Genomic DNA, 57671 nt, shown 5'->3' with positions numbered 1-57671 from the left:
TGGCGGCATTCACCCGGCAGATATGGGAGCGGCTCGGGCACGCCTCCGCTAGCATCGGAACCATCGGCCTGGTCTCGCCCAAGCGCACCGTCTACGGCTCCCTGACGACGCCCGATCCGATCGCACTGCATCGGCAGCTCGACGAGATCGCGCGCGAGGGCGTCACGCATCTCGCCTTCGAGGCTTCCTCGCACGGGCTCGATCAGCATCGCCTCGACGGCGTGCGCGTGTCCGCCGGCGGCTTCACCAATCTCTCGCGCGACCACATGGATTACCATCCGTCCGTCGCGCATTACCTCGGGGCCAAGCTCAGGCTGTTCCGCGAACTTGTCCCGCCGGGAGGCGCTGCCGTGATCTCCGCCGATCATGATTGCTCGGCGGAGGCAATCGACGCGGCAAAGTCGCGCAGCTTGCGCGTGATGGCGGTCGGTCGCAACGGCGACGGGGCCGGCGAGGGCATTCGTCTCGCCGGTGCGGAGGTCGAAGGATTTTCGCAAGTGCTCGCGCTCGAGCATCGCGGCAAGCGGCATACGATCCGGCTGCCGCTGGTCGGCGAATTCCAGATCGAGAATGCGCTGGTGTCGGCCGGCCTCGCCATCGGCACCGGCAGCGACGCCGCAAACGTATTCGCGAGCCTCGAAGGTCTCGAAGGCGCCAAGGGCCGGTTGGAGCGCGTTGGCGAACGCAACGGTGCGCCGATCTTCGTCGATTACGCGCACAAGCCCGATGCGCTGGCGAAGGCGCTGCAGGCGCTGCGTCCCTACGCCAGGCGCAGGCTGGTCGTGGTGTTCGGCGCCGGCGGCGACCGCGATGCCGGCAAGCGTCCGATCATGGGCGAGATCGCGGCCGAAAACGCCGACGGCATCATCATCACCGACGACAATCCACGCAGTGAGAAGCCGGAATCGATCCGCGCCGAAATCCTCGCCGCCGCCAAGGGCGCCCGCGAAATCGGCGACCGGGCCGCGGCGATCCGCACCGCGATCGCGGAATTGGAAGATGGCGATGCGCTGCTCATCGCGGGCAAGGGCCACGAGACCGGGCAGATCGTCGGCGGAGAGGTGTTGCCCTTCAGTGATCACGAGGCGGTCGCCGCCGCATTAGCGTCGAGGATTGTATGAGCGCGCCCATATGGACAGTGGCCGAAGTGGCGCGCGCGCTGGGCGCCGCCGGATCGTTCCCGGACACGCCGATCGATCTCGTCACCCAGGACAGCCGGCTGGTGAAGCCGGGCAGCCTGTTCGTCGCGCTGAGCGGCACGCCGAGCGGCGGCTTCATCTCGGCCTTCGCCAGCGCGCGCGACGGCTGGGAGTTCGCGGACAAGGCGGAAGCCTCAGGCGCGGTCGCGATGATCGTGCCGCACGAGATCGCGGGCATCCGCGTTCCCCAGATCGTCGTCAAGGACACGCTGATGGACGGCCTCTGGGGCCTTGCGCGCGCGGCACGTGCGCGCTTCAACGGACCGGTGATCGGGCTCACCGGCAGCGCGGGAAAGACCAGCACCAAGGAATTCCTCGCGGCCTACCCCAATGCCTATGCCAGCCCGTCGAGCTTCAACAATTTCTGGGGCGTGCCGCTGACGCTGTGCAATGCGCGGCCCGATGCCAGTCTCTGGGTCGTCGAGATGGGCATGAACCAGGCCGGCGAGATCGCGCGGCTCAGCGAACTGACGCGGCCGACGGTCGCGCTGGTCGTCAACGTCCAGCCGGTGCATCTGGAGAAGCTTGGCTCGCTCGAAGCCATCCGCCGCGAGAAAGTGTCGATTGCACTCGGCCTGCCTTCGGAAGGCGTGCTGGTGCTGCCCGCCGGGATCAAGGCGCCGGACTGGAAGGGCAAGGTCATACGCTTCGGCGACAAAGCCGAGGTGCACGAGGTCGCGCACGCGCCGCATGGCGACAGCTGGCAGGTCGTGGCCGCGCTTGGCAAGAAGGAGATCGCGTTCAGCCTGACGCCGGGCGCGCCGCACCGCGTCCAGAATGCGCTCGCCGCGCTCGCATCGATCCGTGCGGCGAACCTCGATGCGGCAACGCTTGCGATCAAGCTCGACCGCGTCGGCATCATGACCGGCCGCGGCGTCGAGCAGGCGGTCGGCGGCGTCACCGTGATCGACGACAGCTTCAACGGCAATCCGGCCAGCGTGGCCGCCGCGCTGCAAAGCCTGCAGGCGCGCAACACGACCGGCGGCCGCCGCATTGCGGTACTCGGCGACATGCTGGAGCTGGGTGATGGCGCGCCGGCCTATCACACCGAACTCGCCAGGCATCTCGACGGCATCGACGGCGTCTATTGCGTCGGGCCCCTGATGCGTCACCTGTTCGAGGTGCTTCCAACCGGCAAGGGTCTCGGCTGGCACGACGACCCCGTGACGCTGAAGCCGGGCGAGGTCGCAAATCTGCTGAGGGCAGGCGATGTCGTGGTTGTCAAGGGCAGCAAGAAGATGTTCTGGGTCAACAAGTTTGTGCCGGGCCTAGTGGCCGCCTTGCAGGCAAGGGCGTAAACTGCTTGGAAGGCGCTGTTCCCGAATCCCACCCTTTCCGGCGCGAAGCCGCCCGGTTTTCTTTAGAGGTCGCCCGACCCCAGGATGAAGACCAGCGAATGCGCGTGAGGCAGGTTGATAAGGCCAAGATCAAGGCGCGTGCAAAGGCGCCATAGGACCGTCTGAATGTTTTACTGGCTGATCGAGCTCTCCAACACATTTCCGGGCTTCGGTGCCGTTCGCACCTTCCTGAACGTCTTCCGCTACATCACCTTCCGCACCGGCGGCGCCGTCGTCACCGGCGCGCTGTTCGTGTTCCTGTTCGGTCCCTGGATCATCGACCATCTGCGCATCCGGCAAGGCAAGGGCCAGCCGATCCGGGCCGATGGTCCGCAATCGCATCTCGCCAAGAAAGGCACGCCCACCATGGGCGGGCTGATGATCCTGTCCGGCCTCACGGTCGGCACGGTGCTGTGGGCCAATCCGCTCAATCCTTACGTCTGGATCGTGCTGGCGGTGACGCTCGGCTTCGGCTTCGTCGGCTTCTACGACGATTATCTCAAGGTAACCAAGCAGACCACGACCGGCTTCGGCAGCAAGCTCCGCCTGCTGATCGAGGCGGCCATCGCGCTGGTTGCCTGCTACGCGCTGGTGCGGCTGAACCGCGATCCCGCGTCGACGGCGCTCACGATTCCTTTCCTGAAGGACACCGTGCTGCATTTCGGCTGGTTCTTCGTCGTGTTCGGCGCCTTCGTCATCGTCGGCGCCGGCAACGCGGTGAACCTCACCGATGGTCTCGACGGCCTCGCCATCGTGCCCGTAATGATCGCGACCGCGAGCTTTGCGATGATCGCCTATCTCGCCGGCAACGCGGTGTTCGCCGATTATCTCCAGATCAAATATGTCGCCGGCACCGGCGAGCTGGCCGTGCTCTGCGGCGCCCTGCTGGGCGCGGGCCTCGGCTTCCTCTGGTTCAACGCGCCGCCGGCCTCGATCTTCATGGGCGACACCGGCTCGCTCGCGCTCGGCGGCATGCTGGGTGCGATCGCGGTCGCGGTGAAGCACGAGATCGTGCTCGCGGTGATCGGCGGCCTGTTCGTGCTGGAGGCGGTCTCCGTCATCGTGCAGGTGGTGTCGTTCAAGATGACGGGAAAGCGCATCTTCCGGATGGCGCCGATCCATCACCATTTCGAGCAGCTCGGCTGGACCGAGCCGCAGATCGTGATCCGGTTCTGGATCATCTCGGTGATGCTGGCGCTCGCCGGCCTGTCCACGCTGAAGCTGCGGTGAGCACTCGATGATCCCCGTCACGTCCTTTGCCGGCAAGACGGTCGCGGTGTTCGGCCTCGGCGGCTCGGGGCTCGCGTCTTGCCACGCGCTGAAGGCCGGCGGCGCCGAGGTGATCGCCGCCGACGACAATGCCGACAACGTCGCCAAGGCCGCGCAAGCGGGCTTCATCACGGCTGATTTGCGCAACGTCTCCTGGGCGAATTTCGCGGCGCTGGTGCTCGCGCCCGGCGTTCCCCTGACCCACCCGGTGCCGCATTGGAGCGTGCTGAAGGCGCGCGAGGCCGCTATCGAGGTGATCGGCGACATCGAGCTGTTCTGCCGCGAACGGCGTCGGCACGCGCCGGATGCGCCGTTTGTCGCCATCACCGGCACCAATGGCAAATCGACCACGACGGCGTTGATCGCGCATCTGACCAAGGTCGCCGGCTACGACACCCAGATGGGCGGCAATATCGGCACCGCGATCCTGTCGCTGGAGCCGCCGCGCATGGGCCGGGTCCACGTCATCGAGATGTCGTCCTACCAGATCGACCTCACGCCCTCGCTCGATCCCTCCGTCGGCATTCTGCTCAATGTCAGCGAGGACCACATCGATCGTCACGGCACCATCGCGCATTACGCCGCGGTGAAGGAACGCCTCGTTGCCGGTGTGCAGGCTGGCGGTACCGCGATCGTCGGTGTCGACGACGGTTTTTGTCGCGACATCGCCGACCGGCTCGACCGTGCCGGCAAAAATGTGGTGCGCATCTCGGTCAGGAATCCGCTGGCCAGCGGCATCCATGTCGAGCATGGCAATATTGTGCGCAATTCGGGCGGCGCGCGCAGTGAAATCGCGGCGCTCGGCGGCATCGGTTCTCTGCGCGGCCTGCACAATGCACAGAACGCGGCGTGCGCCGCCGCCGCCGCGCTCGCGATGGGCATTGGCCTCGATGTCTTGCAGAACGGCCTGCGCAGCTTTCCAGGCCTTGCGCATCGCATGGAGCAGGTCGGCCGCCGCGGCAATGTGCTGTTCGTCAACGACTCCAAAGGCACCAATGCGGACGCCACCGCGCACGCACTGTCGTCCTTTTCGGACATCTTCTGGATTGCGGGCGGCAAGCCGAAGGCCGGCGGCATCACCGGCCTCACCGGCTACTTCCCGCGCATCCGAAAAGCCTATCTGATCGGCGAGGCCGCGCAGGAATTTTCCGGCACGCTCGGCACGCAGGTGCCGCACGAGATCAGCCAGACCCTCGACGTCGCGGTGGAGCAAGCCGCACGTGATGCGGAGGCGTCAGGCATCACTGATGCGGTCGTCCTGCTGTCACCCGCCTGCGCCTCCTTCGACCAGTACCGCAATTTCGAAATCCGCGGCACCAAGTTCCGCGAGCTGGTGCAGGCGCTGCCGGGCGTGAAGCCGGTGGTGTGAGGCAATTCCAATCATCCGCGTTTCCTTAACCCCCCGGTAACCAACCTCGGCGACCAATGGACCGACCTCTGTCCGAAAGCGGCCGCCATGCTCTCCCGTGAAGAACGCACCCCCTTTTCCGAGTGGTGGTGGACCGTCGACAAGCCGCTGATGGGTGCCATCCTGGCGCTGATGCTGACGGGCGTGATCCTGTCGCTGGCGGCGAGCCCGCCGGTTGCGACCCGCATCGGGCTCGATCCCTTCCACTTCTTCAGCCGCCACGTGCTGTTCCTGCTGCCGTCCTGCATCGTGCTGCTCGGGGTGTCCTTCCTGTCGCCGCGGGCGATCCGCCGCTCGGCGCTGATCATCTTCGCGGCCAGCATCATCCTGATCGTGTTGACGCTCGCGATCGGTCCCGAGGTGAAGGGCTCGCGGCGCTGGATCACGCTGATCGGCGTCAACATCCAGGCCTCCGAAATCGCAAAGCCGTCGTTCGTCGTCATCGCCGCCTGGCTGTTTGCCGAGTCCACCAAGCGGCCGGAGATGCCGGCGACCTCGATGGCGCTCGCGCTGCTCCTGATGCTGGTCTCGCTTCTCGTCATGGAGCCCGATTTCGGCCAGACCATGCTGATCCTGATGGTGTGGGGCTCGTTGTTCTTCATCGCGGGCATGCGGATGATCTGGGTGTTCGGGCTCGCCGGCCTCGGCGCTGCCGGACTGTTCAGCGCCTATCTTTTTGTTCCCCACGTCGCCGGCCGCATCAAGCGCTTCATGAATCCGGCTTCGGGCGACACCTTCCAGGTCGATACCGCCATGGAGGCCTTTTACAATGGCGGCTGGTTCGGGCTTGGACCGGGCGAGGGCATTGCCAAGCGCAGCCTGCCGGACAGCCACACCGACTTCGTGTTCGCGGTTGCCGCCGAAGAGTTCGGCATCATCCTGTGCCTCGCGATGCTGGCACTGTTTGCCTTCGTCGTCATCCGCACGCTGTCGCGCGCCTATGCCAATGAGGACATGTTCTCGCGCTTTGCGGCCTCGGGTCTTGCGATCCTGTTTGGCGTGCAGGCTGCGATCAACATGTCGGTCAATCTCCAGCTCATCCCGGCCAAGGGCATGACGCTGCCCTTCATCTCCTATGGCGGCTCCTCGATCGTGTCGCTGGCCTATGGTGTCGGCATGATGCTCGCGCTGACGCGGCTGCGCCCGCGCACCGAAGTCGAGGCGAGCGGCCACGCCGAGGCGATGCGCAGTTACGCGTGATTGCGTGTCCCGGACAAGCGCAGCGAAGCGGAGCGCAGAGCCGGGTCCCAGAATGTCGCAGCAATGGGCCCCGGTTCAGCAGCGCACCACGCCGCGAAGGGCGGCGCGTTGCACTGCGCCCGGGGCACGAGCATTGTGTGGGCGGCTCGCAATGACGGGTGAGACACTGTAAAACTCCTCCCCATGGACACCTCCCCCCTGATTCTTCTCGCCGCGGGTGGCACCGGCGGCCATCTGTTTCCGGCCGAGGCGCTCGGCGTCGAGCTGATCCGGCGCGGCTTCCGCGTCCGCCTCGTCACCGACGAGCGCGCGCTGCGCTACAGCGGCCTGTTCACCAAGGACATGATCGACGTCGTCTCGAGCGAGACTGCGCGCGGCCGCAATCCGCTGCAGCTCGCCTATGCCGGCCTGACGCTCGCGGCCGGCACGCTGTCCGCCTACAGCCTGATCAAGCGATTGAAGCCGGTTGCCGTCGTCGGCTTTGGCGGCTATCCGACGCTGCCGCCGCTGGTCGCCGCAAAATTCGCGGGCGTGCCCGGCATCATCCATGACGCCAATGCGGTGCTCGGCCGCGCCAACCGGTTTCTGTCGAGCCGCGTCCGTGCCATCGCGACGTCGTTGCCTGGCGTGCTCGACCGCGATCCGGCGCTATCGGGCAAGACAACGACGGTCGGCACGCCGATGCGCCCCGCAATTCTCGCTGCAGCCGGCGTGCCATATGCTGCGCCTGAAGTGAACGGTCCGCTGCGCCTGCTCGTCGTCGGCGGCAGCCAGGGCGCGCGCATCATGGCCGATATCGTGCCGGGCGCGATCGAACGCCTCGAGCCCGCGCTGTGGAGCAGGCTCATCCTCACCCAGCAGGTGCGTGACGAGGACATGGCGCGCGTGCGCGCGGTCTACGACAGACTGAAGATCAAGGTCGAGCTTGCGCCGTTTTTCACCGATCTGCCGGCACGGCTCGCCTCCAACCATCTGGTGGTGTCGCGCTCAGGCGCCGGCACCGTGGCCGAACTCGCTGCGATCGGGCGGCCCTCGATCCTGGTGCCGCTCCCGGGCGCGATCGACCAGGACCAGTTCGCCAATGCCGGCGTGCTGGCCAGGGTCGACGGTGCGATCCGCATTCCGCAAACCGAGTTTTCCTCCGATCGCCTCGCCGCCGAGATCTCCGCCTTCGCCGCCGAGCCCGCGCGTCTTGCCGCCATGGCGCAGGCCGCCCGCGGTGCCGGCCGGCTCGACGCAGCGGAGCGGCTGGCCGATCTGGTGGCCAAAATCGCGGGAATCTGACGCGAAATCAGCCAGAATTCCTACTTTTGCCGTCATGGCCGGGCTTGTCCAGGCCATCCACGTCTTGCAAGAAGTGGTAGGGATTCGTGGATGCCCCGGACAAGCCCGGGCATGACGAGGGAACTGCGGGATACGCCATGAGACTGCCGCGCGAGATCGGACCCATCCACTTCGTCGGGATCGGCGGGATCGGCATGAGCGGCATCGCCGAGGTGTTGCTCAATCTCGGCTATTCCGTGCAGGGCTCGGACGCCTCCGACAATTACAATCTCGACCGTCTCCGCAAGAACGGCGCGAAGGTCTCGGTCGGCCACAAGGCGGAGAACGTCGACGGCGCCGAGGTCGTCGTGGTTTCTACCGCGATCAAGCGCGACAATCCGGAACTGACGGCGGCGCGCGAACGGCGGATCCCGGTGGTGCGCCGCGCCGAGATGTTGGCCGAGCTGATGCGGCTGAAGAGCTGCGTCGCCATCGCCGGCACGCACGGCAAGACCACCACGACCACGATGGTCGCGACGCTGCTCGACGCCGGCGGCCTCGATCCCACCGTGATAAACGGGGGCATCATCAACGCCTACGGCTCCAACGCGCGTCTCGGTGCGGGCGACTGGATGGTGGTCGAAGCCGACGAGAGCGACGGCACGTTCCTGAAGCTGCCGACCGAGGTCGCGATCGTCACCAATGTCGATCCCGAGCATCTCGATCACTTCAAGACCTTCGAGGCTGTGCAGGACGCGTTCCGCCATTTCGTCGAGAACCTGCCGTTCTATGGCTTTGCCGTGATGTGCATCGATCATCCCGTGGTGCAGAATCTTGTCGGCAAGATCGAGGATCGGCGCATCATCACCTATGGCGAGAATCCGCAGGCCGATGTGCGCTTCGTCGACCTGGCCCCGATGGGCGGCGGATCGAAGTTCAAGGTTACGTTCCGCGACCGCAAGACGGGCGCCGTGCATGAGATCTCCGATCTCATGCTGCCGATGCCGGGACGGCACAATGCCTCCAACGCAACGGCCGCGATTGCGGTCGCGCGCGAGCTCGGCGTGTCGGACGAGGCGATCCGCAAGGCGATCGCCGGCTTCGGCGGCGTCAAGCGCCGCTTCACCAAGACCGGCGAGTGGAACGGTGTCACCGTGATCGACGATTACGGCCATCATCCGGTCGAGATCGCGGCGGTGCTGAAGGCGGCGCGGGAATCCACCAACGGCAAGATCGTCGCCGTCGTGCAGCCGCATCGCTATACCCGCCTGCAGTCGCTGTTCGAGGAATTCTGCACCTGTTTCAACGATGCGGATGCGGTGATCGTCGCCGAGGTCTACGCCGCAGGCGAGACGCCGATCGAGGGCATCGACCGCGACCATTTCGCCATTGGCTTGCGCGCCCACGGCCACCGCGAGGTGATCCCGCTGCCGGCGGCCTCCGATCTCGCCGGCATCGTCAAGGGCGTGGCGAAGTCGGGCGATCTCGTCGTGTGCCTAGGGGCCGGCAACATCACGCAATGGGCGTATGCCTTGCCCGACGAATTGAAGGCGCTGGGGTAGGCGCTCTCATGAGAGTCTCACATATAGCCACAAGGCAAACTGCGCTCCCTCCCCCCTTGTGGGGGAGGGCGGGGGAGAGGGGTGGCCGCGAACTCCGATCTCGCTCGGGGCTACCCCCCTCCCTGACCCTCCCCCACAAGGGGGGAGGGAACGGAAGAAGTGTGCGCTCTTCACCTGCAGTGAGCGTGCTCGCATGAGCTTCCCCGACATCACACCCTCGCTCAAAGCCGCGATGCCCGATCTTCGTGGCCGGCTGCTCGCGAACCAGTCGCTCGCCGAGCTCACCTGGTTTCGCGTCGGCGGTCCCGCGCAGGTGTTGTTCACGCCGGCGGACGAGGACGACCTCGCTTATTTCCTCGCGCATCTCGCAAGCGACATTCCCGTCTACGTCGTCGGCGTCGGCTCCAACCTGATCGTGCGCGACGGCGGCATTGCGGGCGTGGTGATCCGTCTGGCGCCGCGTGCCTTCGGCGAGGCGAGCGCGAGCGCCGCTGTCGTCACCGCGGGCGCAGCCGCGCTCGACAAGCGCGTGGCGGAAGTCGCCGCGTCGGCCAATATCGGTGGGCTGGAATTCTACTTTGGCATTCCCGGCACGATCGGCGGCGCGCTGCGCATGAATGCGGGCGCCAATGGCGGCGAGACCAGGGACGTGTTGATCGAGGCGCGAGGCGTCGGTCGCGACGGCACCAAGCACGTCTTCTCCAATGCCGACATGAAGTTCGTCTACCGCAACAGCGGCGTCGATCCCTCCATCATCTTCACCTCCGCGCGTTTCCGCGGCGAGATCAGGGATGTCGAGGCGATCCGCGCGCGCATGGCGGAAGTGCAAACCCATCGCGAGACCGCGCAGCCGATCCGCGAAAAGACCGGCGGCTCGACCTTCAAGAATCCGCCCGGCCATTCCGCCTGGAAGCTGGTCGACGCCGCCGGCTGCCGCGGTTTGCGCGTCGGCGGTGCCGAAGTCTCCGAGATGCACTGCAATTTCCTGATCAACACGGGCAATGCCACCGCGCACGACATCGAAGCGCTGGGCGAGACCGTGCGTGAACGGGTGAAGACGAATTCCGGAATTGAGCTACACTGGGAAATCAGGCGGATCGGAATTCCCGGCTAATTTGGACAAGCGACGAGAGAACATGCGCATCACCATCCTCTTCGGCGGCTCCAACCGCGAACGTCTGGTTTCGGTCGCTTCAGCCCAGGCGCTGCATCAAGCGCTGCCCGAGGCCGATCTCTGGTGGTGGGACGTCGAGGACAAGGTGCATGTCGTGCAGTCGAAGCAACTGCTCGAACATGCCCGCCCGTTCGAGGACGAGTTCAAGCCGGGCACGTCGGGCATTCCGCTGGAGCAGGCGCTCGACCAGGCCAGGGCGGAGAACCGCGTGCTGGTGCTCGGCCTGCATGGCGGGCGTGCCGAGAACGGCGAATTGCAGGTGATGTGCGAGGCGCGCGGCGTGCCTTTCACCGGATCGGGCTCGGCCTCCTCGCACCTCGCGTTCGACAAGTTCGCGGCCAAGCATTTCGCCGCGCTCGGCGGCGTGACGCCGCCGGCCAACATTGCGCTGGACCAGATCGATGAGGCCTTCGCCGAATACGGCCGGCTGATCGCAAAGCCTGCGAGGGATGGCTCGAGCTACGGCCTGATCTTCGTCAACGCCAAGCAGGATCTCGTCGCCGTCCGCAATGCCGCGAAGCACGAAGAGTACGTGGTCGAGCCTTACATCGCCGGCGTCGAGGCGACCTGCGGCGTGCTGGAGCGGCCGGACGGCACGATCACCTCGCTGCCGCCGATCGAGATCATTCCCGGCGAGGGCAGTTTCGACTACGCGGCGAAATATCTTTTGAAGTCGACCCAGGAGATATGTCCCGGCCGTTTCGCGCCCGAACTCACCGCCGCACTGAAGCAGCAGGCGATGCTGGCGCACCGGGCGATGTCCTGTACCGGCTATTCCCGTTCGGATTTCATCGTCTCGGACAAGGGGCTGATCTATCTCGAAACCAACACGCTGCCCGGCCTGACCAAGTCCTCGCTCTACCCCAAGGCGCTGAAGGCCGAGGGCATCGCGTTCGTCGACTTCCTGCGCGGCCTGGTCGAGCTCGCCGTGGCCGGTGTGCGAAAATAATTAGGACTGGTTAACGGCCGAACTGGCGAAACGGCCGGTTTTGGAACCCAAAACCGGTAAAATGCCGGATATTGCGGCATAAATGCCTCACAGGCCTGGGCAAAACGCTCACGTCGTTAACGAACTTTACCTTTTGTTTACCAGGACGTCCGAAGGTTAACGCTGGCGGCGCATATGACGCTTTGGCTGCCGGCGCGTGGACCGTTGCGGGTGTTGTCACCCCCAGCGAACGCTCTGAAGGGGAGAGGTTTTCTTCTGCTGAAGACCAGCACCCGGCCCGGCAAGTCCGAGACGTCATGTTCGCCAGGACCCGCGCGATGTCGCGGGCAAACTGTTGACGAGCTCGTGCAATGGATGGAGCAGGAAGCCTCACTCGGTCGCTTTTCAGATCGCTGAGGCCCCAAGCTGACCTGAAGGCGGCCGCTATCGGAGCGGTCGTGCTTCTGTGCGAGTGGATGAAGGACAAGCGTCTGGAACGAGTTCACGGCGCGCGTGCTGCAGCCGAGGAAAAGATTAAAACCAAAGCCCGGGCCAAAGCCGTCATCGAGCGCGAGCCGCCGCCGCGGCTGGTCGCGCTGGTCGAGCGCTATCTGCCGCGCCGGGTCGGAATCAGCATGACGGTGCTGCTCCTGATCGGAAGCTGCGGCTTCGGTATCGTCAAGGGCGGCCATCTCCAGGATTTCATCACGGCGGTCAACGACACCCGTAACGCGCTGGCCAATTCCGCCGGCTTCCGCATCACCTCCGTCGTGATCAACGGCCGCAAGCAGCTCAGCCAGGACGAGATCCTCGCGATCGGCGGCGTCAGCGGCCGATCCTCGCTGCTGTTCCTCGACGCCGACGCCGTGCGCGACAAGCTCAAGGCCAATCCCTGGATCGCGGATGCAACCGTGCTGAAGCTCTATCCGGGCCAGCTCATGATCGAGCTCACCGAGCGCAAGGCGTTCGCGCTGTGGCAGGAAGCCGGCCGGCTCTCCGTCATCGCCGATGACGGCGCCGTGCTCGAACCCTATGTCTCGCGCCGCTTCCTGTCGCTGCCGCTCGTGGTCGGCAAGGGCGCCGAGACGCAGGCCCGCGATTTCCTTGCTTTGCTGGCGCGCTATCCGCAGGTTAATTCCATCACCAAGGCCGCGATCTTCGTCGGTGAGCGGCGCTGGAACCTGAGGCTCAAGGACGGCCTCGACATCCGCCTGCCCGAGCAGGACGTCGGCAACGCGCTTGCGATGCTGTCCAGGCTCGACAAGGAGGACAGGCTGTTCTCCCGCGACATCGTCGCCGTCGACCTGCGCCTGCCGGATCGGCTGGTGGTGCAGCTGTCCGAGGACGCCGCCAAGGCGCGCGACGATTTGTTCAAGGACAAGAAGAAGAAAAAGGCCGGGGACGCTGCATGACCGGTCTTGATCGCACCCAGACACCGAAGACACGCCCGATGCCGCACAAGCGCGGCGGCCTCGTCGCCTGCCTCGACATCGGCACCAGCAAGATCGCCTGCATGATCGCGCGGCTGAAGCCGTCGGCGCCGAGCGAAGCCCTGCGCGACCGGACCCATGCGGTGGAGCTGATCGGCTACAGCCAGATCCAGTCCCGCGGCATGAAAGCCGGCGCCGTGATCGATCTCGGCGAATGCGAGCAGGCGGTGCGACAGGCCGTCGGGCTCGCGGAGAAAATGGCCAAGGTGCGGGTCGAGTCCGTGCTGCTGTCGGTCTCCGGCGGCCGGCTTTCCGGTCAGCTGGTCGAAGCTGCGGCCGACATCCGCGGCGGCGCCGTGACGCCGGCCGATGTCAGCCGCGTCACCTCCACCGGCATGCGCCACGCCACCGGGGAAGGCCGCACCGTGCTGCACGCGCTGCCGGTCGGCTACACGCTCGACGGCGTCAAGGGCATCCGTGATCCCCGCGGCATGGTCGCGCATCAGTTCGGCATCGACATGAACGTCGTCACCTGCGACGCCACCGTGGCGCGGAACCTGATGCTGGCGGTCGAACGCTGCCACATCAACGTCGAAGCCATGGCGGCAAGCCCCTATGTGGCGGGCCTGTCGGTACTGACCGACGACGAGGCCGATCTCGGCGCTGCCGTGGTCGAAATGGGCGCGGGCACCACCACGATCGCGGTCTTTTCCGGCGGCCGCTTCGTGCATGCCGCGGGTTTTGCGGTCGGCGGGCAACACATCACGATGGATCTGGCACGCGGACTCTCCGCGACCATTGCCGATGCCGAGCGAATCAAGACGTTATATGGGACCGTCATCACCGGCGGATCGGACTCGCGTGAGCTGATGTCTGTACCGACAGCCGGTGACGAGCAGGATCTGCCGCAGATCGTCTCCCGCGCTACCATCGCCAACATCGTCAAGCATCGTGCCGAGGAAGTCTTCGAAATGGTTCGGGACAAGCTGAAGGATTCGCCCTTCGCCTCGGAGCCCAACGGCCGTGTCGTGCTCTCGGGCGGGGCCTCGCAGCTCACCGGTCTCGTTGAGCTCGGAACGCAGATTCTCGGCCGGCCCGTGCGGGTCGGACGTCCGCTCGGTTTCGGCCGGCTGCCCAACGAGGCGAAGAACGCCGCCTTCGCGGTGCCGGCCGGACTGCTCGTCTACCCGCAATATGTTCACCACGAACATGTCGAACCGCGGCATACGCGGCAGCAGGTCAGGACGGGGACCGGCGGGTATTTCGGAAAGGTCGGACGATGGCTCCGCGAGGGCTTCTGATGACTCCTTCCCGCAATATTCGATTTTCACCAACTCCCGCGGCCGCCGGCCGGGGCGAACCCACGCGCGCGTGATCGAGAGGCAAACATGACCATCAGCATCAATGTTCCTGATATTCACGAACTGAAGCCCCGCATCACCGTGTTCGGCGTCGGCGGCGCCGGTGGTAACGCCGTCAACAACATGATCACGGCGGGCCTTCAGGGCGTCGACTTCGTGGTCGCCAACACCGACGCGCAGGCGCTGACGATGTCGAAGGCGCAGCGCATCGTGCAGATGGGTACGGCCGCCACGCAAGGGTTGGGCGCAGGTTCGCAGCCGGTCGTCGGCGCGGCCGCAGCCGAAGAAGTCATGGACGAGCTCCGCGACCATCTCTCGGGCGCCAACATGGTGTTCGTCACCGCCGGCATGGGCGGCGGCACCGGCACCGGTGCAGCTCCCGTGATCGCCAAGATCGCGCGCGAGATGGGCATCCTCACCGTCGGCGTCGTGACCAAGCCCTTCCACTTCGAGGGCGGCCGCCGCATGCGCACCGCGGAAGCGGGCATCAACGAGCTGCACAAGGTCGTCGATACGCTGCTGATCATCCCGAACCAGAACCTGTTCCGGGTCGCCAACGAGAAGACCACCTTCGCCGACGCCTTCGCGATGGCCGACCAGGTGCTCTATTCGGGCGTTGCCTGCATCACCGACCTGATGGTCAAGGAAGGCCTGATCAATCTCGACTTCGCCGACGTCCGCGCCGTCATGCGCGAGATGGGCAAGGCGATGATGGGCACGGGCGAGGCCTCCGGCGACAAGCGCGCGCTGACCGCCGCCGAAGCCGCGATCGCCAACCCGCTGATCGACGACAGCTCGATGAAGGGCGCCAAGGGCCTCCTGATCTCCATCACCGGCGGCAAGGATCTCACCTTGTTCGAGGTCGACGAAGCTGCGACCCGCATCCGCGAGGAAGTCGACCAGGACGCCAACATCATCGTCGGCGCCACCTTCGACGAAGCCCTCGACGGCCTGATCCGCGTCTCGGTCGTCGCCACCGGCATCGAACAGGCCGCGATCGCCCGCAACAGTCAGGCGACCAGCGCTCCCGTCGCGAATCCTGCTCCGCAGGCGCAGCAGGCTCCCGCTGCTCCGGCCGCGGCTGCCGAGAGCCGTCTTGCCGATTTGACCGCGCGGCTGCGCGCCGACAATCAGCGCATGGCCGAGCGCGCCCAGAAGTTCGAAGCGCAGACCCCGGCCGCAGGATCGGGCCAGTTTGCTGCCGCTCCCGCGACTCCGCGTCCGAACGTGGAGCGCGCTGCGCTTGCCGCCATCGCCGCCGCCGTTGCGGACGTTCCGCAGGCTCCCGCGCCGATGCAGACCTATGGCGACGTCACCGTGCGCCCGATCGCGCAGAAGCCCACGCTGTTCCCGGAGCCCGAGCAGGCGCCGATGGCCATGCACGAGCCGATGACGCCGGAAACCTTCATCCCGCCGCAGGCCGAGCGTGCGCCGGTTCGCACACCGCGGATGCCGCGAATCGAGGAACTTCCGATGCCAGCCCAGGCCGAGCTTCGCCAGGCCCGCGGCGAGGTCGAGGAGGAGACCCCGCAGAAGACCCGGCTGTCGCTGCTGCAGCGCCTCGCCAATGTCGGCCTCGGCCGTCGTGACGAGGAGAGCGAGGCGCCGATCGCGGCCCGCACCGCCGGTCCCGCGATGCCGCCGCTGCCCGATCGCCGCCCCCAGAAGACCGTGGCGCAGCAAATCGCTTCCGCCGAGCCGGTGTCCGAGTATGCCCGTCGTCCCGCGCCGCAGGGCCTGGACATGCATGGCCGTCCCGCGCCTGTTGCCCCGGCGCCACAGGGAGACGACCATCTTGATATCCCGGCCTTCCTGCGACGGCAGGCGACCTGAGGATTGTTACAATAAGGCAGACGAAAAAGGTCCCGGCGGGAAGCTTGCCGGGACCTTTTCTTTTGCCCCGTGCAGATCCGGATTGCGTGGCCAACCAACTGATTTTAAATAATTAATTACATATTCGATGGTTCAGTAAAACTACCGAAAACGGCCCCGAACTCTGCTCCAATTTGGTTAAGCCTTGGCGCGAATACGGCGGGTTTGGGGTAACAATCGGTAAAAAAGCGTGAGTTGGCGCTGTTTGAGGCAGTGACTATGGTTTGCCGTGACTTGGGGATACGGATTCGGAAGCGAGCGGTCTCAGCCGCTCAGTCGAGTTCAGTATAAGTCGCGGTGGTCGTAGTGGGGCGGTTCCTGATGAAATTTAGCCGGCAAACAACGCTTCGTGCGCAAGCCAGTGTGGCAGGCGTCGGCGTTCATTCCGGTCTTCCCGTCACGCTCACGCTTGGACCCGCGCCTGTCGACGCGGGCTTTGTTTTTATCCGCACCGGGCTTGAGGGAAGCGACCGCGAGGTTCAGGCCACCGCCGAGCAGGTGATCGCGACCGATTTCGCCACCGTCCTTGGTGATCGCGACGGTCCGCTGGTTTCCACCGCCGAGCATGTGCTTGCTGCACTGCGGGGCATGGGCGTCGACAACGCCATCATCGAGATCGACGGGCCGGAAGTGCCGATCATGGACGGCAGCGCCGCGGCCTTCGTTGCGGCGATCGACCAAGCCGGCATCGTGACCCAGCCGGCACAGCGCCGCTTCATTCAGGTTTTGAAGCCGATCTCGGTCAAGATCGGCGACTCCTTCGGCGAGATCAGGCCCTATGCCGACGGGTTCCGCGCCGAGGTCGAGATTAACTTCACCAATCCTGTCATCGGCCAGCAGAGCTACGCCTTCGACCTCAACCCGGAGCGTTTCCGCCGCGAAGTCGGCCGGGCCCGGACTTTCGGTCTGATGTGCGACGTTGCGCGGCTCTGGAGCGCCGGCTATGCGCTCGGCGCCTCCTTCGACAATACCGTCGTGTTCGACGAGGAGCGGCTGCTCAACACCGAAGGCCTGCGCTACGCCGACGAATGCGCCCGCCATAAGGTGCTGGACGTGATTGGCGACCTCGCGCTGGCCGGTCTGCCGCTGCTCGGCGCCTACCGCTCGGTACGTGGCGGCCACAAGCTCAACCACGCCGTCCTGACCGCGCTGCTCGCCGACCGCACCGCCTGGCGGGTGGTCGAGGGCGAGGCAGCCCGCCGCACCACGCGTCCGGTGGCCGAAACCGGTCGCGGCATCGTCGGTGGCCGGATCGCCGCGGTCTACGGGCCCGACGTTTCCTGAAGCGATACCTTCCCGAAGAGAGACGTTTCCTGAAAGAGAGACGGGTCCTGAAGAGACCCGTTGCGATGGCCGTTCGGCGGCGGCTTTCCCCGCGAAACTCCTGGTAACGATGATCGGCTAGGATTGCGGCGCGTTCGCCTTAATCCGGGCGGAATGCCTGCCTATCCGGTTGGTTGAAGATCGTTTTTCGGTTACATCGGCGTGGTCGCACGGCAGGCACCACGGTTATATTTCGCGCCCAGGACGGGGTTCATGGGCTGGCGGAAACCGCACCACAGGGCGTCAGGGCAATACTCATGTCGGCACAGCGTATGACGCGCGGATATCTTCAAGTCCCGTCTCGAGAGGTCTCGTCTCGAGTCCGTGGGCTGCTTCAGGTTGTCGCCCTCTTCGTGCTCGCGCTGCCGCTGGCCGGCTGCGGCACCGGCGCGCTTTGGGACAAGTTCACCGCCAAGGACGACACCTTCGTCGAGGAGCCCGCCGACAAGATCTACAATGAGGGCCTGTACCTCATGAACGAGAAGAAGGACATGAAGGCGGCGAACAAGAAGTTCGAAGAGGTCGACCGCCAGCATCCTTATTCCGACTGGGCTCGCAAATCATTGCTGATGTCGGCCTACGCGTCCTACCAGGGCGGCGACTATGATAGTTGTATCGGCGCGGCCACCCGCTACGTCACGCTGCATCCCGGCAGCCCGGATGCGGCCTACGCGCAATATCTGATTGCCGCCTCGCATTACGACCAGATTCCGGACATCAGCCGCGACCAGACCCGCACCGAGAAGGCGATCGCCTCGCTGGAAGAGGTGGTTCGCAAATATCCGACGTCCGAATACGCGACCTCGGCCAAGGCCAAGATCGAAGGTGCGCGCGACCAGCTCGCCGGCAAGGAAATGAATGTCGGCCGTTACTACGCGCAGAAGCGCGACTACACGGCGGCAATCAACCGCTACAAGGCCGTGGTGACGCAGTACCAGACCACCCGCCACGTCGAAGAGGCGCTGTACCGCCTGACCGAGGCCTATATGGCGATCGGCATCGTTGGCGAGGCCCAGACGGCCGCTGCCGTGCTCGGGCACAATTTTCCTGACAGTCGCTGGTACAAGGACGCCTATAATCTTGTAAAATCAGGCGGTCTCGAACCGAGCGAGAATCAGGGGTCCTGGATTAGCAAGACCTTCAAGAAAATGGGTCTCGGCTAGGAAATAGAATTCCATGCTGGCGCGTCTGTCGATCCGTGACATCGTCCTGATCGAACGGCTCGATATCGAATTCGCAACGGGCCTCGCGGTTTTGACCGGCGAGACCGGTGCGGGCAAATCCATCCTGCTCGATGCCTTTGCGTTGGCGCTCGGCGGCCGCGGCGATGCCGGCCTCGTGCGGCATGGGGCGGAGCAGGGGCAGGTCACTGCCGTATTCGATGTCCCAAAAAACCATCCCGCGGCCAAAATCCTCGCGGAGAATGGGCTGGAGGATACCGGCGAGATGATTCTCCGCCGGGTCCAGCTCGCCGACGGCCGTACCCGCGCCTTCATCAACGACCAGGCGATCAGCGTGCAGACGCTGAAGGCGGTCGGTGCTGCCCTGGTCGAGATCCACGGCCAGCACGACGAGCGCGCGCTGGTTGATGCCGCCACCCACCGCCGCCTGCTCGACGCCTTCGCCGGTCTCGAAAAGGACGTCTCGGCGGTCGAGGCGCTCTGGGACGCCCGTCGCACCGCCAATACCGCACTGGAGGAGCATCGCGCCGGCATGGAGCGCGCTGCGCGCGAAGCCGATTACCTCCGCCACGCCTCGGACGAATTGAAGCAGCTCGCGCCCAAGGACGGCGAGGAGACCTCGCTGGCTTCGAGGCGCACGACCATGATGCAGGGCGAGAAGATCGCCTCCGACCTGCGCGAGGCGCAGGAGGCGGTCGGCGGCCACCATTCGCCGGTCGCCTCGCTGTCGGCGGCGGTGCGGCGGCTGGAGCGTCGCGGCGTCAACGCGCCGGCGCTGGTCGAGCCCGCGGTGAGGGCGATCGACATCGCCATCAACGCGCTGGAGGAAGCCGACCAGCATCTGCAGGCGGCGCTTGCCGCGACCGATTTCGATCCCTCGGAGCTCGAACGCATCGAGGAGCGGCTGTTCGCACTTCGCGCCGCCTCGCGCAAATATTCCACGCCGGTCGACGGGCTCGCCGCGCTCGCCGCCAGATATGCCGCCGATGTCGTTCTGATCGACGCCGGCGCCTCACGGCTGAAGAAGCTGGAGCAGGCCGCGATCGAGGCCGATGCGCGCTATGCGGCGGCCGCCAAGAAGCTGTCGATGGCGCGGCAGAAATCGGCGGAGAAGCTCAACAAGGCGGTCACTGCCGAGCTCGCGCCGCTCAAGCTCGAACGCGCCAAGTTCATGACCCAGGTCCAGACCGACGAGGCAGCTCCAGGTCCGCAAGGGTTCGATCGCGTCGAGTTCTGGGTGCAGACCAACCCGGGCACCAAGCCGGGGCCGATGATGAAGGTCGCCTCCGGCGGCGAGCTGTCGCGTTTCCTGCTGGCGCTGAAGGTCGTGCTGTCCGACCGCGGCTCGGCGCCGACCTTGGTCTTCGACGAGATCGACACCGGCGTCGGCGGCGCGGTCGCGGACGCGATCGGCGGACGGCTGGCGCGGCTCGCCGGCAAGGTCCAGGTGATGGCCGTCACCCACGCCCCCCAGGTCGCCGCCCGTGCCGACCAGCATCTGCTGATCTCCAAGGACGCGCTGGACAAGGGCAAGCGCGTCGCCACCCGCGTCAACGCACTCGCCGCCGACCACCGCCGCGAGGAGATCGCGCGGATGCTCGCCGGCGCCGAGATCACCGCCGAGGCCAGGGCTGCCGCGGACCGGCTGCTCAAGGCGGCGACGGCTTGATTCGCGTCCCGGACGCGCGCAAGCGCGTGCCGGGACCCAGAACGTTATGACCGCGGTACGAAACTGTAACCGCCTTTACCCTCCCGCCCGCTCCATCGTATCCAAGCACCATGGCCAGAGCAGCAAAATCGAAACCAACACCGCTTCGCGACGTCGCCGACCTCACCAAGGCGCAGGCCAAGGTCGAGCACATGCGGCTCGCGCTCGAGATCGAGGGGCATAACGAACGCTACTACCAGGACGACGCGCCCACCGTCACCGACGCCGATTATGACGCGCTACGCCAGCGCTTCAACGCGATCGAGAAGCGTTTTCCGGAATTCGTCAGTGCGGACTCGCCGTCGCAGAAAGTCGGTGCGGCACCATCAGGCCGCTTCAAGAAGGTGCGGCATGCCGTTCCCATGCTGTCGCTCGACAACGCCTTTGCGGAAGAGGATCTGCGCGATTTCGTCGGCCGCATCGTGCGCTTCCTGAAGCTCGACGACGACAGGATCGATTTCTCGGCCGAGCCGAAGATCGACGGCCTCTCGATGTCGCTGCGCTATGAGGGCGGCGAACTCGTCACCGCGGCGACGCGCGGCGACGGCGCGGTCGGCGAGGACGTCACTGCCAATATCCGCACCCTCGAAGACGTGCCGCAAAAGCTGAGGGGACGCAACGTCCCCGATATCTGCGAGGTGCGCGGCGAGGTCTACATGACCAAGAAGGCGTTCCTGGCGCTCAACGAGCGGCAGAAGGCGGAAGGTGGCACCATCTTCGCCAATCCGCGCAACTCGGCCGCGGGCTCGCTCCGGCAGAAGGATCCGACCATCACCGCCTCGCGCCCCCTCGGCTTCTTCGCCTATGCCTGGGGCGAGATGAGCGCGATGCCGGAGGCCACGCAGAGCGGCATGATCGGTTGGTTCGAGCGCTGCGGCTTCAAGACCAACCCGCTGACCAGGCTCTGTCACTCCGTCGAGGAGTTGCTCGCGTTTCATCGTGCGATCGAGGAACAGCGCGCAAAGCTCGACTACGACATCGACGGCGTCGTCTACAAGGTGGACCGCATCGACTGGCAGGAACGGCTCGGCTTCGTCTCGCGCACGCCGCGCTGGGGCATTGCCCACAAATTCCCGGCCGAGCGCGCCACCACGGTGTTGCGCGACATCGAGATCCAGGTTGGCCGCACCGGCTCGTTCACGCCGGTGGGCAAGCTCGAACCGGTCGGCGTCGGCGGGGTGATCGTGCAGAACGTCACGCTGCATAACGAGGACTACATCAAGGGCATCGGCAACAAGGGCGAAGTGCTGCGCGAGGGCCGCGACATCAGGGTCGGCGACACCGTCGTGATCCAGCGCGCCGGCGACGTCATCCCGCAGGTGGTCGACGTCGTCCTCGATAAGCGGCCGAAGTCTGCCAGGGAATTCCAGTTTCCCAAGAAGTGCCCGTGTCCGCTGCATACCGACGTCGTGCGAGGAGAGACGGCCGCTGGCGAAGAGGAAGCACGCGCCCGTTGTACCGGCGAGTTCGCCTGCCCCTATCAGAAGATCGAGCATTTGAAGCTGTTCGTGTCGCGGCGCGCCTTCGACATCGACGGCTTGGGCGAGAAGCAGCTGCAGTATTTCTTCGACGAGGGTTTTGTGAAGGAGCCAGCCGACATCTTCACGCTGGAAAAGCGCAATTCGAAACTCAAGCTGGAAGACATCGAGGGTTACGGCGCAACCTCGGTGCGCAATCTGTTCGGCGCGATCGAGAGCCGTCGGAAGATCGCGCTGGAGCGCTTTATCTACGCGCTCGGCATGCGCCATATCGGCGAGACCACGGCGCTGGCGCTGGCACGCGGCTACGGCTCCTGGGACGCCTTCCACGATGCCAGCCTCAAGGTTGCCCAAGGCGACGAGGAGGCGATGGCGGAGATGGATGCGCTCGACCAGATCGGCGAGACCGTGATCAAGAGCATCGCCGACTATTTCGGCGAGAGCCACAATCGCGGCATCGTCGAGCGGCTCACCAGGGAGGTCGAGATCATCGACGCCGAGAAGCCGAAGAGCAACTCCGCCGTCGCCGGCAAGACCGTGGTGTTCACGGGCTCGCTGGAGAAGATGACGCGCGACGAGGCCAAGGCCACCGCTGAGCGGCTAGGCGCAAAAGTGTCCGGATCGGTGTCCAAGAAAACCGATCTCGTCGTCGCCGGCCCCGGCGCGGGTTCGAAGCTCGCGGAAGCCAACAAGCATGGCGTCAAGGTGCTGACCGAGGACGAGTGGCTGGCGCTGATCGGGGAGTGAGGAGGGCGCGCTGGCGCGTCTCGCTCCGCTGTCATTCCCCGCGAAGGCGGGGAATCCAGTATTCCAGAGATTGTGCAAGGGTACGGAGAAGCCACGGCGTACTGGATCCCCCGCTTTGGCGGGGGATGACACTGAGGTCGTTGCGACCGTCCCGCTCCTCACATCATCCCGCTCTCTTCCTCCTCCGCCTGCCCGATCAGTGTCTCGCTCACCAGCACCTCGCGGCGGGGGACGACGAAGATCATCGTGCAGGCGCAGAGCAGGGAGACCGCCAGCACCGCGGCGGTGAGCGGCAGCGTGGTCGCGGAATGGCCGCCGAGATAGGCGCCGAATTGCGACATCAGCGCGCCGATGCCCTGCTGGAGAAAGCCCATCGCACCTGATGCGGTGCCGGCGGCCTCGGGACGGACGCTGATCGCGCCGGCGGCGGAGTTCGCCATCACGAAGGCATTGCCGACCATCACGATCATCTGCGTGCCGAACAGCCAGGCGGGCGCCTCGTTCCAGCCGGTGAAGCTCCAGAGCAGGTTCAACAGGCTGCCGCAAAGCTGGAGCGCGAGGCCGAACCAGATCAACTTCTCCAGCGAGTGCCTGGGCGCGAAGCGCACGCAGAGCAGATTGCCGACCAGATACGCAAAACCCGTCGTCGCGAACCACGCGCCGTATTCGGCGCTGGTCCTGCCCATCTGCGTCACCACGATATAGGGGCCGCCGCCGGCGAAGGTGAAGATGATCTGCGAGGCCAGCACCTGGCACATCACGTAGCCGACGAAGGCGCGGTTGCGGATCAGGATGCCGACATCGCCGCGAAAGCCGCTGCCGGCGGCGCGGTCTCGGCGCGTCTCGGGCAGCGCAAATGCGATGCCGACGGCGACGATGATCGCGGCGATGGTGATGGCGTAGAAGATCGCGCGCCAGCCGAATGCGGTCTCGATCAGGCCGCCGGTGAGCGGGGAGACCATCTGCCCGATCATCAGCGCCGCGACCACGAGGCTGATCATCGAGGCGACGCGATCGCGCTCGTAGATGTCGCGGATGATGGCGCGGCTCACCACCATGCCGGCGGCGCCGCCCAGCGCCTGGAAGAAGCGCGCGGCGATCAGCTGCGGCAGGGTCTCGGCGAAGATGCAGCCGACGCTGGCGACCACCATCAGCGCCAGTCCTCCGAGCAGCACCGGGCGCCGCCCGAAACGGTCCGACAGCGGGCCCATGATGAGTTGCGACAGCGCGATGCCGACCATGTACAGCGACACCGTCATCTGCGCGACCGAGATGTCGCTACCAAATGTCGTCGCCAGCACCGGCAGCGCCGGAACCAGCATGTAGAGCGAGATCGGCGCGATCCCGGTCATGACGACGAGCAGCAGCAACACCAGGCGCGACGTCGCGAGATTGTGTTGCGCCGTTTCCGGCGGTTTGCTGATCATGCCGTGCATTGCGTGTCCGTCTCGTAGAAATTCGAATCGGACTGTAGCGTGCGCGCGCAAGACGGATATCGGCGTTTCGGAATGCGGCTATACGGATTCCGGGACGGTTATGATGAGGGCGCGACGGGGGCAAATTGGGCGCGGTGCGCGCGTCAAAAACTCGGTGTCATCGCCCGGCTTGACCGGGCGATCCAGTATTCCAGAGGCAGTCGTGATTGAATCGAGAGGCCGCGGCGTACTGGATGCCCCGCTTTCGCGGAGCATGACAGCTGTGGTGGAGAAGCAGCCTTGCGCAAATCGCGTGGTGCTATGCGTCGAGCCCGTGTAATGACGCGCTTACGCCTTCAGCTCCGCCGTGGCCTGGTCCAGCCAGGCCTTCGTCGTCGCATCCAGCGCCGGCCGCACCTCGGCCCTGACGCGCGCGTGGTAGGCGTTGAGCCAGTCGAGTTCGTCCTTGCCCAGCATGCCGACATCGATCAGCCGGCGGTCGATCGGCGCCAGGGTCAGCGTCTCGAACGCGTTCATCGACTTTTCCGCGCCCTTGATGTCGGCAGCGACCACCAGTTCGAGGTTCTCGATGCGGATGCCGAAACCGTCGGTCTTGTAGTAGCCGGGCTCGTTGGACAAGATCATGCCGCGCTTCAGTGGCGTGGTGCCGAGCTTCGATATCCGCGCCGGTCCTTCGTGCACCGAGAGATAACTGCCGACGCCGTGGCCAGTGCCATGCTCGAAATCGACGCCGGCGGCCCAGAGATATTGCCGTGCCAGCGTGTCGAGCTGCGCGCCGGTGGCGCCGTCGGGAAAGATCGCGCGGGCGATTGCGATGTGGCCGCGCAGCACACGCGTGAAACGGTCGCGCATCTCGTCGGTCGGCTCGCCCACGGCCATGGTGCGGGTGATGTCGGTGGTGCCGTCTTCGTATTGTGCACCTGAATCGATCAGCAGCAGATCGCCGGGCACGATCCGTCGGTTGCTCTTGCGGGTGACGCGGTAGTGCACGATGGCGCCATTCGGGCCGGTGCCCGATATGGTCGGGAACGACACATCCTTGAGCGCGCCGGTGTCGCGGCGGAATGTTTCCAGCGCCTCGACCGCGTCGATCTCGGTGAGCTTGCCGCTTGCCGCCTCGCGATCGATGAAGGCGAGGAAGCGCGCCAGCGCCACCGCGTCGCGCCGGTGCGCCATTTGCGTGCCCTTGATCTCGGTCGTGTTCTTGACCGCCTTGAGCAGCGCGATCGGGTCGCTGCCGCGCACCGGCTTGCCGCCGGCGCTCGTGATCAGCCGGCTGAGGGCCTCGGCCGCGGTCGCATTGTCGAGCGCGATCGATCCCCCGCTCTTGGCGAGCGCCATCAGCGTCGGCGCCATCGCATCGGGCTCGCGCACGTCGGCGGACTGCTCGAGATGGTCGCGGGTCAGATTTGAGAGCTTGCGGTGATCGATGAAGATGGTGGGACGGCCGTCCTTCGGTACCAGCGCATAGGACAGCGGCAGCGGCGTATGCGCGACGTCGGCGCCGCGGATGTTGAAGGTCCAGGCCACGGCATGGCTGTCGGACAGCACCAACGCATCGACGCCGAGCTTGCCGATCTCGCTCCTGATCTGCGTCAGCTTCTCGGCTTCAGTCACGCCGGCATGTTGCATCCCGTGCACCGTGACCGGCGCAATCGGCGTCTGTGGCCGGTCTTGCCAGATCGCATCGACCGGATTGCTGTCGACGGCGACCAGCTCGGCACCGGCCTGGGTGCAGGCGGCGGACAAACGCTCGGCTGCCGCAAAAGTGTGCAGCCACGGATCAAATCCTAGGCGGTCGCCGGCCTTCAGGTGTGCCGACATCCAGCTTTCCGGCGGCGGATCGATCAGAGACTCCACGGCCCAGGCCCTTGAATCGACCTGCTTGGCCGCCTGGATCGTGTAGCGGCCATCGACGAACACCGCAGCCTCGTGCGTCAGCACCACCGCCAGTCCCGCCGAGCCCGTAAAACCGGTCAGCCAGGCCAGGCGCTCTTCCGACGGCGGCACATACTCATTCTGCTGCTGATCGGCGCGTGGAATCACGAAGCCGGTCAGCTTGCGGCGGGCGAGTTCTTCACGGAGCGCGGCCAGCCGCGCCGTCAATGCGACGCCGGCCTCGGGCTCTTCGAATGTCTGGAAGTGCGCTTCGAACATGGTGGATCACTTTAGGATCATGCGGATCGCTCCGCAATGTAGACGCATTTGAGGTCGCATCTGGCATGGACTGTGCTTGAACAAGTTCCATTCGAATTGAGTGGAGTACAGGATGCGGCACTTGCGCTTCGTCCGGATAACAGGGAAATTCGAGCAAGTTGTTCATCTCAACGACGAGGGGACACTCGATGCCAGCGTTCACGTTTGAGAAGATTACGCCGCCGGTGCGCCGCGCTCCGACTGCGGCGACACCGAAGAAACCGCGCGGCCTCATCAACCAGATGATCGACCGTTTCGCCGAACGCCGCGCGAGGCGCGCCTCGCAGGCCGAGCGCACGATGCGCCGGGACGAGAAGGCGGCAAAGTAGCGGGGCATCTACGGTAGCACCCGTACTCACCCCATCTTCCGAAGCAACAGGCTGCTCCACCCCTCGATCCGCAAGTGCTTCAGAGGCACGAGGCCGCGTGCGCGGTAGGCGGCGATCACGGCGGGCACCTGGGGCGTCAACAGGCCGGATAGGATGACGCGCCCGCCAGGGGCGAGGTGTCGCGTCAACGGGCCCGCCAATTGCCGTAACGGATTGGCAAGGATGTTCGCCAGCACCAGGTCGAACGGGCCGCATCTGCCAAAATCAGCCGCTGCGAAGCCGGTGGCGCGGATCACGCGCACATTGTGACCGACCTCGTTCAACAAGGCATTCTCGGCTGCCACCTTGACCGAGGCCGGGTCGATGTCGGAGGCCAGCACCGCGCGATGCAGCGCCTTCGCCGCCGCTATCCCCAGCACGCCGGTCCCGGTGCCGAGGTCGAGCACGCGGCCGGGCCGGGTGCTTTTCAGGACATGGTCAAGCAGGAGTAAACAGCCGCGCGTGGTGCCGTGATGGCCGGTGCCGAAGGCGAGAGCCGCCTCGATCTCGATGGCGAGCTTGTTCGGCGCCACGCGATCGCGGTCATGGCTGCCGTGGACGACGAAGCGCCCGGCCGGCACCGGCACGAGATCTTCCAGGCTCGACTTGACCCAGTCCCTAGCTTCGACGGTGTCGAAGGCCAGCGTGTCCGCGATCTCATTTCCTGCTGAGGTTGCAACGAGTTCGCGCAGCCACGCCCGGTCCGGCGCGTTCGCGAAATGCAGCGCGACGTCCCACTGTCCGTTCGGCTGCTCGAACGCGGCGACCGCCGCATCGTCCTCGAAGAACATTTCGGTGAGGACGTCGACAATGTGCTTGGCGGCGATCTCGCTGCCGATCGAAAAACTGACGCGATGGGTGGAAGGCTGCATTCTCAGGGTTCCGTCCGGTTCAATTTTTGGAACTTTTGTTCCCAATTTTTCGCATAACTTGCGTTCAGGCGATTAACCCCCCCGCAGGTTGTATCCCGTACATTTCCGGGTGTTGGGCAACCCACACAGCTTGAAATAGAATAGGAGGCGAGACTTGAAGCGCATGATTTTGAAGTTCTGGACCGACGATTCAGGTGCAACCGCAATCGAGTACGGTCTGATCGCAGCCGGTATCGCGCTGGCGATCATCACCGTGGTGAACGGCCTGGGCACCACCATGAACGACAAGTTCACTTCGATTAGCAGCTCCTTGAAGTAATTTCCGCCTTCCATTTCCCGGCGGGGCCAATTCTCCATACGACTGCTTCCGAGCCGCGCCCGTCGGGGGGATTGCCCCCTGGCGGGCGAAGTCGTTTTTGGGGATTGGCTTGCAATAGGGTGGCCACAGGCTATCCGCTGGTTTTTCCGGGCTTGTCCACGGATTTTCCCGCCGTTCATCCCCGGATTTTCCACCAGTTTGCACCAGGCTTGGAGGGGCGTAACCCACCGCGCTTTCACAGCTCTGCCAACAGTCTGTCCACAGCTTATCCACGGGCTTATCCACGGGTTCCGAACAGCGACCGGTGATCCCTCAGGATCGCCTGCGCGGCGTTGTGGCCGGGGGCGCCGGTGACGCCGCCGCCGGGGTGAGCGCCCGAGCCGCAGTGATAGAGGCCCTTCAGGGGCCCCCGATAGTCGGCGTGGCCCAGCATTGGCCGGGCCGAAAACAGCTGGTTCAGCGAGAGCGCGCCGTGGAAGATGTCGCCCCCGAGCAGGCCGAACTGCCGTTCGAGATCGAGCGGTGACAGGATCTGGCGGCCGAGCACGCTCGTCGCAAAACCCGGCGCGTATTTGTCCACCGTCGCGATCATGAGGTCGGCGACCTCGTCGCGATGGTCGTCCCACGACTTTCCATCGGGAAGCTCCGGCGCAACGTGCTGGCAGAACAAGCTCGCGACATGGTGTCCTGCGGGCGCGAGCGTGTCGTCGAGCGTCGATGGGATCAGCATTTCCACGACGGGCTCTCGGCTCCAGCCGTGCGCCCGGGCATCGAGGAAGGCGCGGTCCATGTAGCCGAGATCAGGGGCCAGGATGATGCCCGAGGTGAGATGATCGCCGTCGCCCGGCAGCGCCGTGAACGAGGGCAGGCGGTCCAGCGCCACGTTCATGCGGAAGGTGCCGGAGCCGTTCTTCCAGTGCCGGATGCGGTCGAGGAAGGTTTGGGGAAGCGCATCGGCGGCGACCAGCCGCGTATAGAGCAGCTTCGGATTGACATTGGCTGCGACATATTTCGCGCGGATGGTCGTGCCGTTCTCCAGCGCCACGCCGACCGCGCGGTCGCGCTCAACGATGACCTCGCGCACGCCCGCATCGGTGTCGATCACGACGCCGCGGTCGCGTGCGGCGCGTGCCATGGCTTGCGTGATCGCGCCCATGCCGCCGATGGCGTGACCCCAGACGCCCTTCTTGCCGTTCACCTCGCCGAAGGCGTGATGCAGCATCACATAGGCCGAGCCCGCGGCGTAGGGGCTGGCATAATTGCCGACGATGGCATCGAAGCCGAATAGCGCCTTGACCAGATCATGCTCGAAACGTTCGTCCAGCATCTCGCCGGCCGAGCGGGTGAAGAGATCGAGCAGGCTGCGGCTCTGCTCCAGCGACAACCCGCGCAGGATATTGGCGCTCTGGAATGCGTTCACGGCCTCGCGGATCGAGGCCGTGCCGAAACCATCGAGCAGGTTTGGCGGCGCGCGCAGCACGAATTGCCTGAGCACGTCGGCGATATCTTCCAGCTCGCGCGAAAACCCGTCGAGCGCGTTTGCGTCATGCGCGCTCAGCCGTGCGACGGATGCCTGCGTCCGCCCCTCGCCGGTGAGGAGATAGCTGCCGTCGGGAGCGGGCAGAAAATTCTGCGCGCGCCGTTCAACGATCCTGAGGCCCTGTTCGGCCAGCTTCAAGTCGCGGACCACTTGCGGATTGAGCAGGCTCACGGTGTAGGCCGCGACCGAATTGCGGAAGCCCGGATGAAACTCCTCCGTGACCGCGGCCCCGCCGACCACCTTGCGGCGCTCGACCACGCGCACACGCAAGCCGGCCATCGCGAGATAGGCCGCGCAGGTGAGGCCGTTATGGCCAGCGCCGATGATGACGACGTCGGTTTCGGTCATGAAGGGGTCAAGCTGCTCCACGCTCATTCCGGAACGGTCGGAACGACCCGGCCCAGAATGACATCTGTATATCAAGCATTTCCCGCTGCAACATCAGGAGACCCTTTATTGCCCGTTCAGGCGCCTTGTGCTCCATTGCGCGCGCCCGGCGCCCGCCGGGAGATGCTGGAGCTTCCATGGATTCGATCGTGCAACCCGCCACGGAGCTGCCGTCCTCGTCACGCAACCGGCTGCTGCTGACGGTCTACACCGCCGCGATCTTCGTCAGCGCGCTGTTGCTATTCTCGGTGCAGCCGCTGTTCACGAAGATGGTTTTGCCGCGGCTCGGCGGCTCGCCGGCGGTGTGGTCGGTGGCGATGGTGTTCTTCCAGTCGCTGCTGCTGGCGGGCTACGCCTATGCGCATGTGTTGATGCAGGTGAGGAACCGCATCGTTCCCGTGGTGGTGCATCTCCTGCTGCTGATCGCGGCCTTCGCCACGCTGCCGCTCGGCATCGCCTCGGCCTATGGCGATCCGCCCGCTTCGGGCTACGCAATCTGGCTGCTCGGCCTGTTCGTGATCTCGATCGGGCTGCCGTTCTTCGCGCTCGCCGCCAACAATCCGTTGCTGCAGGCCTGGTTTGTCCGCACCGGGCATCCCGCCGGACATGATCCCTATTTCCTCTATGCGTCCTCCAACATCGGCAGCTTCCTCGCCCTGCTGTCCTATCCGTTCCTGCTGGAGCCGATGTTCACGCTGCACACGCAGAACCGGCTCTGGACCGGCGGTTACGGCATTCTGATCGTCCTGATCGCCGCATGCGGCGTGCTGCTGTTGCGCTCGCCGAAGCTCGCCATGGTCGATGCGCGAACCGAGGATTTGAATGCGCCGGCGCCCGGTTTCATGACACGGCTGCGCTGGATATTCCTCGCCGGCGTGCCGTCCGGCCTGCTCATCGCCGTCACCGCGCACATCTCGACCGACGTTGCGGCCGCGCCGCTGCTCTGGGTGCTGCCGCTGTCGCTGTACCTCTTGACCTGGGTGGTGGTGTTCCAGTCGCGGCCGCTGCTGCCGCACAAATGGATGCTGATGCTGCAGCCGGTCGCGATCGCGGGCGTCGTCTTCCTGCTGGCGTTCGGGGGCGAACAGAACCTGCTGCTGACGCTCGGCGGCCATCAATTGTGCTTCTTCGTCATCGCGATGGCCTGCCACGGCGAATTGGCGCGGACCCGGCCGGCCGCGAAATATCTCACCGGATTCTATGTCGCACTGTCGTTCGGCGGCATGGTCGGCGGCCTGTTCGCCGGGCTGGTTGCGCCATTCACATTCTCCTGGATCGCGGAATATCCGATCCTGATTGCGCTTGCCGCGCTGTGCCGGCCGCCCGCGAACGAGCGGTTGCCGGGCATCGTCAAATGGTACTGGCTGGCGCTTGCCGCGCTGGTCGTCGTGCTCGTTGCGCCCTTTGCCACGACGGGCGCCCTGTCGAGCTGGTTCGAGGATCACCGCGTCTGGCTGGCCAGCGGCGTCGGCGTGCTCGCCGCGCTGCTGGCCCTGGCGGTCAACGCCGGCCGCTGGAAGATATTCGCCACCGTCGCGCTCGCGCTGGCGTTGATCCGGGTTTATCCGGCGGACGAAGGCCGCGTCACCACGGTGCGGAGCTTCTTCGGCGTGCACAAGATCGTGGTGACGCCCGGCGGCTATTTCCATGTGCTGATGCACGGCACCACGATCCACGGCGCCGAGCGTTTCCTCAACAATGACGGCACGCCGGTCACCGGCCGGCCCGAGCCGATCACCTACTATCACAAGGATGGCGGCATCGGTCAGGCCGTCAGCGCGATCCGGGAACGCAAGGGCGCTCCGTTGAAGGTCGCGGCGATCGGCGTCGGATCGGGCACGCTCGCCTGCGCCGCCGAGCCAAATGAGAGCTGGACATTCTTCGAGATCGATCAGTCCATGGTCGACGCGGCAAGCGATCCGAAGAATTTCCGCTACATCTCGAGCTGCATGCCGGGCCTGAAGCCGGTGATCGGCGATGCCCGCCTCACCTTCGCGAAGGAGCCGGACGGCGCCTATGATCTCATCATCGTCGACGCCTATTCGTCGGATGCGATCCCGATCCATCTTGCGACCGAAGAGGCGATGAAGATCTACAAGGACAAGCTCGCTCCGCACGGCGCCGTGGTGATGCACGTCTCCAACCGCCACCTCGATCTCGAGACCGTCGTGGTCGGCATCGCCGATGCCAATGATCTCAAGAGCTGGGTCTACAACGAGGATTCGGGGCGCGATGGCGACTACATCTTCTCGACCGACGTCGTCATCTCCGCCCGAGAGGATGCCGACGTCGGCAGGCTCGCATCGTCCAAATCTTGGGAGCAGACCGAAGCCGACGACAGGGTGCGGGTCTGGACCGACGATTACTCCAACATTCTGGGCGCGCTGTACCGGCGCTTGCGGGACGGGGAGTAGGGACGACATGGCAACACTCTCGTGCCCCGGACGCAGCGCAGCGCTTCTTTAGCGATGCGCTGCAGAGCCGGGACACGAGACTTGCTTCTACGGCTCCACCGGGCTCCCCGCGGGCAACGCAATTCCCTTCTCGCCCGCGACTTGCCGCAACAAATCGGGCCTGTCGGAGATGATCCCGTCGACGCCGATCTCGATCATGCGCACCATGTCTTCACGCTTGTTGACCGTCCAGACCACGACGCGCAGCCCGAGCGCGTGTGCCTCCGAGACCAGCGCCGCGGTCACGTCGCCGAAATAGGGCGACCAGATCGCGCCGCCCGCAGCCTTGATGGTTCGGGGCAGCGACCCGCCGTGATCGGCCGGGCTGAAACCCGCCGTCCAATTGGTCGCCTTGTCCAGCGCCACCGTCTGGCCCGAGCCGCGCTGGAGCGTCAGGTACACCGTCGGCATCTTCGGGGCCCGCTGCTGGACCAGCAGCAGGGTCCGCCAGTCGAACGACTGGATCATGACGCGGTCGGAGAATTTTTCGGCTTCGATCACGCCGAGCAGCCTGGTGACGAAAGCTTGGGGATCGAGCGTCTCGTCCGGATGGTTCGGATCGATCTTGGTCTCGATGTTGAAGCGCACGCGCGTATTGCCGGATTTGCGCACCAGCGCGAACAGCTCGCTCAAGGTCGGAATGCGGGTCCCCGGCATGGCGCGCTGGTCGGGGAATTGCTTCGCGTAAGGACTGTCTGGCCGGATCTGGCCGACGTCGTAGGTCCTGACGTCGGCGAGCCGCAGTTTTACGAACGGCGTGCCGGGGGCCGCGACATAGGCGCCGCTCGCATCCCGCGTGAGATCAGGATTGAGCCCGCGCTCATGCGACACGACGACTTCGCCGTCAGCGGTGATGCCGACGTCGAGTTCCAGCGTGTCCACGCCCATCGACAGCGCGTTGGCGAAGGCCGGAAGCGTGTTTTCCGGCAGCAGTGCCCGCCCGCCGCGATGAGCCTCCGAATCGAATGCCATGGCCGGTCCCGCAATGAGAGGTAATAGCACGATCAAGATCGTCGCAGCACGTGACGGCATGGCGGCTCGTGGGGCAAGCGGAAAGGGATATTTGAACGCATTTGGGCGTGTCCGGCCCATAGTATAGGCTTTCGGGGCTGTTGAAAGCTTCGGCGGTGACTTGGGTTGCGGCCGCCGCGGGGGTATGTACTCATAGTCGGCGCCCTGGAATCCCGCCCGTGCAGCAGCAACGCGATCATCGAATCATCCGTAGCCGGCATTTTCGCCGGATGCAGCGCCGGCATTTCATCATCTTCGACGTTTTGCCCTTCCTCGGCACGCTGCTGGCGCTGGCGCTTCTGCTCTACCGCCCGATCGGCGCGATGGCGCTTGGCCTGTTTGTCGGCTTCTGGCTGGTCACCGGCCTCGGCCTCACCGTCGGCTATCACCGGCTCTTCACCCACCGCGCCTTCGCGACCTCCACGGCGATGAGTGCGATCCTGGTCGTGATGGGATCGATGGCCGGCCGCGGTCCCATGCTGTCCTGGGCGGCAATGCACCGCCGGCACCACGAATTGTCCGATCACGACGGCGATCTGCATTCGCCGCGGCTGCACGGCGAGGGCGCGTTCGGCCGCCTGCGCGGCTTCCTGCACGCGCACCTGACCTGGATGATCGAACACGATTATCCCAACGTTGCGCATTATGTCCCGGACCTGATGGCGGATCGCAGGCTGGTTGCCGTCAACAGCTACTACTACACTTGGGTCGGTCTTGGCCTGGTGCTGCCGGCCGCGATCGGCGGCCTCGCCACCATGAGCCCATGGGGCGCACTGACCGGCTTGCTCTGGGGCGGCGTGGTGCGCATGTTCGTGGTCGAGCAGACCATGTCGGCCATCAATTCCGTGATGCACAGCTTCGGCGCGCAGCCCTTCGTCACCCGCGACGACAACAGCCGGAATCTCGGCGTGATGGCCTGGCTCGCCTGGGGCGAGGGCTGGCACAACAATCACCACGCCTTTCCCTATTCCGCGGCCTTCGGCCTGCGCTGGTTCGAGTTCGATCCCGGCTTTGTCTTCATCCGCGCCCTGGAAGCGCTCGGATTGGCCTGGGACGTCAAGGTGCCGAGCGAGGAAAAGATTGCGCGACGCATGCTGCGGCAGCCGGGCGACGCTGCGCCCGACCTCGAAACGGGCTGAGCATCATCCGCCGGCTCACGCCGGCGATGGCGCGGCTGTGAACCGATGCTGTTCAACGACTATCCCTTTCTCCTGGTCTTCCTGCCCGCGGCGCTGCTGATCTATCGCCTGGCCGATCCCTATCCGCAGTTGCGCATCGGTGTGCAGGTTGCGCTGTCGCTCACCTTCTATGCCTGGGGCAGCCCGTCCTTCATCCTGCTCCTGATCGGCTCCATCGCGATCAACTGGCTCGCTTCGGTCGCTTATGGGCGCGTGAAATGGCCGGCGGTGCTGACGCTGGTGATCGGGCTCGATCTCGCGCTGCTGGCGCTGTTCAAATACGCCAACTTCCTTCTCGCCAATCTCGGTCTCGTGCTGGGTACGAGGTTGCCGGTGCTCGACGTCGGGCTGCCGCTCGGTATCTCCTTCTTCACCTTCCACCACATCATGTATCTGGTCGACCTGAAGCGCGGCAGGGCGCCGCTCTATGCGCTCGACCGCTACGCGCTCTACATCGCCTTCTTTCCGCAGGCGATTGCCGGCCCGCTGGCGCGCTGGTCGGAGGTGATGCATCAGTTCGGCAGGCAGGTCTACGTTCCGGGCTGGCAGCGCCAGTTTTGCGTCGCGACCTGTTTCATCGCGATCGGCCTGTTTGAAAAAATCGTGATCGCCGACGGCCTCGCGCATCTGCTCGATCCCATCTACGTGCAGGCAGCGAACGGGCCGCTCGCGAGCGGTGACGCCTGGCTCGCCTTCTGCTTCTCCTTCCAGATCCTGTTCGATTTCTCCGGCTATTCCGACATCGCGATCGGCCTCGGCCTGCTGTTCGGCGTGCAGCTGCCATACAATTTCGATGCGCCGCTGCGCTCGACCAACATCCAGGATTTCTGGCAGCGCTGGCACATCACCCTGATGCTGTTCCTCCGCGATTACGTGTTCTATCCGCTGGTCAATCTGCGCCTGTTGCCGCGGCGCTGGCTGCCCGTGCAGTTCTTCGGCGCGATGATGATCACGATGGCGCTGTGTGGCCTGTGGCACGGCGCGAGCTGGACCTTCGTGCTGTGGGGCCTGCTGCACGGGCTTGCGCTGGTCGCCTGCACGCTGTGGCGTCGCTATGGCCCGGAGTTCCCGTCATGGCTCGGCTGGGCGCTCACCGTGTTGTTCGTACTCGCGACCGGCGTGATCTTTCGTGCGGGATCGGTGGAGGCGGCCTGGCATGTCTTCGCCGGACTGGTTTCACCGCTGCCGCTCGAGCGCGGAAAGCATTTGTGGCCGCTGATTGTAGCGCCGCTGTTCGCCTTCCTGCTGCCGGTGAGCCAGGACATCGTGGCGGTGCTCACGCGCCGTCCCAATCCGTGGCTCGCGGGCCTGCTCGGTCTCGGGCTGTTCGCACTGCTGCTTCACATGGGTGGTCGGGATCTCCATGACTTCGTCTACTTCAAGTTCTGAGACCGACCCCGGCTGGGGCCGGAGCTTGATCGCTTGTCTGGGCACGCTGATCGGGGCTGCGCTGCTGGTGCTCGCACTGATGGTGGCGGTCGATCCCTATGACAGCGGCAAGCTCGGCCTGCTCGGTATCGACGGCGTCGATAATCGCCTCACCCAGATCACGGCTGCGAGCCGCGCGCGGAATCCGGATTTCAATGCTGCGATCCTGGGCAACTCGACGGCGCAGATGATCGAGCCGACGGAATTGTCGCGCGTAACCGGCCTGCGGTTCGTACAGCTCTACATGACCGGTGCGTTTCCCCGCCAGGAGCTCGCGGTGCTGGACTTCTTCCTGCGGAATCACCGGGAGGTCGGCGCACTGGTGATCGTGACTGATCCCGGCTGGTGCGCGCATGCACGGCCCAAGGAGGAGGGCGGCGTCCCATTCCCCGACTGGCTCTATGACAGAAGCGTCGCCACCTACGCTGCACGTCTGATCTCCTGGCAGGCGATCGAGCAGGCTTTTCAACGGATCAGTATCGGGCTTGGCCGGCGACCACGGATGAACCCGGACGGCTTTGTCAGCTATGAGGACATCTGGCCGCCGGGTCAATTCAAGGAAGTCGGCTGGCCCAGGGATCCGGCGCCGTCACTTTCCGCCGAGATGCGGGCGGCATTTCCCGAGATCGCTGCGCTGGCAGCTACCGTCAGGACATTGCCGGCCGATGTGCCCGTCGTCATCATCGTGCCGCCGACCTTCGCAACCACCGTGCCGAAGCCCGCCACGGAAACCGCCCTGGAGCGCAGCGCCTGCGACGCCGCGCTCAAAAAAGTGGTCGCGGGCCGACCGCGCAGCAATTTCATCAGCTATCGCGTTGACAATGATCTCACGCGCGACCGCGCCAATTTTGCCGACTTCATCCACTATCGCCCAATCCTCGCGCGCAAGATCGAGCAGGGGATCGCTGCGAGCCTGCGCGATGGAGAGAGCGCGAAGATCGATTTCTGAATCGTCTCAGCCGAGCTGCTCGAATCCGCCATCGAGCCAGAGCTTGCGTGCGAGCTTGCGCTGGATCTTGCCGCTGGTGGTCTTCGGCAGAGTGCCGGGCCGGATCAGCGCGATGTGACGCGCGGAGAGCTCGTGGTTGTCGGCGACGGCCTCGCGAATCCGGCCCTTGATGGCTTCGGTGTCGATTGAGTGGCGCGCGGTGCGCTCGATTTCCTGGACGATGACGAGTGCCTCCTCGCCGCTCTCGTCGGGCACCGAGAACGCCGCGCCGCAGTTTTCGCGCAAAGCTTGGTCGAGGGATTGCACCGTGCGCTCCAAATCCTGCGGATAATGGTTGATGCCACGGATGATGATGAGGTCCTTGATCCGTCCGGTGACGAACAATTCGCCGGTGGCGTCGAGGAAGCCGAGGTCGCCGGTGCGCAGCCACGCCCCGTCTTCGCCGGCAATCTGCGCATTGAGCCCCTCGCGCGTCGCCTCGTCGTTGCGCCAATAGGCGCGTGCGACATTGGGGCCGTTCACCCATATTTCACCGACCCGGTCGGCCGGCAGGCGCGTCTGGTCGTCCGCGTCAACGATGGCGATCCGTTCGGCGGTCAGCGCGCGGCCGCAGCCGACGGCGATCTGGGTATCTTCGGCGCTGGAGGGCGGCTGCGCCGCATGCGCCTGAAGCGCCGTGCGGCTCACGCTGCGTGTGACATGACCGCCGCCTCGGCGTCCGCCGGAAATCAGGAGCGTCGCTTCCGCCATTCCGTAGGCGGGATACATTGCGTGCGGGTCGAAGCCGTGCGGCGCAAATGTCTGGATGAACCGTTCGATGGTTTCCGCATGCACCGGCTCTGCGCCGTTCAGCGCGATCCTGAGCGAGGACAGGTCGACGCCCTCCATCTGGTCGGCGCGATAGCGGCTGACGCAGAGGTCGAAGCCGAAATTTGGGCTGCAAGCCACTTCCGCGCGAAAATGCGAGATCGCGCGCAGCCAGCCGAGCGGCCGCTGCATGAACGCATTCGGTGCCATCAGCACGCAGGTCGCCCCAACATAGAGCGCCTGCAGTGCGTTCAGGATCAGCCCCATGTCGTGATAGAGCGGCACCCAATTGACGTAAGTCGATTGCCGGGTGTTGCCGAGCGCGAGCCGGATCATCTCGAGATTGGCGAGCAGATTGGCGTGGCTCACCATCACGCCTTTGGGCGCGGACGTCGAGCCGGAGGTGTATTGCACGAAGGCGATGTCGTCCGGCGCCGGCTCGGGTAGTTCGATCGTCTCACCGTCGGCCGCCGCGAGATCGGCCTCGATCCAGCGAATGTGCTCGTGCGCGAAGCGTGCCCGCAGATCACCACGGAGCGAGGCGGCCGAATTGGTCAGCGCCACCGTCGGCGTGCAATTGGCGAGGATCGCGCCGCTGGCATCGCGCGCGCTGTTTCTCCGCGGCATCATCATCGGCACGGCGATGATGCCGGCCATCAGGCAGCCGAAGAACGCCACCATGAACTCGATGCCGGGCGGAAACACCAGGATGGCGCGGTCGCCGGGCCGCGCCGCGGCGTTCAGGCGCGCCGCGAGCGTGGATGCGAAGTCATGCAACTGGCGGAAGGTGAGGACAGCTTCCTCCGTTCCGCGATCGGAGACGAAGACATAGGCGCGGTCGTCGGCCTGCTCCGCCGCACGCCGGGCCAGCAGTGCCACGAGCGAGCGGAAGGTTTCCATTGGCTACGCCGGCTTCAGCCGCCCTCAGGCGGCGGGGCGGATTGCGCGCTTGTCGGTGAGAAATCGCGACAGCGCCTCAACGGTCGGATGGTCGTAAAAGTCGTCGGTCGATAGTTCGAGGTCGAGCTTCTCTTCGAGTTCCATCATGAGGTAGACCAGCATCGCCGAATCGAGCCCGAGACGGCTGAATTTCGTGCCGATGTCGACGCGGTCCTTCGAAATTCGCAGGATATTTGCCAGGGCGGTAACGCAGAAATCCGAAATCTGCTCGCGTGTCATGTCATGTCCCAGAAACAATGGGAACGACAATACGGGTGACGCCAAGGTTGTCAATTTGGTCGAAACCCCGCCGCGTTGAAGGTTGTGGACTGTTGCTTTCCTGCGTCGCCCGGTTGCTCAATCCATGCCCATAGTGGCGCGATTTCCCGCGGTCGACAGCGGCCGCCGCGACCCGTATGCTTCCAAAATTGCAAGTACGACGCGCGTGACGGGATTTTCGCATGAGCCGTGCCCGCTTGTTCGTCCCATTTTTTCTTGTGGTTCTTTTGGCTCCGGGACTGGCTTCTGCACAGCGCGGCGATGATTTCGATTCGCTGCTCGCGCAGATGAACGCGGCGACGCAGACCGCGCGCTGGGCCGACGGGCTCGCGGCCGCCCAGAAGCTCGAAAACCTGGTGCGCCGCGGGCAGGGTGCCGGCAGCATGAACTATGCCGGCGTGCTGCACAACGAGGGCATGTTCCTGCACAACCTCGGCCGCTACCCTGAGGCCATCGACAGGCTGAATGCGGCGCTCGCCATCAAGCTGCGCAACAACGACGTCGCCTCGACGCTACGCACCTCGCACATCCTGGTCGGATCGCTCGGCATGCTCGACCGCCGCGCCGAGGCGACCAATGTGGCCGAACGCGCGCTCGCGCTGGGCACCGGTGCTTTCGGCGCCAATGACGTGCGCCTCGCGGACACGCTGGCCGCGCTCGGTGGCCTCGCGCGTGACAAGGAGAATTTCAAGGAAGCGACCGGCTATTTCGAGCGGGCGCTCACCGCACTGCAAGCCGCCAATGCGCCGCCCTCCGACGTCGCCTCGGCAATGGACCATCTCGGTGACATCTATGGCCTGCTCGGTCGCTTCGACGACGGCGAGCGGCTGCTGAAGCAGGGGCTCGATCTGCTGGACCGCAGCCTTGGCAGAGGCGCCGAGGCCGCGCCGAACTACGACAAGATGCTCAACGATCTCGGCAACCTTTATTCGGACGCAGGCCGCCTGACGGAAGCCGAGGCGGTGATGCGGCGCTCGCTCGCGATCAACCGGGCGCGCAACGGTGATGCGCATCCGAACGTCGCGGCCGTCACCGGCAATCTCGCCACCGTGCTCGAGCACGAAGCGCGCTACGCCGAGGCGGAAAAGCTCTACCAGCAAACGCTTCAGGCCTATGAGCGGATCTACGGCCCGAACCATCCGACCACCGCGGTCGGGCTGAACAATCTCGCCAATGCCTATTCGGCTCAGGGCAGGAACGAGGCGGCCGCAGGCCTTCGGGAGCGTGTGCTCGCGATCTACGAGAGGGCCTTTGGCCCCGACAGCCCCGATGTCGGTCGGGCCCTGAACAATCTCGCCAACAGCTATGCCAGCCTCGGCCGCAACGATCAGGCGCTCGGTCTCTACCGCCGCTCTCTGGCCGTGATCGAGCGCAAGTTCGGCGAAGGCAGCGGCCCGACCGCGCTTGCCGCCGGATCGCTCGGGCAGGCGCTAATGGACGCCGGCCAGATCGACGAGGCACGGCCATATCTGCTGCGCTGCCTCGAGATCGACGAGCGCGTGCCCGGTGGCAAACATCCCCAGCTCGTCAAGGATCTGCGCGCCGTCGCGCTACTGGATCTCAAGACCGGCAATTTGATCGACGCGCGCAGCCGGCTCGACCGCGCGCTCGCGATTGCGCGGGACAGGCTCGGGCCGCGCCATCAGGGCACCATCGTAACCCTGATCAACCTCGCCGACGTCGATCGCCGCGAAGGCAAATGGCCGGACGCCCTGGCGCGGCTGCGGTTGGCAGCCGCCGCGCTCAACGCGCAGCGGAATACGCAATTTACCCGTTTCACTGAGCTCGATCCCTGGCTGATCGAGGCGATCTGGCGCGTTACAGACGGCAAGCCCGACGACGCGGCAAAGGACGAGGCTTTTGGCGCCGTGCAACGCGCGCATGAGACCAGCGCGGGCGCCGCACTGGCGCAGATGGCGGCGCGGTTCGGCGCCGGCAATGACGCGATCGCAGGATTGGTGCGACGGCAGCAGGACCTGAAGGCGAGCCTGGCGGCACTCGACAAGCGTGTGACGTCCGAACTCGGACAGGCGGATGGCAAGCGCAACGACGCACTGATCGCGAGCCTGCGCACGCAAACGGCTCAGATGCAAAAATCGCTTGACGATGTCACGGCCCAGCTCGATCGCAGTTTTCCGGCTTACGCCGATCTGGCGAGCCCGCAGCCGCTTCCGATCGCGCAGGCGCAGAGCCTGTTGAAGCCGGACGAGGCGCTGCTGACATTCATCGCGCTCAGTGACAAGACCTACGCCTTGGCCGTGACGCGCGAGACGAGCGCGTTGCGCCAGATCGCACTCGGCAACCGCGAGATAGGCGACCGTGTCGCGCATCTGCGGCAGGGGCTCACCGATCCGGAGGCGGCAAAGGCGTCGTTCGACCTCGATGCATCCTTCGAGCTCTACACCGCGCTGTTCGGCCCGATGTCGGTCGATATCGCCGGCAAGCCGAAACTGCTGATCGTCCCGGTCGGCGCGCTCACCAGCCTGCCGTTTCACGTGCTGGTGACGAAGAAGCCGGACACTATGTCCGCCGATCGTTACCGGCAGGCGGCGTGGCTGCTCGACGAGCGCGCCATCACGGTGCTGCCGTCGGTGCCGAGCCTGCGCGCGCTGCGGAGCTTTGCCAAGGACTCGCGGGCGCAAAAGCCGTTCATCGGGTTCGGTGATCCCGTGTTGCAGCGTTCGCCGGGTGACAAGCGTGCTGGGCGCAACGTGCAGCCGTATCAGAGCTATTATGACGGCACGGCCGTCGATCTCGATCGGCTGCGCACCGGCCTGCCGGCATTGCCGGAGACGGCGGGCGAGCTCCGGGCCGTGGCGCGCGCGCTCGGCGCTTCGCCGCAGGAGGACGTCAAGCTCGGCCCGGCGGCAACCGTGACCAACGTGAACACCTTGCCGCTCGATCAATATCGCGTCGTCGATTTTGCCACCCACGGCCTTGTCGCCGGCGAGGTCAACGGCCTCAGCGAGCCGGCGCTGGTTCTGACGCTTCCCGAAAAGCCCACCAGCGACGACGACGGTTTGCTCACCGCGAGCCGCATCGCCAAGCTCAAGCTCGACGCTGACTGGGCGGTGCTGTCGGCCTGCAACACCGCCGCCGGCGACAGGCCGGGCGCGGAGGGTCTCTCAGGCCTTGCGCGCGCATTCTTCTATGCCGGCGCACGCGCGCTGCTGGTCTCGCACTGGCCGGTGGATTCCGATGCGGCGGTGCGCCTGACAACGGGAGCATTCTCGGAGCTCACCGCGCATCCCGGCATCGGCCGCGCCGAGGCGTTGCGCCGGTCGATGAAGGCGCTGATTGCCGACCGGTCGTCGCCGCGCAACGCCGATCCGGCGGTGTGGGCGCCGTTCGTGCTGGTCGGCGAGGGTGGTTGACGACGGCCGTGGAAGGCGGAAACTGCCCCTCAAGAAGCATTGGTTCCGGGAGCCATTTGCATGCGGCTTATCTTCATCGCGACGATGGCGGTTCTCATGGTTGGTCAGGCGGCAGCCGAGGATGTGCTTTCGGGCGCGAGCCTCTACGCCGACGTCGCGCGCTACGCCTCGTTCGGCCTGCATCGCTTCGGCTCGCCCGGCGACCGCGCCACCGCCGACTGGATCGCCGCTGAGCTCAAGACCGCCGGATTCGAGGTCAGGTCCCAGCCCGTCGTGCTTGGCCGGCAATATGTCGTCGAGCAGGCCAGCGCCGAAGCGGCCGGCACGTCTGTCGAGGCGACGCCGTTCTGGTGGCCGCCGGTGGACAAAGCGAGCTTTCATCTCGCCACGCCGCTGGCGCGAGACGGTGATGTCGCCGGAAAAATCCTTCTGCTCGATCTGCCGTTCGATCGCGGCGCCTATCTCGGCCCTGCCCATCGCGCGGCGATCGCGGAGGCCGTGGCGAGGAGGCCGGCGGCCATCCTGCTGACGATCGGCAATCCCGCGGATGACCGTTTCGCCTACAACGTCACGCAGGAAGATGCGCCCTGGCCGGTGCCGGTGATCGTGGTCGGCGCCAAGGCGCGCGGTACATTCGAGCGGGCGCTTGCGTCGGGCGCGCCAGTGACACTGGACGTCAAGGGCCATTACGAGCGCGATGTCGCCAGCCGCAACGTCATCGCCGAGGTCGGCGCGGGGCCGACCATCGTCGTCTCGACGCCGATGACCGGCTGGTACACTTGCGTGTGCGAACGTGGGCCCGGCATTGCCAACTTCCTTGCGCTGGCGCGCACGATCGCCGCCGAAAAATGGCCGGCGCATTTCGTCTTCATTGCGACCGCAGGCCATGAGATCGGCCATGGCGGCATGGAGCTGTTTCTGAAGAACGGGGCGCCGGCGCCGAAGGAAACGCTGGCGTGGATTCATTTCGGTTCCTCGAACGCCTGCTACGCCTTCGCTGAGGGCGCCCGCACCGATCGGCCTGAGGAAGAGCGATATCTCGTGCTGAGCAAATCCGCCGTCGCGCTGACGGATGAGGCCTTCGCCAAGGTCGACGCAAAACGGTTGGTGACGGAGAAGCAGGCGGTCGGCGAACTGCGCGACGTGCATGCGGCGGGCTACGCCGATTTCCTCGGCATGGCCGGCCGCCATCGGACTTTCCACACACCGTCCGACGATCTCGCCGCGACCGGACCCGAGATTCTCGAGCCGGTCGCCCGTGCCTTCGTCCAGGCTGCGCGAAAAATCGTCGAGCGCGGCAACGCCGCGTCCAGATAGCGTCAGTTCTGGTAGTAATAGCCACGCGGTTGGTAAACCTGCCGGGGCTGCGGCTGATAATACGTGCCGTTGCCTTGGTTGTAATATTGCTGCGGCTGCTGCTGATAGACCTGTGCGTCATAGAGCGGGCGGCTGCCGCGCGGCGCGGGGTAGCGCGCGCCGGTGTCGCTGCCGTCGGCCGGATAGATGTAGTTGTCGTCCTGCGGCATGTAGCGGCGGGCAGGTGCGGCCGGAGGCGTCAGGTTCACGGGATCGCCTGATGTGGCGTATTGCTCTTCGGCGGGCTGCGGCGCGCGGGCCACTGCCGTCGGGTTGCGGCCACGCGGATTGCGCGCCAGCGCCACCTGCGCCGAACCGGTCAGCGTCACCGTGGTGTTGAGCACGCCCTGCTGCTGCACCAGCGCGTAGAGCGTCGTGGCATTCTGGCGCGACAGCCGCACGCAGCCATGCGAGGCGGGCGTGCCGAGCCGGCCGACGGAGTCGGTGCCGTGGATGGCGTGCCCGACCTTGGTGAAGAAGATCGCGTGCGGCATCGGCGCGTCGTCGAATTCCTTGGAATAGTGATCCTCTTCCATGCGGAAGGTGCGGAACGCGCCGTTCGGCGTCTCCCGCGACGGGATGCCTGTCGATACCGGCCAGTGGTAGCGCGCGACGCCGTCGACGGCGACGGTCATCTGCTGATTGTCCTTGTCGACGGTGATCTCGACCTTGGCCTGCGCGGTGCCCGCGCTCAAAAGCATCAGGGAGGTGAAAGCAATAAAAAACGAACGCATCTGACTTCTGGCCTCCGGCCTGTTCACACTAGGCGCCGCGGCTCTCCGTCCCCCGGCGTGCACTATGCCTGCAATCCGGCTTTCGTTCCAGCGGGCTGCAAAGCTAACCTTATTGCCATCGTTAACGGGACGCCCGGCGTAAGCAAGGCCGCTTAGCGCCGCAAAGCCAGCGGCGGCGCTGACATTTTCGCGAGCGGAGATGCGTTCACAACGCCGACAATTCATCACAATGGTGCAACCATTTGGCTGCATCGGCATTAGAAGTAACCTGCCTCGACCGGCGGCTTCCGCGGCCGGTTTTACCTTTGGGAATGAAGATGAACAAAGTATGCGTCGCCGCCGCTTCACGGCCGGCTGGTCTGCCTTTCCGTCTGCTCTTCGCCGGCGCCGCCGTTCTGGCCGCGCTGTCCTGCGTCCCCCAGCCTGGCCATGCCCAGGGCATCGTTCGGGGCGCACAGGAAGGTTCTTATGAAGGCAACCGGATCGCCGGCCCCGTCGGCGGCGTGGTGGGTGGCGCGGTCGGCGCGGGTGTCGGCGGTGCCGTGGGCGCGGTCGAGGGGGTGTTCGGCATTCCCCATCGCGGCCACCGTCGCTGCCGCGGCTATTACGACGGATACAACCGCTTCCACTGCTATCGGTAACCCCTGGCGATTCCGGGGCGCGCGCGTGCCCCCGGAATGACGGCCAGGATCAGTTCTTCAACCGATACCCCGTGCGGAAAATCCACCAGATCACGACCAGACAGATCACCAGGAATGCCGTCGTCATGCCGATGCTGACGGCCACGCTGACGTCCGCGATCTCGTAGAAGCTCCAGCGGAAGCCGGAGATCAGATAGACGACCGGATTGAGCAGCGCCACCGTGCGCCAGGCGGGCGGCAGCATGTCGATGGAATAGAAGCTGCCGCCGAGGAAGGTCAGCGGCGTCACCACCAGCATCGGGATCATCTGCAGCTTTTCGAACCCGTCGGCCCAGATGCCGATGATGAAGCCGAACAGGCTGAACGTTACCGCCGTCAACACCAGGAAGGCCAGCATCCAGACCGGATGATGGATGTGCAGCGGCACGAACAGTCCGGCGGTGGCGAGGATGATCAGGCCGAGGATGATCGATTTGGTCGCGGCCGCGCCGACATAGCCGAGCACGATCTCGAAATAGGAGATCGGCGCCGACAGGATCTCGTAGATCGTGCCGGTGAATTTCGGGAAGTAGATGCCGAACGAGGCGTTGGCGATGCTCTGCGTCAGTACCGAGAGCATGATCAGGCCCGGCACGATGAAGGTGCCGTAGCTGACGCCCTCGACCTGGCTGATGCGCGAGCCGATCGCGGCGCCGAACACCACGAAATACAGCGAGGTCGAGACCACCGGCGAGACGATGCTTTGCAGCAGCGTGCGCCAGGTGCGCGCCATTTCGAACAGATAGATGGCGCGGACAGCCCGGTAGTTCATGACGCCCTCACGAGATCGACGAAGATGTCCTCGAGCGACGATTGCGTCGTGTCGAGATCGTTGAAGCGGATGCCGGCGGTGCGGAGGTCGCCGAGCAGACTGGTGATGCCGGTGCGCTCGCCCTTGGTGTCGTAGTCGTAGACCAGGGTCGCGCCGCCGTCGCAGAGGTCGAGCTCGTAATGCCTGAGGCTCTCCGGCAGCGCATCGAGCTTGGCCTGCAGATGCAGCGTCAGCCGCTTCTTGCCGAGCTTCTGCATCAAAGTGGCCTTGTCCTCCACCAGCACGATCTCGCCCTTGTTGATGACGCCGATGCGGTCGGCCATCTCCTCGGCTTCCTCGATGTAATGCGTGGTCAGGATGATGGTGACGCCGGATTGCTGGAGCGTGCGCACCACCTCCCACATGCCCTTGCGCAGCTCGACGTCGACGCCGGCGGTCGGCTCGTCCAGGAACAGGATCTGCGGCTCGTGCGACAGCGCTTTGGCGATCATCACGCGGCGCTTCATGCCGCCGGAGAGCGTGATGATCTTACTGTCCTTCTTGTCCCACAGCGAGAGGTCCTTCAGCACCTTCTCGATATGATCGGGGTTCTTCGGCTTGCCGAACAGCCCGCGGGAGAAGCTCACCGTCGCCCACACGCTCTCGAAAGCGTCCGTGTGCAATTCCTGCGGCACCAGCCCGATCAGCGAGCGCGCCTTGCGATAGGAGGTCTGGATGTTCTCGCCGCCGACGAGGACCTTGCCTTCGCTCGGATTGGCGATGCCGCAGATGATCGAGATCAGCGTGGTCTTGCCGGCCCCGTTGGGGCCGAGCAACGCGAAGATTTCGCCGCGCTTGATGTCGAGATTGACGTTCTTGAGCGCCTTGAAGCCGGACCCATAGGTCTTCGACAAACTGGCGACGGAAATGATGGAGGACATGATGGCCGCAAGTCTGAGGGGATAAGGCTGGGAGGGGGGCTGGAACCAGCCGTGAGGGGCGGGTCAGCGGAGCCCTGAGATAGGAAGGGCCTCGCGCGGCTGCAATTAGCTGGAGAAGAATGGCCTCAAAACAGGCCCTTCCGTGGCAGGTTTCGGGCAAGTGTTGCGCGATGGTCACGGCTTGCTGCTAAGATCGTCGTTCACGCGGCTCTTTGTTGCGTCTGCGAGCAGGCCATGGCTACGATTCCGGCCGAAGCATATTCCCAGGGAAAAGATCGATGACACCGAACGGCCGTCACACCGCTGGCGCCAGCCAGTTGTCCGCCCTCCGTGCGTGGGCGATGGGCCTGCTCCTGCTGTCAGCTGTTGCCATCAGCCCGACCACCGCCAAGGCGGCGCCGAGCCAGGCTGCGGTCGCGACCACGCATGTCTATCTGCTCCGCGGCGTGCTCAACATCTTCTCGCTCGGGCTCGACACGATCGGCGCCCGGCTCCAGGCGCAGGGCATCCCGGTGACCGTCGCGAATTTCGTGTCCTGGTCCTCGCTCGCCGATGAGGCCGCAACCGCCTACAAGGCCGGCCGGCTCAAGACCATCGTGCTGGTCGGGCACTCCTCCGGCGCGACCGCGCTGCCGGACATGATCGCCAAGCTCAACCGTCTCGGCGTGCCCGTGAAACTCGCGATCGGGCTCGACTCCGTGTTCAAGACCAAGCTGTCGACCGGCGCGGAGCGCTACATCAACATCTATATCGGCGACGGCCCCGGCGAGCCGGTGAAGCGCGCGGACGGTTTTCGCGGCAAGCTCGACAATGTCGACGTCCGCGGCTCCGGCGTCGGCCACATCTCGATCGACAAGAACGAGGCGATCCAGCGCCGCGTGATTGCCGAGATCGACGCCGCAATCATGCGCTCGCGCGCACCTGCTCCCGTTGCCGAACCCGGCGCGCCCAGGTCCGCCCGCTCGGCGGCGGCAACGGCTCCCCGGAATTAACCCCTTCGCCGCAAGCCGCTGAATTGACAATGCCGCCGTCATGCCGACGGCGGCATTGTCGTATCTGCAGAGCCAAACTCGATCACCTGCCGGTCGAAGGAAGGGAACTCGGCACACGATCTGGTGTTGTCACACCATGACAAGGAAACGAAACGTCGGCCCCATGGCGGTTCAGCCCGAGCGAGCGTGGGCCGGTCGACCTGTTTCCGAAAATGTCCTTGAGAAAAGGCCGCAGCCTCAATCGAGCCAATTGAGCGCGAAGCGAGCCGGCCTGTTGAGGCAGCACGCGCTCCGAACGCAGCGTGCGCTGCTCGCCGGCAACAGCGACGGTCGCAAGCGATAAGAGTTCCTCTAATTGACAGGCCGGTTTTCCGGCGTGCCGTCTGTCTGGGGCTAGTCCACGTGAAGTTTTTTCAGTGCCCGTCATGCCGCCATCCTGTCTCGTTCGAGCACGTCGCGTGCACGAATTGCAGCACCGAGCTGGCGTTCGATTCCTCGCGCATCGAGATGACGAAACTTGCATCCCATCAAGCTTGCCGCAATCGCGAGATCATCGGCTGCAATTGGTCTGTCGAGGGCGCGGACTGGTATTGCGGCTCGTGCCGCCTCACGCGTACGATTCCAGACCTCGGCAGCACCAGAAACGTCATGCTCTGGCGCCGCATGGAGGAAGCCAAGCGCCGTCTCCTCTATGATCTCGGCCGCCTCAGGCTTCCGCTCGCATCGCGCACCGGCGAAGCATTGGCTTTCGACATTCTCTCGGACGAGGTCAGTCCGATCCTGACGGGGCATCTCTCGGGCCTCATCACGCTCAACCTTGCCGAGGCCGACGATGTCGAGCGAGAATCTCGCCGCGTTGCATTCCGGGAGCCGTACCGCACGCTGCTCGGGCATTTCCGGCACGAGATCGGTCACTTCTATTGGGACCTGCTCGTCGACGGCACGACATTCCAGGCCCCGTTCAAGCTGATCTTCGGTGACCAGGCGCAGGACTATCAGGCCGCGATCAACTCCTATTACAGCCGCGCCGATCGTTCATACGACCGAAGCGGCTTCATCAGCGAGTACGCCACGTCCCACCCCTGGGAGGACTGGGCGGAAACGTTCGCGCATTTCCTGCATATCGTGTCGACGCTCGACTCGCTGGCAGGTTTGCCGTTGGCGCTGGACGAGCGCGCCCGCCAGACCCTGACGGATCCCTATCTCGAGAGCGACTTCGAGGCACTCCTGGCACTGTGGATGCCGCTTGCCCGCAGCATCAACGAACTCAACCGCTCGCTCGGGATGAGCGACGCATATCCCTTCGACATATCGCCGGCGGTCAAAGGCAAGCTGCATCTCGTCCACATGGCGATCAGCGCATTCCGCGATCAGCAGAGCCTGGCGGCGTAAACGTCGCGGCGGACAGCCCCCGTTACGTCAGGAAGATACGAATGCTGTCCGCGATCTCCTTCGCGTGCGTCTCCAGCGCGAAATGACCGGTGTCAAAGAACTGCACCACGGCGTTCGGATTGTCGCGCTTGAACGCTTCGGCGCCGGGCGGAATGAAGAACGGATCGTTCTTGCCCCAGACCGCGAGGATCGGCGGCTTGTGCTTGCGGAAATAGTCCTGGAAGGCGGGGTAGAGCGCGACGTTGCTCTTGTAGTCGCCGAACAGGTCGAGCTGCACGTCGTCTGACCCCGGGCGCGCAAGGTAGAAATTGTCGAGGTTCTGGCCGTCCGGTGACACGGTCATCGGATCGGGAACGCCATGCGTGTACTGCCAGCGCGTCGCTTCCGGCGTGAGGAGCGCGCGGAGCGCGTCGCGATTGGCCGGCGAGGGATCCTGCCAATAGGTCTTGAGCGGAGTCCAGTTGTCGCTGAGGCCATCCTCATAGGCGTTGCCGTTCTGCGATATGATCGCCGTGATCCGCTCGGGGTGACTGAGCGCAAGCCGGAAACCAGTCGGCGCGCCGTAATCGAAAACGTAGACCGCGAACCGGTCGAAGCCGATCAGTTCGGTGAAGCGTTCGATCACGCGCGCGATGCTATCGAACGTGAAACGGAAGCTTTCGCGCGAAGGCATGTCGGATTGGCCGAAACCGGGAAGGTCCGGCGCCACGATATGAAACCTGCCCGCCAGCAATGGGATGAGGTCACGAAACATGTGGCCTGCGCTCGGGAAGCCGTGCAGCAGCAAGAGTTTTGGCCCGCCGACAGTGCCGGCCTCGCGATAGGCCACCTTGAATCCGTCGACATCCGCGCTGCGGTACGTAATTGCGGCCATGGCATTCTCCCTTGGATATAACCGTACAAAAGCTATTTGAGAGGTTACTTCGCGCTTACGTAACTTGTCAATGACGCTTTAACTGGTTATCTTCGTCCATGTTCTCCCGACCGGCCAAGGACCGCTCATGGACCGCCCGCCCGCCATGTTCATCGCCGACTCGCTCGGCCTCGACTTTCTCAACTCGGTGGCGACACCGGTCGATACGCCGGTGGACTGGATCAACGATGGTCATGGCCTGATCGACTGGCTGGCGCAGGCGAAGCTGGTGCCGCCGGATGATCTGCACGCGCTGACGGCCCGCGCCACGCCGGACGAGCTGGACAAGGTCGCGGATCAAGCGCGCGCCTTGCGCGAATGGTTCAGGGGGTTCGTGCGCAAGCATGCGGGCCGGCCGCTCACGCCAGATGCATTGCGCGAGCTCGGTCCGTTGAACAGCCTGCTGGAGCGCGATGAATCCTTCAGTCAGATCGAGCCCGGACATGACGATGGCGGCGCTCTCGCATTGCGAATGAAGCGGCGCTGGCGATCGCCGGAAGCGCTATTGCTGCCGGTTGGCGAAGCCATGGCGAAGTTCGTCTGCGACGAGGATTTTTCGAACGTCAAGGCGTGCGAGGGCCACAACTGCACCATGCTGTTCGCCGACCACACGCGCAGGCGCGCCCGGCGATGGTGCATCATGGCGGTCTGCGGCAACCGCGCGAAACAGGCCGCCCACCGCAGCAGGCTCAAAAGCATGCAGTGATTGGGCGTCGAGATGCTCAAATCAGCGGCGATCGAGCCCTGGTTCCGTGCCCCAAATTCCACCCAATCGGCCGTCACTAAGCGCCTTTGGGGGAGGCTGCAGCCTCCCGAAGTGGGACTGCTGGACTGATGATCGATTTGAGGCGACTTCTCGCGCTGGCAGCCGTTGCGCTGCTTGCTTTCAGCACCGGGACGGCCGTTGCCTCACCTGCCAAGACGAAGCCCGCCGCGGCCGCACCCGCCGCGCCGCCGCCCCCACCGTTCGAGCCATTGCCGCCGCCGAAGATTTACTTGTTCCGTGGCGCCATGGGGCCGTTCTTCTCCACCGGCATGGACCGGCTCGAAGAGAAGCTGACGCAGGCCGGCTTTTCGGCCAACGTCTATGAATTCACCATCTGCCGATGGATCGGCGATCGTGCCATCTCCAGCTACAAGGAAACGCCGGCGCCGATCGTGCTGATCGGGCATTCGATGGGCGGGCTTTGCTCGATCGTCATCTCGGAGATGGCGGCCAAGGAGAACATCCCGATCAGCCTCGTCATCACCATCGATCCCGCGCATGCGACCGGCGACGTGCCGCTCAATGTCGAGCGCTTCATCAACATCTACCTCTCCGACAGCGTTCTTGGCGGCGGCAACGTGGTCGCTGTGCCGGGTTATCGCGGTCACTATGCGAGCTATGATTTGAAGGAGAACGCGCGGGTCAGCCACATCAACATCGAGAAGTCCGACGACATCCACCGTCAGATCGTCGACATGGTCGCGCAGTTGCCGCGCATCCCGCCCCAGACGCAGGTCGATGCCGTGCCCCTGCGTTATCTCGTGCCGGCGAATACGCTCGTCGAATTGTGGGACAGTGGCGTGCGGCTACCGGTGCGCCGCGGCGACACCATGGAGAGCATCGCGGCAGCCAATCGCGTGCCGCTGTGGTCGCTCGCCCAGAGCAACTCGCTGCCGGAGAACGCGACGCTTACCCCCGGCCAGTCCATCATCGTCCCGCGCCACCTGACGCCGCCCGACCCGACAGCCGCCATGGCGACCCCACCGCCCGGACGGCGGTAAGCGTCAGCAACGGAGATGGCCGGGATGGGCTTGGCTGATGCCAGGCACCATCCCACGCGGCCCCTGTCATTCACGCATCTTGTGTCGCGGCAGCCATCTTGATGCTGATGTCGCCAGGGAGGAGCGCGCCGTGGCGGAAGCCCGGCCCGCCGGGCGATAGGGCGCGGCGAGAAGCATCAGAAACAATGCCCTTTCAGCCGCATATTTTGCGGCGGGTCGGCCATTTTCGAAGCCGTGCATGACCAGGCGTCCTTCCGTCGTGCAGACACGCCACCGCCATGTCCTTCGACCGCATTTCTTCAGGAACACTTCGAAGGTCGGGAGGTGTTCGGGCATGTCGATCACCCGTGGCTGCTTGCCGTCAGGCGCGTGGTTGCGTTCCCCATCGCGCCGTTCGGAGCCTGAAGGGTGAGCGGAAAGGCAGACACAGCGAGCTTCTCGATCGCCGAGCGCTCCTCGGACACACGTCTCTCGATGAACCGCCGTTCGAACTCGGTCAGCTCGGTCTTGAGCAACCGCTGATAGCGGCTGATGTTGCTGCGGTGGCCGCGCAACAAGGCCAGCTCTTCATCAACCATCATCGTAATCCCCGTCGAGCTGTCGTTGCCTACGCTGCGAGGCCGGTTCGCTCGACCGATCGTGTGCGGACCGGCTTGCCGCCCGGAGGTCCCTTCGGATGGTGGTCGAGGCTCGCGAGCGCTTCCAGAATTTCGTCGATGGTGACGGTTTTGCCCGAGCCGGGCATCTCCCGCAGTGCCGGACTCGAGGCGACACTGGCTGCGTCCGAAGCCCAGGACGCGAGGATCGCGCGCTTCTCGCGGATCGACAGAGTTGGATCGGCTATGACGTCGCGGGGATGATCATAGACAGAGCCAGGGTGCAGTATCGCGTTCAGATCGATGATGTTGTCGACATGATCGAGCATGAGAGGTCCTCCTCCTTTCTCTAAACCTCTGACTTGCATTCGGGTACGCAGTCGAAGGCCATGGTCGATCCCGCCCGACCATCGGGCGGGATCACCAGGTCTCCGACAGACCGAATTCAGGCGGCTTTGCCCTCGAGTTGATGCACGTTGCCGGACGGCGCGGCATTGATGGCAATTCGCCGCGGCTTCATGGCTTCAGGGATTTCCCGGACCAGTTCGATCTTGAGCAGGCCGTTCTCGAACGAGGCGCTGTGCACCTGAACATAATCGGCCAGGTTAAACTGCCGCTTGAACGGCCGTGCGGAAATGCCCCGGTAGAGATATTCGCGTTCGGTCCTGTCCGGCTTGTTTCCCTCGACGGTCACCGCGTTCTGCTCGGCCGTCACCGCGACCTCGTTGGGTGCAAAGCCCGCAATCGCAAGCGAAATCTGGTAGCGATCCTCGCCGAGACGTTCGATGTTGTAGGGGGGATAGTTGTCCTCGCCGGCACGCTGTGCCGTTTCAACGAGGTCGAAAAGGCGGTCGAAGCCAACGGTCGAACGCCACAAGGGAGAGAAGTCGTAAGTGCGCATAGCCAGATCCTCCAAGGAGCAAAATGGATACGAACGACACCGGACACGACCGGTGCCCGTCTCAGCTTCCCGACCCACCAGGCGTCGGGAACACCACCTCTCGGCGGCAGCGGAAAAATAAAAAAAGCCCGTTCTGGTTTCAAGAGGGGCTCCAAAATTTTTTGGAATCCCTGGCGCCTCCGGCTCCAACCCTCTCCCCGCAAGAATGGGGGAGGGAGGAGACGCAGCTCGGACTAGACGTTCGATCCGTGGATTGCCTCGATCACGGCATCCGTCACGTCCTTCGTCGTCGCCGTGCCGCCGACGTCGGGTGTCAGCACGCCGGCTGCACATACTTTCTCCACCGCCGCCATCAACCGCACCGCGGCATCCTTCTCGCCCAGATGCTCGAGCATCTGCGCGCCGGTCCAGAACGTCGCGACCGGGTTGGCAATGCCCTTGCCGGTGATGTCGAAGGCCGAGCCGTGGATCGGCTCGAACATCGAGGGGAAGCGGCGCTGCGGATCGATATTGCCGGTCGGCGCCACGCCGAGGCTTCCCGCCAACGCGCCGGCGAGGTCGGAGAGGATGTCGGCGTGCAAATTGGTCGCGACGATGGTGTCGAGGCTCTTCGGATGCAGCGTCATGCGCACCGTCATGGCGTCGACCAGCATCTTGTCCCAGGTCACATCAGGGAATTCGACCGCGACCTCGGCGGCAATCTCGTCCCACATCACCATGCCATGGCGCTGCGCGTTCGACTTGGTCACCACGGTCAGGAACTTGCGCGGACGCGACCGCGCGAGCTCGAACGCATAGCGCATGATCCGCGTCACGCCGACGCGGGTGAACACCGCGACCTCTGTGCCGACCTCTTCCGGGAGACCCCTGTGGGCGCGGCCGCCCATGCCGGCATATTCGCCCTCCGAATTCTCGCGCACGATCACCCAGTCGAGGTCGCCGACGCCGACATTGCGCAGCGGCGAGGCGACGCCCGGCAAGATCTTGGTCGGCCGCACATTGGCGTATTGGTCAAAGCCCTGGCAGATCGGCAGGCGCAGGCCCCACAGCGTGATGTGGTCGGGCACGTCGGGCGCACCGACCGCGCCGAAATAGATCGCGTCGAACTTCTTGAGCTCCGCGAGGCCGTGGGCCGGCATCATGACGCCGTGCTTCTTGTAATAGTCCGAACCCCAGTCGAAGGTCTTGATGTTGAAGGCGAGGTCGCCGCTGCGTTTGGCCAGCGCCTCCAGCACGCGAACGCCCGCGGAGATGACCTCGGGGCCGATGCCGTCGGCGGGGATCGCTGCAATCGAATGGGTACGCATGGGAGTGCTCCGTTTCAGATATCAATGGGATTGTGTGACGGGTTCGACGGGCGCGGTCTTCACGCGTGACAATAGCAGGGTCAGGACCGCGGAGAGAACCAGCAGGCCGGCAACGAAGTAGAGTCCGCCGACGAAACTGCCGGTCTGGTCCTTGATCCAGCCGATCATGGCGGGACCGACAAAGCCGCCGAGATTGCCGATCGAGTTGATCGTGGCGATTCCCGCCGCCGCAGCAGGGCCGGAGAGGAACAGCGTCGGCATGCTCCACAGCGGTGGCTTCGCCGAGGAGATGCCGATGTTGACGAGCGCCAGCGCGATCAGCACGGTCACGACGCCGGTCGCAAGTCCGGCAAAGGCGAGCCCCGCCGCCGCGAGCAGGCAGGCCAGAACGACGTGCCAGGTGCGCTCGCCGGTGCGATCCGAATGGCGCGCCCACAGCACCATGGCGACGACGGCGGCGCTCGCCGGCAGCGCGTTGAGGAATCCGACCTGGAGCGAGGACAAGCCGAACTGCTTGATGATCTGCGGCGCCCAGACGCCGAGCGTGTAGAGGCCGGCCGAGGTGCCGAAATAGATCAGCGCCAGCGCCAGCACCCGCGGATCGGCGAGCCCGCGCCAGATGCTGTGCTTCGAGGTCGCAGCCTTGCTGGTGGTCTCCACGTTCATGGTCTCGACCAGCCAGCGCCGCTCGTCATCCGCGAGCCATTTTGCTTTCTCCGGCCGGTCCGTGAGGAATGCCAGCACCATGAATCCCAGCAGCACCGCCGGCAGCGCCTCCAGCACGAACAGCCATTGCCAGCCCTTGAAGCCGAGCATTCCGTCCATCTCCAAAAGCGCGCCCGAGACTGGCGATCCCAGCACGGTCGAGAGCGGCGCCGCCGCCATGAACAGCGCAGTCACCGCGGCACGCTGGCGTGCCGGGAACCAATAGGAGAGATAGAGGATAATGCCGGGAAAGAACCCGGCCTCGGCGACGCCGAGCAGGAAGCGCAGCACGTAGAAGCTGTTCGGGCCCTGCACGAAGGCCATCGCGGCCGACACGATGCCCCAGGTGATCATCACCCGCGCAATCCAGATCCGCGCGCCGACCTTGTGCAGAATGATGTTGGAGGGCACCTCAAACAGGAAGTAGCCCCAGAAGAAGATGCCGGCGCCAAAGCCGTAGACGGTCGGCGACAGGCCGATGTCCTTGTTCATCGTCAGCGAGGCGAAGCCGATATTGACGCGGTCGATGAAGGCCACGAAGTAGAGCAGCATAATGAAGGGAACGATGCGCCATGTGATCTTGCGCAGCACGCGCGTCTGAATCTCGCTCGCCATCCCAGCCTCCCTAATTCCCGGTATTCGTTGTGACGGCGGACCCTGAAGGTCCACTTCGAAGGCCAAGCTAGGCGGGAGCGGCTGGGGGACTCAATCGGCGCTGGTTTATACAAAAAAATGATATAATCCCGTCACAGGATCAGAGGACAGCGAATGGAATTGCATCAGTTGCGATGCTTCGTGGCGGCGGCCGAGCAGTTGCATTTCGGCCGCGCGGCGCAGCATCTCCAGATGATGCCCTCCGCGCTCGGCCGCCAGATCAAGCTGCTGGAGCAAGATCTGGACACGCGGCTGTTCGCGCGGACGACGCGGGCGGTGTCGCTGACGGAAGACGGCGCGACGCTGCTGCGCGATGCCCGTGCCATTCTCGCCCGCGTCGAGGCGGTCGAGACCAATCTGCGCAATCGCTCGCGTGCAGGGGCTGCTCGAAAACTCCGGGTCGGCGCCATCGACAGTGCCGCGGCGGGGCTGTTACCGGCATTGCTCCGCGACTTCCGCGCAAAGCACCCTGATATCGCGGTGCAGCTTCTGGAGGAGAAGACCGTCCGGCTGCTGCCGAAGATCCTGACCGGCGCGCTCGATCTCGCCTTCGTGCGTCCGCCGGCTCAGCGGGACAAGCGGCTCGAATTCCGCGATCTGCTGCAGGAGACAGCCATCGTGGCCTTCCCGCAGCGCCACGCGCTGGCCAAACGCAAGTCGATCACGCTGGTGGAGATCGCCGGCGAAGCGATGCTGGTGCCGGACCGCCGCTCGCGGCCGCACAGCCACGACCTCACGATAAGACTGTTCGAGCAGGCAGGCCTCACGCCACGCATCGTGCAGGTCGCCGACGAGAAGCAGACCATCATCAATCTCGTCGCAACCAGGCTCGGGGTCGCGATCGTGCCGCGCTGGTCCACGCGAATGGCGGTATCAGGCGTGTGCTTCGTGCCGCTGCGGCCAAAGCAGATCGGACCCGTCGGCCGGCTGCCGCTCGCTGCCGCATGGCTGCGCGGCTCGCGTGATCCGGCCCGTGACGCGATGCTGTCCGTGCTCGAGACGCGCTTGCGCAGCTATGCGCGCGGCGCCTGAGGCGCTATGACATCGGCTGGGCGAGAGGGGTAATGCGATGACTGAACGGCAAGCTTCGAACGAACTGCGGGTCGCCATCGCGGGGCTCGGCTCGATCGGTACCAAGATAGCGACCGCGCTCGATGAGGGCATCGAGGGATTGACGCTCTCGGCCGTGGCGGTGCGCGACCCCGCAAAGCATCAGAAATTGCTCGGCAGCCTGCGTCGTCCGCCATCCGTACTGCCGCTCGACCAGCTCGGCGACGTCGCCGACATCGTCGTCGAATGCGCGCCGAGCAGCCAACTGCGTGCGATCGTCGAGCCCGCAGTGAAACGCGGCAAGGCCGCGGTCGTTGTCAGCGTCGGCGGGCTGCTCGACAATTTCGATCTTGTCGATCTCGCCCGCGCCAATGGCGGCCGTATCCTCGTGCCGACCGGCGCGCTGATTGGGCTCGACGCCGTCAACGCGGCTGCGATCGGCACCATTCATTCGGTGAAGATGGTCACGCGCAAGCCGATTGACGGATTGAAGGGCGCGCCGTTCATCGTCCAGAACAACATCGATATCGACAATCTGCGCGAGCCGCTCAAGCTGTTCGAGGGCACCGCGCGGGAGGCTGCGAAAGGCTTTCCGGCCAATCTCAACGTTGCGGTCGCGCTGTCGCTCGCGGGCGTCGGGCCGGATCGCACCCAGGTGCAAATCTGGGCCGACCCGACCGTCACGCGCAATGTTCATCGCATCGAGGTCGAGGCGGATTCGGCGCGTTTCTCGATGTCTATCGAGAATATCCCGTCCGAAAATCCCAAGACCGGATTGATCACGGCCCTGTCGGTGATCGCGCTGCTCCGCAAGCAGCGCGCCACGCTCAGTGTTGGGACGTGAGTTTCAAAGCGTGACGAGTTGAGGTCGAGTCAAGTTCGACCAACAGCATCGCTCTCTCCGTTCCCTCCCCCACAAGGGGGGAGGGAACGCACCTTCGTCAGGGTTACGCCCC

Annotated in this window: 48 protein-coding genes (1 of these 48 running past the window's edge); 31 read left to right on the top strand and 17 right to left on the bottom strand. The window is 65.1% G+C overall.

The window, feature by feature from the left end:
- The 16 genes from AC0L21_RS16780 to ligA all read left to right on the top strand — a co-directional run.
- Positions 1–1121, top strand: partial view of a UDP-N-acetylmuramoyl-L-alanyl-D-glutamate--2,6-diaminopimelate ligase gene (locus tag AC0L21_RS16780; RefSeq protein WP_473262930.1) — the 3' portion only. Its footprint begins 352 nt before the window's first position; the window shows 1121 of its 1473 coding nt (coding positions 353–1473); the start codon falls outside the window, past its left edge; the stop codon is at positions 1119–1121.
- On the top strand, positions 1118–2497 hold the full coding sequence (locus AC0L21_RS16775; RefSeq protein WP_473262929.1) for a UDP-N-acetylmuramoyl-tripeptide--D-alanyl-D-alanine ligase: 1380 nt from the start codon (positions 1118–1120) through the stop codon (positions 2495–2497). Before AC0L21_RS16780 ends, AC0L21_RS16775 begins: the two co-directional genes overlap by 4 nt.
- 165 nt (positions 2498–2662) lie before the next feature.
- Complete coding sequence (gene mraY / locus AC0L21_RS16770; RefSeq protein WP_007600847.1) at positions 2663–3766, top strand: phospho-N-acetylmuramoyl-pentapeptide-transferase; 1104 nt, start codon at positions 2663–2665, stop codon at positions 3764–3766.
- Positions 3767–3773: 7 nt separating this feature from the next.
- Entirely contained in the window at positions 3774–5174 is a 1401-nt protein-coding gene (gene murD / locus AC0L21_RS16765) for a UDP-N-acetylmuramoyl-L-alanine--D-glutamate ligase (protein WP_473262928.1), read from the top strand.
- Between the two features lie 87 nt (positions 5175–5261).
- Positions 5262–6413 (top strand): putative lipid II flippase FtsW, encoded by a 1152-nt coding sequence (ftsW, locus tag AC0L21_RS16760; RefSeq protein WP_473250435.1) that lies wholly within the window; start codon positions 5262–5264, stop codon positions 6411–6413.
- A gap of 183 nt (positions 6414–6596) precedes the next feature.
- The gene (murG, locus tag AC0L21_RS16755; RefSeq protein ID WP_473262927.1) at positions 6597–7697 is read left to right on the top strand and encodes an undecaprenyldiphospho-muramoylpentapeptide beta-N-acetylglucosaminyltransferase; all 1101 of its coding nucleotides are present in this window, start codon (positions 6597–6599) and stop codon (positions 7695–7697) included.
- 137 nt (positions 7698–7834) lie between these two features.
- Positions 7835–9238, top strand: coding sequence for a UDP-N-acetylmuramate--L-alanine ligase (murC, locus tag AC0L21_RS16750; protein WP_473262926.1), 1404 nt, complete (start codon positions 7835–7837; stop codon positions 9236–9238).
- Positions 9239–9431: 193 nt separating this feature from the next.
- Positions 9432–10352, top strand: a complete 921-nt coding sequence (gene murB, locus AC0L21_RS16745) for a UDP-N-acetylmuramate dehydrogenase (protein ID WP_473262925.1) — start codon at positions 9432–9434, stop codon at positions 10350–10352.
- Between the two features lie 22 nt (positions 10353–10374).
- On the top strand, positions 10375–11361 hold the full coding sequence (locus AC0L21_RS16740) for a D-alanine--D-alanine ligase family protein (RefSeq protein ID WP_473262924.1): 987 nt from the start codon (positions 10375–10377) through the stop codon (positions 11359–11361).
- A 350-nt stretch (positions 11362–11711) separates the two neighbouring features.
- Entirely contained in the window at positions 11712–12752 is a 1041-nt protein-coding gene (locus AC0L21_RS16735; RefSeq protein WP_473262923.1) for a cell division protein FtsQ/DivIB, read from the top strand.
- Complete coding sequence (ftsA, locus tag AC0L21_RS16730; protein ID WP_007613530.1) at positions 12749–14071, top strand: cell division protein FtsA; 1323 nt, start codon at positions 12749–12751, stop codon at positions 14069–14071. The genes AC0L21_RS16735 and ftsA overlap by 4 nt, the downstream gene beginning before the upstream one ends.
- 87 nt (positions 14072–14158) lie before the next feature.
- Complete coding sequence (gene ftsZ, locus AC0L21_RS16725) at positions 14159–15964, top strand: cell division protein FtsZ (protein WP_473262922.1); 1806 nt, start codon at positions 14159–14161, stop codon at positions 15962–15964.
- A 360-nt stretch (positions 15965–16324) separates the two neighbouring features.
- Positions 16325–17287 (top strand): UDP-3-O-acyl-N-acetylglucosamine deacetylase, encoded by a 963-nt coding sequence (gene lpxC, locus AC0L21_RS16720; protein WP_473262921.1) that lies wholly within the window; start codon positions 16325–16327, stop codon positions 17285–17287.
- Positions 17288–17583: 296 nt separating this feature from the next.
- The gene (locus AC0L21_RS16715) at positions 17584–18489 is read left to right on the top strand and encodes an outer membrane protein assembly factor BamD (protein ID WP_354172752.1); all 906 of its coding nucleotides are present in this window, start codon (positions 17584–17586) and stop codon (positions 18487–18489) included.
- Positions 18490–18502: 13 nt separating this feature from the next.
- Positions 18503–20176: a DNA repair protein RecN gene (gene recN, locus AC0L21_RS16710; RefSeq protein WP_473262920.1), complete on the top strand. Its 1674-nt coding sequence runs from the start codon at positions 18503–18505 to the stop codon at positions 20174–20176.
- A gap of 110 nt (positions 20177–20286) precedes the next feature.
- On the top strand, positions 20287–22440 hold the full coding sequence (gene ligA, locus AC0L21_RS16705) for an NAD-dependent DNA ligase LigA (protein ID WP_473262919.1): 2154 nt from the start codon (positions 20287–20289) through the stop codon (positions 22438–22440).
- Between the two features lie 158 nt (positions 22441–22598).
- Here the strand turns inward: ligA and AC0L21_RS16700 are convergent, their stop codons facing one another.
- A complete protein-coding gene (locus AC0L21_RS16700; protein ID WP_473262918.1) occupies positions 22599–23876 on the bottom strand; it encodes a multidrug effflux MFS transporter in 1278 nt (425 codons plus the stop codon).
- A 327-nt stretch (positions 23877–24203) separates the two neighbouring features.
- Positions 24204–26033, bottom strand: a complete 1830-nt coding sequence (locus AC0L21_RS16695; RefSeq protein WP_473262917.1) for an aminopeptidase P family protein — start codon at positions 26031–26033, stop codon at positions 24204–24206.
- 188 nt (positions 26034–26221) lie between these two features.
- On the opposite strand from AC0L21_RS16695, the gene AC0L21_RS16690 reads away from it, so the two are divergent.
- Entirely contained in the window at positions 26222–26401 is a 180-nt protein-coding gene (locus tag AC0L21_RS16690; RefSeq protein ID WP_473262916.1) for a hypothetical protein, read from the top strand.
- A gap of 26 nt (positions 26402–26427) precedes the next feature.
- Here AC0L21_RS16690 and AC0L21_RS16685 read toward each other — a convergent pair whose 3' ends face one another.
- Positions 26428–27312, bottom strand: a complete 885-nt coding sequence (locus AC0L21_RS16685; protein WP_473262915.1) for a 50S ribosomal protein L11 methyltransferase — start codon at positions 27310–27312, stop codon at positions 26428–26430.
- A gap of 163 nt (positions 27313–27475) precedes the next feature.
- Between AC0L21_RS16685 and AC0L21_RS16680 the strand changes: the two genes are divergently transcribed.
- On the top strand, positions 27476–27631 hold the full coding sequence (locus AC0L21_RS16680; protein ID WP_085395715.1) for a Flp family type IVb pilin: 156 nt from the start codon (positions 27476–27478) through the stop codon (positions 27629–27631).
- Positions 27632–27908: 277 nt separating this feature from the next.
- Here the strand turns inward: AC0L21_RS16680 and AC0L21_RS16675 are convergent, their stop codons facing one another.
- On the bottom strand, positions 27909–29540 hold the full coding sequence (locus AC0L21_RS16675; protein ID WP_473262913.1) for a phytoene desaturase family protein: 1632 nt from the start codon (positions 29538–29540) through the stop codon (positions 27909–27911).
- Positions 29541–29695: 155 nt separating this feature from the next.
- Here AC0L21_RS16675 and AC0L21_RS16670 point away from each other — a divergent pair, with 155 nt between their 5' ends.
- The gene (locus AC0L21_RS16670) at positions 29696–31972 is read left to right on the top strand and encodes a spermidine synthase (RefSeq protein ID WP_473262912.1); all 2277 of its coding nucleotides are present in this window, start codon (positions 29696–29698) and stop codon (positions 31970–31972) included.
- 87 nt (positions 31973–32059) lie between these two features.
- On the opposite strand, the gene AC0L21_RS16665 is transcribed toward AC0L21_RS16670, so the two are convergent.
- Positions 32060–33043, bottom strand: coding sequence for a glycerophosphodiester phosphodiesterase (locus tag AC0L21_RS16665; protein WP_473262911.1), 984 nt, complete (start codon positions 33041–33043; stop codon positions 32060–32062).
- Positions 33044–33201: 158 nt separating this feature from the next.
- Here AC0L21_RS16665 and AC0L21_RS16660 point away from each other — a divergent pair, with 158 nt between their 5' ends.
- Genes AC0L21_RS16660 through AC0L21_RS16650 form a run of 3 tightly spaced genes read left to right on the top strand, consistent with a single transcriptional unit; the run spans position 33202 to position 36577 of the window.
- Entirely contained in the window at positions 33202–34161 is a 960-nt protein-coding gene (locus tag AC0L21_RS16660) for an acyl-CoA desaturase (RefSeq protein ID WP_473262910.1), read from the top strand.
- Between the two features lie 45 nt (positions 34162–34206).
- Positions 34207–35589 (top strand): MBOAT family O-acyltransferase, encoded by a 1383-nt coding sequence (locus AC0L21_RS16655; protein ID WP_473262909.1) that lies wholly within the window; start codon positions 34207–34209, stop codon positions 35587–35589.
- 25 nt (positions 35590–35614) lie between these two features.
- Positions 35615–36577 carry a hypothetical protein gene (locus tag AC0L21_RS16650; protein ID WP_473262908.1) on the top strand — a complete coding sequence of 321 codons (963 nt, stop codon included), beginning with the start codon at positions 35615–35617 and terminating at the stop codon, positions 36575–36577.
- Positions 36578–36583: 6 nt separating this feature from the next.
- On the opposite strand, the gene AC0L21_RS16645 is transcribed toward AC0L21_RS16650, so the two are convergent.
- Together AC0L21_RS16645 and AC0L21_RS16640 are read right to left on the bottom strand one after the other, a co-directional pair.
- Positions 36584–38284: a fatty acyl-AMP ligase gene (locus AC0L21_RS16645; protein WP_473262907.1), complete on the bottom strand. Its 1701-nt coding sequence runs from the start codon at positions 38282–38284 to the stop codon at positions 36584–36586.
- A 24-nt stretch (positions 38285–38308) separates the two neighbouring features.
- Positions 38309–38563 (bottom strand): acyl carrier protein, encoded by a 255-nt coding sequence (locus AC0L21_RS16640; protein ID WP_106945368.1) that lies wholly within the window; start codon positions 38561–38563, stop codon positions 38309–38311.
- A 221-nt stretch (positions 38564–38784) separates the two neighbouring features.
- On the opposite strand from AC0L21_RS16640, the gene AC0L21_RS16635 reads away from it, so the two are divergent.
- Positions 38785–41976, top strand: coding sequence for a CHAT domain-containing tetratricopeptide repeat protein (locus AC0L21_RS16635; protein ID WP_473262906.1), 3192 nt, complete (start codon positions 38785–38787; stop codon positions 41974–41976).
- Between the two features lie 60 nt (positions 41977–42036).
- Positions 42037–43293, top strand: a complete 1257-nt coding sequence (locus tag AC0L21_RS16630) for a zinc-binding metallopeptidase family protein (RefSeq protein WP_473262905.1) — start codon at positions 42037–42039, stop codon at positions 43291–43293.
- A 2-nt stretch (positions 43294–43295) separates the two neighbouring features.
- Here AC0L21_RS16630 and AC0L21_RS16625 read toward each other — a convergent pair whose 3' ends face one another.
- Positions 43296–44066, bottom strand: coding sequence for a L,D-transpeptidase (locus AC0L21_RS16625; RefSeq protein WP_473262904.1), 771 nt, complete (start codon positions 44064–44066; stop codon positions 43296–43298).
- A gap of 317 nt (positions 44067–44383) precedes the next feature.
- On the opposite strand from AC0L21_RS16625, the gene AC0L21_RS16620 reads away from it, so the two are divergent.
- Positions 44384–44707 carry a hypothetical protein gene (locus AC0L21_RS16620; protein ID WP_473263058.1) on the top strand — a complete coding sequence of 108 codons (324 nt, stop codon included), beginning with the start codon at positions 44384–44386 and terminating at the stop codon, positions 44705–44707.
- 49 nt (positions 44708–44756) lie between these two features.
- Here the strand turns inward: AC0L21_RS16620 and AC0L21_RS16615 are convergent, their stop codons facing one another.
- Positions 44757–45518, bottom strand: coding sequence for an ABC transporter permease (locus tag AC0L21_RS16615; protein WP_473262903.1), 762 nt, complete (start codon positions 45516–45518; stop codon positions 44757–44759).
- Positions 45515–46438, bottom strand: a complete 924-nt coding sequence (locus AC0L21_RS16610; RefSeq protein WP_473262902.1) for an ABC transporter ATP-binding protein — start codon at positions 46436–46438, stop codon at positions 45515–45517. The genes AC0L21_RS16615 and AC0L21_RS16610 overlap by 4 nt, the downstream gene beginning before the upstream one ends.
- A gap of 278 nt (positions 46439–46716) precedes the next feature.
- Here AC0L21_RS16610 and AC0L21_RS16605 point away from each other — a divergent pair, with 278 nt between their 5' ends.
- Together AC0L21_RS16605 and AC0L21_RS16600 are read left to right on the top strand one after the other, a co-directional pair.
- Positions 46717–47430 carry a hypothetical protein gene (locus AC0L21_RS16605; protein WP_473262901.1) on the top strand — a complete coding sequence of 238 codons (714 nt, stop codon included), beginning with the start codon at positions 46717–46719 and terminating at the stop codon, positions 47428–47430.
- Positions 47431–47832: 402 nt separating this feature from the next.
- On the top strand, positions 47833–48822 hold the full coding sequence (locus tag AC0L21_RS16600; RefSeq protein WP_473262900.1) for a zinc-binding metallopeptidase family protein: 990 nt from the start codon (positions 47833–47835) through the stop codon (positions 48820–48822).
- Between the two features lie 22 nt (positions 48823–48844).
- Here the strand turns inward: AC0L21_RS16600 and AC0L21_RS16595 are convergent, their stop codons facing one another.
- Entirely contained in the window at positions 48845–49696 is an 852-nt protein-coding gene (locus AC0L21_RS16595; protein WP_473262899.1) for an alpha/beta fold hydrolase, read from the bottom strand.
- A gap of 127 nt (positions 49697–49823) precedes the next feature.
- Here AC0L21_RS16595 and AC0L21_RS16590 point away from each other — a divergent pair, with 127 nt between their 5' ends.
- Together AC0L21_RS16590 and AC0L21_RS16585 are read left to right on the top strand one after the other, a co-directional pair.
- Positions 49824–50441, top strand: a complete 618-nt coding sequence (locus AC0L21_RS16590; RefSeq protein WP_473262897.1) for a CGNR zinc finger domain-containing protein — start codon at positions 49824–49826, stop codon at positions 50439–50441.
- A 128-nt stretch (positions 50442–50569) separates the two neighbouring features.
- Positions 50570–51502, top strand: coding sequence for a LysM peptidoglycan-binding domain-containing protein (locus tag AC0L21_RS16585; protein ID WP_473262896.1), 933 nt, complete (start codon positions 50570–50572; stop codon positions 51500–51502).
- Between the two features lie 66 nt (positions 51503–51568).
- Here the strand turns inward: AC0L21_RS16585 and AC0L21_RS16580 are convergent, their stop codons facing one another.
- The 6 genes from AC0L21_RS16580 to AC0L21_RS16555 form a co-directional block, all read right to left on the bottom strand.
- Positions 51569–51847 (bottom strand): hypothetical protein, encoded by a 279-nt coding sequence (locus AC0L21_RS16580; protein WP_473262895.1) that lies wholly within the window; start codon positions 51845–51847, stop codon positions 51569–51571.
- Positions 51844–52083: a hypothetical protein gene (locus AC0L21_RS16575; RefSeq protein WP_473262894.1), complete on the bottom strand. Its 240-nt coding sequence runs from the start codon at positions 52081–52083 to the stop codon at positions 51844–51846. Before AC0L21_RS16575 ends, AC0L21_RS16580 begins: the two co-directional genes overlap by 4 nt.
- A 26-nt stretch (positions 52084–52109) precedes the next feature.
- Positions 52110–52427, bottom strand: coding sequence for a hypothetical protein (locus tag AC0L21_RS16570; RefSeq protein WP_473262893.1), 318 nt, complete (start codon positions 52425–52427; stop codon positions 52110–52112).
- A gap of 116 nt (positions 52428–52543) precedes the next feature.
- Positions 52544–52999, bottom strand: coding sequence for a small heat shock protein HspD (gene hspD, locus AC0L21_RS16565; protein ID WP_473262892.1), 456 nt, complete (start codon positions 52997–52999; stop codon positions 52544–52546).
- Positions 53000–53232: 233 nt separating this feature from the next.
- Positions 53233–54306, bottom strand: coding sequence for a tartrate dehydrogenase (locus AC0L21_RS16560; protein ID WP_473262891.1), 1074 nt, complete (start codon positions 54304–54306; stop codon positions 53233–53235).
- Between the two features lie 21 nt (positions 54307–54327).
- Entirely contained in the window at positions 54328–55626 is a 1299-nt protein-coding gene (locus tag AC0L21_RS16555) for an MFS transporter (RefSeq protein WP_473262890.1), read from the bottom strand.
- Between the two features lie 153 nt (positions 55627–55779).
- Here AC0L21_RS16555 and AC0L21_RS16550 point away from each other — a divergent pair, with 153 nt between their 5' ends.
- Complete coding sequence (locus AC0L21_RS16550; RefSeq protein WP_473262889.1) at positions 55780–56697, top strand: LysR substrate-binding domain-containing protein; 918 nt, start codon at positions 55780–55782, stop codon at positions 56695–56697.
- Between the two features lie 37 nt (positions 56698–56734).
- Entirely contained in the window at positions 56735–57559 is an 825-nt protein-coding gene (locus tag AC0L21_RS16545) for an aspartate dehydrogenase (RefSeq protein ID WP_473262888.1), read from the top strand.
- Positions 57560–57671 lie beyond the last annotated feature (112 nt).

Source organism: Bradyrhizobium sp. WSM4873, assembly GCF_055811355.1.
Note: the sequence above shows the minus strand (reverse complement) of the source record. Positions and strands in the feature narration are given on the sequence as shown.

What these genes read in the sequence shown, in the direction of transcription:
- murB (WP_473262925.1), top strand. Translation starts at nt 9,432, where the DNA reads ATGAGCTTCCCCGACATCACACCCTCGCTCAAAGCCGCGATGCCCGAT.
- AC0L21_RS16545 (WP_473262888.1), top strand. Translation starts at nt 56,735, where the DNA reads ATGACTGAACGGCAAGCTTCGAACGAACTGCGGGTCGCCATCGCGGGG.
- AC0L21_RS16680 (WP_085395715.1), top strand. Translation starts at nt 27,476, where the DNA reads ATGATTTTGAAGTTCTGGACCGACGATTCAGGTGCAACCGCAATCGAG.
- AC0L21_RS16595 (WP_473262899.1), bottom strand. Translation starts at nt 49,696, where the DNA reads ATGGCCGCAATTACGTACCGCAGCGCGGATGTCGACGGATTCAAGGTG.
- ftsA (WP_007613530.1), top strand. Translation starts at nt 12,749, where the DNA reads ATGACCGGTCTTGATCGCACCCAGACACCGAAGACACGCCCGATGCCG.
- AC0L21_RS16615 (WP_473262903.1), bottom strand. Translation starts at nt 45,518, where the DNA reads ATGAACTACCGGGCTGTCCGCGCCATCTATCTGTTCGAAATGGCGCGC.
- mraY (WP_007600847.1), top strand. Translation starts at nt 2,663, where the DNA reads ATGTTTTACTGGCTGATCGAGCTCTCCAACACATTTCCGGGCTTCGGT.
- AC0L21_RS16625 (WP_473262904.1), bottom strand. Translation starts at nt 44,066, where the DNA reads ATGCGTTCGTTTTTTATTGCTTTCACCTCCCTGATGCTTTTGAGCGCG.
- murC (WP_473262926.1), top strand. Translation starts at nt 7,835, where the DNA reads ATGAGACTGCCGCGCGAGATCGGACCCATCCACTTCGTCGGGATCGGC.
- AC0L21_RS16645 (WP_473262907.1), bottom strand. Translation starts at nt 38,284, where the DNA reads ATGGAAACCTTCCGCTCGCTCGTGGCACTGCTGGCCCGGCGTGCGGCG.
- AC0L21_RS16555 (WP_473262890.1), bottom strand. Translation starts at nt 55,626, where the DNA reads ATGGCGAGCGAGATTCAGACGCGCGTGCTGCGCAAGATCACATGGCGC.
- AC0L21_RS16620 (WP_473263058.1), top strand. Translation starts at nt 44,384, where the DNA reads ATGAACAAAGTATGCGTCGCCGCCGCTTCACGGCCGGCTGGTCTGCCT.
- recN (WP_473262920.1), top strand. Translation starts at nt 18,503, where the DNA reads ATGCTGGCGCGTCTGTCGATCCGTGACATCGTCCTGATCGAACGGCTC.
- AC0L21_RS16695 (WP_473262917.1), bottom strand. Translation starts at nt 26,033, where the DNA reads ATGTTCGAAGCGCACTTCCAGACATTCGAAGAGCCCGAGGCCGGCGTC.
- AC0L21_RS16775 (WP_473262929.1), top strand. Translation starts at nt 1,118, where the DNA reads ATGAGCGCGCCCATATGGACAGTGGCCGAAGTGGCGCGCGCGCTGGGC.
- AC0L21_RS16655 (WP_473262909.1), top strand. Translation starts at nt 34,207, where the DNA reads ATGCTGTTCAACGACTATCCCTTTCTCCTGGTCTTCCTGCCCGCGGCG.
- AC0L21_RS16575 (WP_473262894.1), bottom strand. Translation starts at nt 52,083, where the DNA reads ATGATGGTTGATGAAGAGCTGGCCTTGTTGCGCGGCCACCGCAGCAAC.
- AC0L21_RS16590 (WP_473262897.1), top strand. Translation starts at nt 49,824, where the DNA reads ATGGACCGCCCGCCCGCCATGTTCATCGCCGACTCGCTCGGCCTCGAC.
- hspD (WP_473262892.1), bottom strand. Translation starts at nt 52,999, where the DNA reads ATGCGCACTTACGACTTCTCTCCCTTGTGGCGTTCGACCGTTGGCTTC.
- AC0L21_RS16700 (WP_473262918.1), bottom strand. Translation starts at nt 23,876, where the DNA reads ATGCACGGCATGATCAGCAAACCGCCGGAAACGGCGCAACACAATCTC.
- AC0L21_RS16630 (WP_473262905.1), top strand. Translation starts at nt 42,037, where the DNA reads ATGCGGCTTATCTTCATCGCGACGATGGCGGTTCTCATGGTTGGTCAG.
- AC0L21_RS16635 (WP_473262906.1), top strand. Translation starts at nt 38,785, where the DNA reads ATGAGCCGTGCCCGCTTGTTCGTCCCATTTTTTCTTGTGGTTCTTTTG.
- AC0L21_RS16690 (WP_473262916.1), top strand. Translation starts at nt 26,222, where the DNA reads ATGCCAGCGTTCACGTTTGAGAAGATTACGCCGCCGGTGCGCCGCGCT.
- AC0L21_RS16670 (WP_473262912.1), top strand. Translation starts at nt 29,696, where the DNA reads ATGGATTCGATCGTGCAACCCGCCACGGAGCTGCCGTCCTCGTCACGC.
- AC0L21_RS16560 (WP_473262891.1), bottom strand. Translation starts at nt 54,306, where the DNA reads ATGCGTACCCATTCGATTGCAGCGATCCCCGCCGACGGCATCGGCCCC.
- AC0L21_RS16605 (WP_473262901.1), top strand. Translation starts at nt 46,717, where the DNA reads ATGACACCGAACGGCCGTCACACCGCTGGCGCCAGCCAGTTGTCCGCC.
- AC0L21_RS16570 (WP_473262893.1), bottom strand. Translation starts at nt 52,427, where the DNA reads ATGCTCGATCATGTCGACAACATCATCGATCTGAACGCGATACTGCAC.
- AC0L21_RS16610 (WP_473262902.1), bottom strand. Translation starts at nt 46,438, where the DNA reads ATGTCCTCCATCATTTCCGTCGCCAGTTTGTCGAAGACCTATGGGTCC.
- AC0L21_RS16715 (WP_354172752.1), top strand. Translation starts at nt 17,584, where the DNA reads ATGTCGGCACAGCGTATGACGCGCGGATATCTTCAAGTCCCGTCTCGA.
- lpxC (WP_473262921.1), top strand. Translation starts at nt 16,325, where the DNA reads ATGAAATTTAGCCGGCAAACAACGCTTCGTGCGCAAGCCAGTGTGGCA.
- AC0L21_RS16735 (WP_473262923.1), top strand. Translation starts at nt 11,712, where the DNA reads ATGGATGGAGCAGGAAGCCTCACTCGGTCGCTTTTCAGATCGCTGAGG.
- AC0L21_RS16685 (WP_473262915.1), bottom strand. Translation starts at nt 27,312, where the DNA reads ATGCAGCCTTCCACCCATCGCGTCAGTTTTTCGATCGGCAGCGAGATC.
- murG (WP_473262927.1), top strand. Translation starts at nt 6,597, where the DNA reads ATGGACACCTCCCCCCTGATTCTTCTCGCCGCGGGTGGCACCGGCGGC.
- ftsZ (WP_473262922.1), top strand. Translation starts at nt 14,159, where the DNA reads ATGACCATCAGCATCAATGTTCCTGATATTCACGAACTGAAGCCCCGC.
- AC0L21_RS16585 (WP_473262896.1), top strand. Translation starts at nt 50,570, where the DNA reads ATGATCGATTTGAGGCGACTTCTCGCGCTGGCAGCCGTTGCGCTGCTT.
- AC0L21_RS16550 (WP_473262889.1), top strand. Translation starts at nt 55,780, where the DNA reads ATGGAATTGCATCAGTTGCGATGCTTCGTGGCGGCGGCCGAGCAGTTG.
- AC0L21_RS16740 (WP_473262924.1), top strand. Translation starts at nt 10,375, where the DNA reads ATGCGCATCACCATCCTCTTCGGCGGCTCCAACCGCGAACGTCTGGTT.
- AC0L21_RS16665 (WP_473262911.1), bottom strand. Translation starts at nt 33,043, where the DNA reads ATGCCGTCACGTGCTGCGACGATCTTGATCGTGCTATTACCTCTCATT.
- AC0L21_RS16640 (WP_106945368.1), bottom strand. Translation starts at nt 38,563, where the DNA reads ATGACACGCGAGCAGATTTCGGATTTCTGCGTTACCGCCCTGGCAAAT.
- ftsW (WP_473250435.1), top strand. Translation starts at nt 5,262, where the DNA reads ATGCTCTCCCGTGAAGAACGCACCCCCTTTTCCGAGTGGTGGTGGACC.
- ligA (WP_473262919.1), top strand. Translation starts at nt 20,287, where the DNA reads ATGGCCAGAGCAGCAAAATCGAAACCAACACCGCTTCGCGACGTCGCC.
- murD (WP_473262928.1), top strand. Translation starts at nt 3,774, where the DNA reads ATGATCCCCGTCACGTCCTTTGCCGGCAAGACGGTCGCGGTGTTCGGC.